Source organism: Paenibacillus oceani (assembly GCF_014705615.1).
Lineage (GTDB): Bacteria > Bacillota > Bacilli > Paenibacillales > NBRC-103111 > Paenibacillus_AB > Paenibacillus_AB oceani.
Genome location: NZ_JACXJA010000035.1, coordinates 57672 through 113300, shown reverse-complemented (window position 1 = coordinate 113300; position 55629 = coordinate 57672). Strand labels below are relative to the sequence as shown.

The following is a 55629-nucleotide window of genomic DNA, read 5'->3' as shown; positions in this document are numbered from 1 at the left end:
TCGTCAACTGATTCAACTTTTGTTCAGAAAAAAGCGGCTTTTTGTAAAGAAAATAACCGTTTTGATTATAATAGACCGCATCCTCCGGAGATAGCAAGCTTTCTTTATGTTGCATGAACAACGCCTCCACCAATCGATTATAGGTACAACCCTACTGTAGCAAATCAGGTGAGGCAGACGCTCATCTTTCCATGCGGAAAAGTTAGCGTATCTTCAGATGGTTGTCGTCGGATCTCGCTTTGACCGACCGTGTATATTCCGTAGGCGTCATCCCGGTTGTATGTTTAAATTGCCGCGAAAAATGATGCACGCTGCAATACCCGAGCCTTTCAGCAATTTCCGAAAAGTTTTTTCTTTCCCCCCGGATCAATTGCTTGGCCTGCTCAATTTTCAACTGATTGAAAAACTCTCTTACCCCCATGTTCGTCTTCGCCTTGATAATCATCTTTAATTTCGTGCGGCTGATGGCAAAATGGGCACATAATTGGTCGATCGAGAGCGTGTCCGAAAGATGCTCGATCATGTATTGGATGATTTGCTCCGCCATTTCCTGAGCGCTATGCTCAATAGCAGTAGTGGACACGATGTCCGTACGTTGAGCCGGATTTCCGGATCGGATTAACTCGATCAGCAATATTTCCAAATAATTGCGAATCAGCTGATCGCTGCCAAAAGGCGCGTCCAAACGACGAAAAGGGTATTGCATCGAAGGAGAATGGATGGGCGGATCGAACGACGACTTTCCTTCTCTTACTAGCTTCGTTAAAATGTATCGCTCCTCATCGCGCAGCCGAAAGGAATTGCCCGAAAAAAAGTCCATACACGGGGCGGAGCATTCGAAGGTGATAATGATCAGATTAGGTGCCGTGCCGTGCAAAGCTTTGCCGCCATGAAATTCATTCGGTTTATAAAACACAATCTCGCCCTGCTTCAGCTGGCATGTACGCAAATCGGTCACGATCTCGATTTCACCCGTGTCCACGTAGACCAGTTCCCAAAAATCATGTTTTTCGCCCGGACTGTCATAATGGCTCGGCAGTTCCTTGTAGTAAAACGTTATCAATTTACGAATCTCCAATTCTTCCTTCAAGAGATACCGTTGATACACCATGTTGTGTCCGGCCCCCATCCAATCATGCAAATTATATGCCTAAGCAGATAAAGCCTTTTCATCCCGTATCTCTTATTATAGCAAATAAGAATGAACACTTTGAATTCATCATGCGCAGAGGTGTATCATTCTCTTATTTTCAACGATACGGTGGGGGAGAGAAGACAGTCATGAGCAAAATCAGGTTAGGGGTTATAGGCTGCGGAAACATAGCCGGATCACACTTTGGGGGGCTGACCGAATTAAGCGATATGATGGAATTAACTGCGGTATGCGATATCATCTTGGAACGTGCCGAGCAGGCGGCTGCCCGATTCGGAATCCGGACGGCTGTGGCGGATTACGAGCAATTGATTGATGAAGTGGATGCGGTGCTCATTTCCTTGCCGCACGATCTTCACTTTCCGGTAGGGATGTATTTCTTGCAAGCGGGAAAACACGTGCTGATGGAGAAGCCGCTCTGCAATACCGAAGAAGAATGTACCCAGCTGATTGAGACGGCTGAACGCAATAATCGGGTGCTGATGACCGCTTATCCGGTGCGTTATTGGCCGGCGATAGTCAAGATTAAGGAATGGATCGACAACAAAACGTACGGAGAACCTTTCCAGCTGTCGATCTGGACGGAGCAATATACGAAATTTCCGGAAGACCACTGGGCGGCATCGGCCGAACGTCTGGGCGGCGGACAGTTTTTCAGTCACGGCTGCCACTATGTGGATCTGATGATGTGGCTGCTCGGCGATCCGATCCGCGGCACTCACATGGGAACGAATCTGGGGACGCCTTGGATGGAAAAAGAAGGGACGAGCAATGTCGTGATCGAGTTCGCCAGCGGGGCGACGGGGTACCATATGGGAACTTGGGGAGCCCGAGGTACGCGGCTCGGTTGGAGTTTGCACATTCATTGCACGCACGGCATGATCGAATACAAACGGTCCGATGGCAAAGTTTACTTGCACCACAGCATCAAGGAAGAGAAATCAAACTTGGACACGGATTCGAAAATCACAGTTCTATATGAAGATTCCAGCAGTGGCAAGCTCACCCAGCATGAAACGCGCCACTTCCTGGAATGTATCCTGAACAATAAACGTCCGATGACCGACGGACCATCCAGCCTGCAAGGATTGCGCGTGATCTGGCGTCTATATGAAGCGGAGAAAAATCATACGGTAGCGGACTTAAGAGGTCTGGGTCTGAATGCATATTGATTCGTTTGCGGTGTATAACACATGGAAAAGAGGGGGATGGCATGATGCAACGAGTTGCTCGGCAAAAAATGATTGCTATGATCGGTTGTACAGCGATTCTATCAGGATTGTTGGCGGGCTGCGGCAGTCCGAAAGAGAGTTCGCAGCCGGATGCGAAGCCCCAGTCTGCGCAAGCTGATCCTGTTGAACTCGTTTTTTACGCGTTGTCCCCGTTGTCCGGAACGGAGCAGGAGATGGCGGCGCAATGGACGGCTTATGTTCAGAAAAAGCATCCGCATATTTCATTCAAATTTATTAATGCAACCGGGGAAAATTCCGTCGACAATTTCATTCTCACGAAACAGCCGGCGGATATCCTGTTCGGTTCGTTTGCCAGCTTTCTTCTGTACAAGGACCGGGATCTGGTGGGAGATATGAGCGACTTGGTCAAGCAGTATAAGATGGATCTCGGTACGATCGAGAAGCCGTATATAGATCTGGTGCATCATTCTTTTGACGGCAAGCTGCCGCTGCTGCCCGTATATGATCTGAGGTTGGGGCTTTATTACAACAAAGACGTATTCGATAAATTTGGCATCCCTTACCCCAAGGACGGGGTCACCTGGGAGGAACTGCTCGTCACCGCCAAACAGCTGACCCGGGTAGACGGCGGAGTCACTTACCGTGGACTCGTAACGGCTGCCGCTGGAGGAGGTCTGGCGATCAACCAGAACTCGTTAGGGTACGTCGATCCGAAAAAACCGGATAAAGCGGCGATTTATACGGATTCGTGGAAGCGCTATTTTGAAACGATCGTCCCTTTGTTTACAGCTCCGAACTATGAACCGACACGAGAACTAATGGCAGGGGGCGCCCAACTCAAAATGTTCGAGCAAGGCACTGCCGCTATGCTGCTCGCCTTTAACTCTTACGGGATATTCAACCTTCCTTCGCTTCATCTCAATTGGGACGTCGCCAGCCTGCCCGAAATGAGCAGCCTGCGCGGAGTCGGAGCTCAACCGTATCCGGTGTATCTGGGTCTCTCGTCCACGAGCAAACATAAGGATGCCGCTTTTCTGGCGATCAGCGCGCTGCTCTCCGGAGAAGTCCAGATCGATCGGTCTGCGAAGTATGGAGTGTTCAGCCCGTTGAAGGATTCAGCAGCGAAAGCCTCCTTCGGAGAAGCCGGGATGTGGAAGGGGAAAAACATTCGCGCCTTTACGGCTCAAAAGCCTGCGGCTCCGGCTCCGGCTGCCAAAGCGGAATTCAAAACGATTATTGAAGGCGAGCTTAACAAGGCGTTCCTGTCTGTCGTAACGGGTGAAAAAGATATCAATACCGCTTTGCGGGAGGCGGAAGAAGCGTCTGACAAAGCGATCCAGCAGCAGCAGTCCCAACAAGCCAAGTAACAACTCTAACGGGCGAAGGAGGCGTTACAAATGTCAAACAATCAGGGAAAAATGCAGGGTGGAAGCGATACTCCGGTTCTCAAAGACCGGAGTGCCTTCCGGAAGCTTAGCCGAAGAAACGTGTTGACCGCTCTTGGTGCGACAGGGGTTATGATGGCAGCACAATCGTTCGGCGGAGCGTCCTTGTTGATCGAATCAGAGGCGTCGGGCTCGCCTCCATTTGTGAAGTATGTTTCAGACCTTGCGGAGCTGAGAGCGCTGAACGGTATGCAGGAAGGGCAAGCTGTGGCGGTAATGAAGACTGGACGGGCGGGCTTGTTTTATTTTTCCTCAGGGAATCTGTCCGCGAAGGTGGCCGGCGACCCGCAATATGGGGTTTATATCGCTCCCAACAGCGATACGTCAGGAGCCAGCGGGGCGTGGATTCGTCAATACGGGCAAGCTGCAGCCTTTAACGCGAAGGTCAACATTGCCTGGTTTGGCGCCGCAGGAGATGGGGTTACCGACGATTACCCGGCCATTCAAGGCGCCGTCGATTTCTCGTTGAACGTATTTTTCCCGGAGGCTCCGGTGCAGTGGCGAGTTTCACAGTCTGTAGTCGTACGCCCTCTCCAGCAGTTGGAGGGCGAATGCAAGTGGCAGGATTGGAATTTGTCTGCCGACACAGCCAAAGGGGTTAAAGGCGATCCGGGAGTAGCGCCGTTCACCACGCTGCCGGCAGGCACGTCCTATCCGTCCGTGCCTCCCGCATCTGCACAGCAGCGGCGCGGTCTGACCTTTTATCGGATGCACGTCATCGGAGATCATGCGCCCGCGGTCATTCACCATTACGCGAGCAATTTCACTTATCGGGAATGCTGCTTGCGCTCCAGTCACGCCCCAACCCTTCCGATGCGATACTCGTATCGCGGTACGTTTGACAATAATCTGATCGGCGCCAGCAATTATGCAGGGTGGGTGGTACAGCTCTATGACAATTGCAACGCGATCGACTTTAAAGGGAGCAACTACGTTGCAGGCTCTTCCATTGGCGGCGCCATCGATATTTCCAAAAGCCAGTCCATCACGATTCAAGGCGGCGTGCACGAGGTAGTCGGCCTTCCATGCTACCGGATCGGCGGCCTGTCCGCTCAAGAAGCCGGGCATATCCAAGAGGTCGGCAATTGTCACGGGATTCGGATCGTCGGCAATTACTTCGAGCGGTGCGCCTTACCGATTTCTGTGGGCATGGCGGCCTATGTGTTCGGTGTTGAGATTGAAGGCAACTTTTTAAGCTGCTACGGAAATGAGACCGCTTACATAGCGGGAATCGAGCTTGGCTCCGTTAACGGCTGGAACGTCCGGAACAATTCGCTGATTAAGGGCGCCAATAACATCCCGACCGTCCGCTTCGGCTACAACCCGCAGGCCACGTACCGATACGCAGTGGCTGGAACGTTGAAGGATAATCATGTTCAGCGAAACGATCTGTCTAACGGAATCGACTATGAAGTGGCTGCGGGAATGAATGCCGGGCTTCTCGGTTACTTGTTTGGCAGCAATTACATGGATTTTACGAACACGAAGGACCTGACGGACGGGAGTCCGGTTACGTTCAAAACGTATGGCCGGCTTCAGGAGTGGACCTCGCGTGTAATAGACGGCACCGAAACTACTAAAATCATCGATTTCGATTTTGTCGGCCCTGAAGGCGGGATGTTGGAGGAAGTGACCGTATTTCTCGTGGACGGAGCGCCGGATGCTTCGATGTCGGTGGGATATACGGGCAATAGCCAATATAACGCAAACACCGCGATCTCATCCCTCACCTTCATCGGAGAGAGAGCCTCTGTCCCGATCAGCAATCAGTTGATTTTAGGAGGGGCGAGGCGCCTGGTCATCAGGCACACGGCCGGCACGGCGTCCGGACGATATATGGTGCAGATCAGGTACAGGAAGTAAATAAAAGCGAACGGTCGCCGGGGCGTTCGATCGTTGGAAAAAGGCTGCTGACATGGATCGGCAGCCTTTTTTGTTGTTTCAATCCTACTTATCTCCATTCATAGGGGTCCAGAGAAAACGTGGTGTTCTGGTTTCTATAAATATTTGTTGTGGTTTTTATAATCGGTTGACACAACGATCAAATGCGTTATATAACTAAATTAACCCGGGTTATATGCATGAAAATCAATATCTGGTTATCAAATTTAAAAACCAGAAACCGATTTAAACGTTTGTAAAGTAAACATAGAAGATGTGCCATTCCACTCACGTATGGGAGAGTTGGGCGATGAAGGGCAGGCCGACGAGCGAGCAATTCCAGAAGCAGCTGGAGGATATGGTCAATACGTTGCGCAGCGAAATCGTCAGAGGCCACTACGCGGCCGGGGAGTATTTGCCGTCGGAAAAAATGTTGGCGGCGCGTTTCGGGCTGGGCAACGTATCGGTTCGCAAAGGACTGGACCAGTTGGTGGAGGAGGCGTTGATTGAAAAAATTCCCCGGGTCGGCAACAGGGTTCGCATCAAGCGCACGAAGGGCGAGCCTGTTTCGCTGACGGTGTCCTGCAGTGACGTAACGGTGCGCAATCTGGAGCTACCGCGGCTGCTCGACGAGTTTCACAAGCAATATCCGTGGATCAGTGCGGACTACAAGATCGCTACGGCCGAATCGACCGAAGGGGACGTCATCACCCTGGACAATTATCAGTTTCGGCGTCTGGTCGAAACGGAGGGGCTCCCCGCACTGGAGCCGCTGGATGCTCAGCCGGATATTTATCCCGGTTTGTTCAAACCGTTTCTGGTGCACGGCCGGCTTTATATGCAGCCGATCGTGTTTTCTCCGGTGGTACTTTGCTACAACAAAGCGCATTTTCGCGAATGCGGACTGCCGATCCCCGACGGCGGGTGGACGTGGGACGATCTGGCCGGAACCGCGGAGAAGCTGTCCGAGGTGAAAGGCCGTTACGGATTTTGTTTCCATGTGCCGGATATGAACCGCTGGCCGCTGTTTTTGCTGCTTGGCGGGGGACGGTTTGAATGGGATGGTCCGCGGCTGAAGCCGATTCGAGGTACGGCGCTGATGGAAGGAATCCGGCTGTGCCGCAATCTGATCCAGAACCGGAAGGCGTTCCCGCTTTATTTATCCCAGAATAACTACGACATCAGCCAAATGTTCTCGGAAGGCAAAATATCGATGATTTTGACGACCTACCTCGGCTTGAACCGCTGGAAACGGACGGAGCTGGACTACGATATAACGCCGGTGCCCCGCCTCGATTCGCCCAAAACGCTTTCGATATGTCTGGGAGCCGGCGTAAGCGCGGGAACCCGTTATCCGGAAGAGGCTCGCTTGCTGGCAAGCTTCTTCACATCCCCGATCGCGCAGCGGTTTATTCAGAAGCAGACGATGAGCATTCCGAGCAGCCGCCTGTTGCCCGTGCGCATAACGGACGATGCGATTCGTCGGCCGGAGCGTTATCCGATGTTTCGCGAAATGATGTTTTCCTTGCGCACGCATCACGATTTGAATGTGCCGGCGATGGCTTTTCCGGTGTTATTTAATCAGATCAAGGCGTACTGGGCCGATCTGATTGACGAGGAGGAGCTGTGCGCCAGATTGGAATCGATTCGTTTCGACGCGAATCCGAACATGACAGACGAAGAAGGCAAGGAAGTGGAACGATGAGATACCGGACAGCGGTTATCGGAGCGGGACGCATTGCCGACAGCCATATCCGCGGAATACAGGCGATTCCCGATTTTGCGCTTGTCGCGATCGCGGATGTGAATGAGGAGCGGGCCCGAGAGCTGGGTCAGCCCGATCAGCTTCGCTGTTACACCGATTACCGGGAGATGATCCGCAAGGAGAAGCCGGATGCCGCGATTATTGCGCTGCCGCATTATTTGCACCGGGAGGCGGCGATTTTCTGCGCCGAGCACGGCTGTCATCTGATGATCGAGAAGCCGATGGCAATTGGTCTGAACGAGTGCGACGAGATCATCGATGCGGTGCGCCGGTGCGGAGTCAAGGCGATGGTCGGCCATACGCAGCACTACATGGCGGCGAACCGGGCGGCCAGGGAGCTGGTGCGTAGCGGGGCGCTGGGCACGCTCGTGATGATTAACGATACGCGGCACGGCAATTATTTTGCGGCGGACCGGCCGGATTGGTTTTTCCGGAAAGCGCTGGCGGGCGGCGGACGCATGATGAATCTCGGCTCGCATTCCGTCGACCGGATTCAATGGATTACAGGCAGGCCGATCTGCAAGGTGAAGGCGTCGCTTACCTTTTACGGCAATCGCGGCGATGTGGAGGGCAGCGGGCTCGTCTATGCGGAGAACGCAGACGGCGTGCCGATTACGATCTCGCAATCCGGTTATATCGGCGCTCCCCGCAATGAGCTGGAGCTGATCTTTACCGGCGGTATGATCCGCATCGAAGGGGGAAACAAATTGTCGGTCAGCAGGGGAGGAAACTACGAGCAGGCGGATATCGAAGCAGGCGAATCTTCGTTCGCCCGGCAATACGGTGATTTTCTGGAGATGATCCGGAGCGGCCGCGAACCGGAGTGCTCATTGGATTACGCTCGCGGCGTCATAGCCGTCGTGGAAAGCATGTATCGTTCGCACGAGTGCGGCCGGATAATCGAAGTGCCGCAGGCCGGGCGGATCTCAGGTAATGCACTATAGACCAAAGGGGAGATTGTTTCAGATGAACATAAAATGGATCAAATCGTTATCCGTGCTGACGTTGTTGACTGCCGCCGCATGCGGATCGAAGGAAGGAGCGGGGGAAAGCGCCCCCGCGGCCGATCCGGCCAAGCCCCAGACGAAGGAACCGGTGGAGCTTGTCGTCGTTACGCCAGACGCCGATTTTAACGAAGCGCTCCTGGAGAAGCTCGGCAAAAAATTCCCGAACTACACGATACGTCATATCAACCAGTCCACGAAAGGGAACTCCATCCCGGAACTGCTTACGAACGGAACGCCAATCGATCTGTACGGCAAAGCGGCCGGCGGCTTCGCCGAGGAATATATCGCCAACAAGCTGCATTATGACATGACCGATCTGGTCAAAACGTACAAAATCAACCCGGCCGACTACGAGAAGGGCCTAATCGATTACGTGAGGAAGCTGTCTGACGGTAAAATGTATGCGCTTCCAGGAAACGGAAACAACCTCGTGGTGTTTTACAACAAGACGGTGTTCGACCGGTTCGGCGTTGCTTATCCGAAAAACGGCATGACGTGGTCGGAAATGATGGAGCTGGCCAAAAAGCTGACCCGCACCGAGGACGGCAAGTCCTATATCGGGCTGAGCGGCCACACCCAGCTGCTGCTGAACTGGAATCAGATGGGCTTGCCGTTTGTCGATCCGAAGACCGGCACGCCGATGATGAACAAGGATGAGAGATGGCGTACGTTCTTCCAGACGATCTATGGCGAGCCGGTCTTAACCCAGGCGTACCAGGCCGCGGGACAGACGTTCTCGCAAGGGAACAGCGCCTTTTACGCAGGCACCGTGGGCATGATGATCTTTAATTCCAACACCGCTGCGATGGCGGGCTCCAACCTGGAGAAGATGGACTGGGATATGGTCGCCATGCCGTCGTTCCCCGGTATGCCGAATGTGGGGACGCCGATGAACGCGACGCTGTGGGCCGTTCCGGCAATCTCGCGGAACAAGGAAGCGGCGATGGATGTAATCGCTTACTTGCTGTCCGACGAATATATGGGCGAGATGTCGAGGCGCGGGAAGCTCGTATCCAAGCAGACGGACGCTATTCTGAAACATTTCGGCTCGGAAGCGACCCCGAAGGACAAAAACTGGTCGGCGCTCATCCACAACAAGTTTGCTCCGTTCCCGGAAAAAGCGCCGTATGAGCCCAAAATTTTAACAATTAACGAGAAGTTTGCAAACGAATACATGGCCGGCAAGGCCGATCTGAACACGGCGCTTCGGATGATGGAGGAAGAGGCGCTGAAGGTCATTCAGCAGGAGAAGGCAAAGTAACCCGGCCTTGCCGGATGGAGACAAGACGGAACATTTTGGTCAACGAATGAAGGAGGACCGATGTATGAAGAAAGCGAGTTCCTGGATCGTAATCGTCTCGCTGCTGGCTGCTCTCTGTCCGGCCGAAGGCCCCGCCGGTGCGTTGGAGGGGCACGGCGTTACGGAGGAAGGGGAGCTGGTGCGGATGTATACGAACAAATGGGCGGTTGTCCCGAAACGGAATCAGGCTCCCGTCATAGACGGGATCGCCGACGAAGCCGTCTGGGTGCAGGCGGCGGTTCTGGATGATTTCCGGACCGCTTACCACAACGAGGCTGCAGTCGATAGTCCGGTCTATACAATCGCTTACGACGATGCGGGCCTGTACGTGGCCGGCTCATTGGCACAAGTGGAGAAGGAAGCGCTCGCGGAAGTCGATATTATCATAAGCCCGGATACGCACGGCGACCGGCATTATGTGGCTACGATCCCCGTTACTCCGCCGGCGATGCCGATGAATACGGATTGGAACCCGGATCTGCTCGGCGACCAGAGCAACCGCAATCGCATTTCTATCACGTCGTTTACAGTGGAAACGTCGGAGTCCGGCGGACAGTTCCGGCTGGAGGCTGCCATTCCGTGGAGCGCGTTTGGCACGGCGGCGCCCGCTCCGGGGGACGAATGGCGGATGAACATTATGCACCTGCACCGTCTTAATACGAGAACGCTTTCTTCATGGGTGCCGATCCGGACCTCAAGCTTCTGGGATACGGGCGGTTCGGTTACCGTACCGGTCAACACGGTCGATCAAGGCCGGCTCGGCAGCGTGTACTTCGACAGTCCGCCGGCGGGTGAAGCGTGGACGCCGGAAGAACCGGAGCTGCGTTATCTGGACTTCGCGCGGAAAGAGCTGGAGTTCAAGACGCCTTCTCCCGAGCCGGCCTCGTACGCCCTCGCTTGGAAAGGGCCGACAGGCGACTGGGAGCAGTTGCAGCAGGCAGGGAAGACGGCGGCCGGGGGACGGACGTCGCTGATCTTCGAGCATCCTCCTGTACTGGAAGACGGGCATTACGAGCTGCGGCTGCACACCTACGGCGGCGTTCCGGCGAACGAGTTTTTTACGGTGTTCAGCTTCGACCGCGATGAGCTCATTCGTGCCGGCATAGCCGGGGCGGCCCAATTTCCGCCCGCAGCCCGTACCCCGGTAACATCCGCTCCCGCATCGCAGCGGGTGGAGACACTGCTGGAGCTCGTTCCGGACAAGATCGGCTTCCGTTTCGCCGGACTGCCGGAAATGCCGGAGCTGAATCCGGACGATTTGTACAGCTTGTCCGCCGACCGCAAAAGTCTCGTTTCCAAAAAAACGGGCACGGTTTATCCGAATGCGGCATACCCGGAGGCGCATACGCAAACGGCGGTCAACAAGCTGGGGCAGACGATGGAATATCCGTATTACGAGGATAACGAGGGAAGGCGGTATTTTCTTTCAGCCCATCTATGGTACCTGCAAAAAAACTACGTCGTTCAGGAAACGGAAAACGTTTCCAAAACAGATCCGCTCGGAGCGGCCAGGCTGCTGTACCGGTTCGCCGAGCGTTATGAAGGCTATGTGCCGGTAACGGATTACAACTGGCATACGTACCCGATCAATTGGACGGCCGGTCCTCCGTTCAACTACTGGGGAGGGATGTGGAACCGCTGGTACATTTCCGATTTGGCCAGCCTGCAGCCGCTGCTGCGCGCATTTGAGACAGTAAGGAAAACCGATGCGCTGGAGGTGCTCAGCCAAGAGGTCGGGGAAGACGTCGAGGCGAAGCTGGTGGAGTCGATGCTGGTGCCTTCCGCCGATTTCGTGCTTGGCTACACGAAGCGGCTCGGCAACATGAACGCGAGCGCGTGGCGCGGGCTGATCGATGCGGGCAAGGCGCTCGGACAACCGGACTATATTCACAAAACGGTGGAATGGATTCGCGAATACGTCGACAAGCAGTTTTTGGCCGACGGATTCTGGAACGAGGTGACCCTGTCTTACCATATCCAGTCCACGGAAGGGGTGCTCGGGGCGGTGAAACAGCTGGAAGGCTGGAGCGATCCGCCCGGCTACGAGTCGCCGCGTTCCGGCGTCCGTTACGATAACCTGCAGATGGCTGCGGAATACCCCATTACGGAGAAGGCGAAGGAGCTGCCGAACTTGCTCGCGTACCCGAACGGCCATGTTCTCCCGATCCAGGATACGTGGGCCAATCAACGTGCGGAGGCGCCGGACGTTACATCGGGATCGCTGCTGCTGCCGGCGGCCGGAATCGGTAAATTGGCGTCCGGAGAAGGGGAGAGCCAGACCCAGCTTTATTTGCAGTTCAGTCCCAAGTACGGCCATACCCACTACGATCCGCTGAATCTGAATTTGTACGCGCAAGGGCAGGAACTGCTGCCGGATCTCGGCTACACGTATACGAAGTATCGCTACTTTACCCTGTCCACGCTCGGGCATAATACGGTAGTCGTAAACAGCAAAAATATGATGACGGCGGGCGAGGCGAAGCACGGCGGAACGATCGAGGCGTTCGTCCCGAACGGAGGTCCGTTTCAGGCGATCCGGGCCAGCGAAACGAATGCGTATCCGGAAACGGACGAATACAGCAGGGAGCCCTGGTTCGTTCCTTTCGGCGGCGGTAACGGCAGTGAAGGCTATGTGCTGGACATCTTCCGGGTATCCGGCGGCGGCCGCCACGAGTATACGCTGCAGGGCGACGCCAACCGCGATGCGGTGTTCCGCACCGATCTGCCGCTTGAGCCGTACGGTCCGCGGCTGCTGCCGCCGGGGACGGAGGCGGCGGAGGCCGAGACGTTCCAGCAAAGCGGGACGGCGGAGGGGCATTATCCCGCCTACATTTATGTGAAGGACGTTCAGCGCGCGGAGCTGCAGGACGACCGGTACACGGTTACGCTGGTCACCTACGACAGCGGAGCCGAGCAAGCGAAGCTGCGCATCACCGGGCTGCTGGAGGATGGGGACAACGAGCTGTATCTCGGACGTTCTCCTTCCCTTCGCTCGACCCGGGTTTCCGGCAGAGCGCTGGATACGAACGACGAAGCGGTCAAGCACTACATGCCGAAGCTGGTTCTGCGGCGCGAAGGAACCGACTTGACCAGCACGTTTGTTACGGCGATGGAGCCGTACAGCGGAACGGCGGGTCCGGTCATCGAAGCGGTAGATCGGCTGGAGCCGGATGCGGCGCCGGAGGGCGCGGTTGCCGTTCAGGTGAGCTACGGCGACACGACCGATCTCATTCTCAGCTCGCCGCGGCACCCGGCAGAAGCGCTTGTTGTCGGAGATGTGACGATGCGCGGCGAGATGGGGATGATCCGGACAGTGAACGGCGTTATTACGAAAATGGTGCTGGTCGGGGGCACTTTGCTGAAAAAAGGAGAACGGGAACTGACCGGAAGCGGGACGGTAACGGGAACGATCGCCTCCGTGAAGCGTCTCGACAATGGCGACGGCTACAACGGCTTTGTGACCGGCACCCCGGTCGCTCCGGAGCAAGCGGCGGCGCTGCGGAACCGTTATGTGATCGTCACCCATCCGGACGGGTCCGCGGGCGGCTATCGCATCAAGGACATTCGGACCGAATCGGGTTCAACGGCGATCGAGCTTGCCGACCAAGATCCGGGATTCGAGATGAACGGCGACGGCAGTTCGGAGATGGCGTATTTTCCGGGCAAACGGTGGACCGGCATACACACGTTCGCGATCGCCAATCTGGAGATCGAAGATAACGAAGCGTTGCGGTCCGTCACGCTTGATGCGGCCAAGCGTCACTTGCTGCAAGGGGAAACAGTTCGGATAGCCGCAAACGGCGCGTCCGTCGACGGCTCCGCGATCCCTCTGTCCCGATCGCAGGTCTCGTTTGCCAGCAGTAACCCGGGCATATTAAAGGTGGACGAGGAGGGCAACGTGACGGCGGTCGGGGAGGGAGCCGCGACGATCACGGCGGAAGCGAGCGCCAACGGCGGAACGGCAACAGCCTCCGTTATGATGTCGGGCCAGGCCCGGCTCTTCCGGCAATTCGACGCCGTCGATCTGCCGATCCTGGAGCAAACCGCGGCGACCCAATATTTTCCCCAGTATAATATGGTTCGCTTCGAGGCCGCAGATGCCGGACAACATATCCGCTTCGGCTTCGAAACGCCGGGAACGGCAACGGCCGATTACGATGTCGGAATTAAAACGTACAAAGGCGGCGGCTTCGGCAAATACCGCATCGGCATAGACGGAGCGGACCAGCTGACCTACGATTTCTTCAGCCAGCCCTCCGTCATCGGAACAGAGTTCGAGCCGCTGGGTACGATTGCCTTGACACCCGGCTCGCATAGCCTGGAGCTGACAAACGACGGGAAAGCTTCCGCAGCCTACGGCTACCGGCTCGGGCTGATTCAGCTCCTTCTGAGCGAACGGATGAACGAGCCGCCCGGTCTGCATGCCGCCGGATACCCGGTCTACACCGGAGAGGAGGCGGCGTTCACATTCGCGGACGATCCGGACTGGAGGGCAGACGTATCCGGGTTGACCGTGAACGGAACGCCGCTGCCGCCCTCGGCTTACACGCTGACAGCAGGCGGGCTGACAATCGCGCCGGGCGTGTTGACGGAACCGGGCCGTTACTGGATCGTCGTCCAATCGGCGGGCTACCGCCATGCGGCGATCGAGCAGTTCGTCACATCAAACGCCGCGCTAACCGCTCTTACCGTTGATCCGGGGTTGTTGTATCCGGCATTCGCGCCTCAACGCTCTGCGTACGCGGCCGCTGTCGGCCCGGACGTGGAGGAAGTGAGCGTAACCGCGGTTACGTATCAGCCGGACGCGGTGGTCAACGTAGCCGGACACGTGTACGGCACCGGCATGGCGGCGCCGATCGGTCTGCATGCCGGCACAAATTCGGTGGCCGTAGCCGTTTATGCTCCGAACGGCGAAACGTCCAATTACACGCTGGATATTTATAGGGCACACCCGGAGCTTATCCGTAGCGGCACCGTTACTGGGGCCGTATACGATCCGTATGGTAATCCGCTCGCCGGAGTGCCGGTCCGGCTGATCGGCCCGTCTGCGCGGTCCGAAGCGGTGACAGACGAAGCAGGATCGTTCTCGATCGCGAACGTACCGGCGGGGTATTACCGGGTGAAGGCGTCCCGGATGGCAGGCAGCGGCATGTCTGCTCTATTCAAGGTGGAAGCGGCGCAGACGGCCGTGACGACCGTGACGGTGATCGACACGTCGCCGCCGCAGATCACGGGCGCTTCTGTGCAATATGCCGCGACCGGTGATCCGGTGCAGGCCGCTTCCTCGAAGAACGGGCATCTGTATCTTGTTCCCTCAGGCACGGGGGAAACGGCTGCCGAGCTGGCTGAGGCGGCCGCCGCTCCCGGCGGCGCTGCGGCAGCCGCCACGGCCGGCATTACCGTTACGCTGGATACTTACGGATTCGCTGCCGGACTGTACAACGCGTATGCGGTTGATACGTCTGGAAACGTATCCGCGCCTAAACCGGTTTCGATCATAAGCCGCGATCTCGCCCTGCTGGACGATCCGGACCCGGTCATCGCGTATTCGGGGGCATGGACGAAGTACACGTCGGCCAACTATGCGGGCGGCAGCTTGTATCTGGCCAACCAGGCCGGCGCGTCGGTCGATCTTCCGTTTTACGGCACGCGCGCCGAATGGGTCGGCATGTTCTCTTCGAACGGGGGCATGGCGGACCTGTATATCGACCGCCAGCTTGTACAGACCGTCGATACGTACCGCCCGGGCGTTTCGCAGTATCAGGCGACGCTCTACGATACGGGCGCTTTGCCGCCCGGCGTCCATGTGCTGACCGTTGTGGTCAAGGGAGAGAGGCATCCGTCTTCCACGGGCGGCTTCGTACGCTTCGACGGCTTGCGTTTATTTGGATATTAATATTGCTTGAGTCATCGAACCCGCAAGCGGCCGATGATGTTGATCACAGCAAAGGAGAGCTTAAAGAATGACAGGTTGGTCGTGAACTATGCCCGATATCGTCAACATACTCACAAGCTGATGCTGGTATCCAAAACCCGGTATCAGCTTGTTTTTTGTATGGACTTCCAATGATTCCGTACCTGATTGACTCCAAATAAAGCTCGCTACCCTCATTGTTGCGAGCAGACCGTTTTTGGCCGCGTCGAAAACAATTGCGGATGAGCGCACTATTACAAAGCATGTGCGCTCTACTACAAACACGAGCGCTTTACTACAAATAAGGGGGTAGCTCTATTACAAAATAAGGGTCTTTTGCATGTTCTATTTTCGGCATATGGGGACGACAGCGGCGAATAGAGGCGGTTTGCACCCCGTATTTCAGCCAATTGACCGGGGGGGTACTCTTTTCGCTAAGCCTGACGCTGCTTTACCGTTTCTTCGCTGCTCAGCAGGGCGCCGCCCTTCCGCAGCTCGCTCTGGAGTTCGCAAACCGCCATGTCGCCAGGCTGGCAATGATGCTTGACAGCAAGTCCCGCTGCCGTACCTGCGGCTTGCCCCGTCGCCATACAGCTGGGGGTCAGTCTGGTGGTGGCGAGCGCCTCATGGGAGGTGGAGATGCAGCGGCCGGCGACAAGCAGATTGGTTATTTGCTTGGGCAGCAGACAGCGGTAGGGGATGTCGTAGGCGCCGTCGCCTTGCACCCATGCGGCTGTGACGCCCTTGCCGGACGGATCATGAATATCGATCGGGTAGCCGCTTCTGGCGATACAGTCGTCGAAGCGTCTGCCGCTAATCACATCCTCCGCCTGCAGTACATACTGTCCGTCGATTCTGCGTGATTCCCGGATGCCGATCTGGGTGCCGACGGAGCTGAGCGAAGCCCGCTCGAAACCGGGCAGCTGACGAATCATAAAGTCGGCCACCATTCGCACCTGCTTGCGTCCAAGCACTTCCGCTTCCGTCAGATCGGCGACATTGGTGCCGTCAAGCCCCTGCACGCGCGTCGTATTAACTAGCACCTCGTCCTCTCCCGGCCCGGTAAAAAACAAAATCTGATCGCGGTTGATTGGCAGATTGGCCGCCTTCCAATGCTTGTAAAAGCCAAGCACGCCGGACAACGGCAGATGCGGCAGCTCGTCCACAGGCGTTTTTTTGTAAAACTCGTCGGGATGATCGATCATATATTGCTTAACCCGCCCCAGATCGACGCCGCGCATCCGGAACTTCATGGTCATCGGCTGAGTCAGCTTATCTCCGTCGCGTCCTTGCAGGCATGGCGCACCGGACAGATGGGCCAAGTCGGCGTCGCCGCTTGCGTCGATGAACTGCTTGGCCCGAATCGTAATACGCCCCGATTTGGTCGTAATGGACAAAGAAGCAATCTGGTCGCCGTCCACCGTTACATCGTCCACAAAGCTGTGCAGCAGAACCGTTACGCCGGCTTCGCGCAGCATATCGAACACGAGGATTTTATATACCTCCGGGTCATACGGCGTAATCGTGTTGACGAAACCGACCGTATCCCGGACATGGCCGGGCGATGCGCCTTCCGCCTGCATCCTGTCAATGATTTCCTGCGCAATTCCGGCGATTACCTGCTTGCCGCTCTCGGTATGAAACGTCATCCACGGATATACAAGCGCGATCGTCGACATACCGCCCAGAAAGCCGTAACGCTCGATCAACAGCGTTTTCGCGCCGCTTCTGCCCGCGGCCAGCGCGGCATTAATGCCAGCGGGGCCGCCGCCGCATATAACAATATCGGTTTCCAGCAACTGAGGGGGTTGTGTGCTCATAGGATACCTTCTTTCCATCTGCGTTTACCATGATTATAGAGTTCATTTTCCCTTTCATCCTAGTGTTACTTTCGTTTAATATAGGCAGTAATGGGTGCGGGAGGGGACGGAACATGAAACGACGCAAGCCTGTTACGCTTGATGATTTGTCTAAAGAGCTGGGGCTGTCCGTACAGACCGTTTCGAAAGCGCTGCGCGGTATGCCGGGGATGTCGGAGGAAACACGGAGCGCCGTCATCCGCGCGGCTTACCGCTGCGGGTACTTGTACCCCCAGCAGGCGCGCGAGATGGCGCGGCAAGGGATTGCGCCGTATCCGATCTTCCGGCTGCGGTTTATTCTCGTGCAGTCGCGGGAGTCGATGAACTACAACCGGCTGCTGCTGGATGGACTGAGGGAGCGCTTCAGCCAGTACGATCACCATCTGGACAGCTTTGTACTTGATGAGGATTTATCGCAGAAAGCGTTTGAGGAGTGGGTGGACGAGCATCATCTGCTGCATGCGGACGGATTGTTCATTGCGGCGCGTCTCATCTCCGGCCGCATGGAATCACAGCTGCTGGCGTTACCGATCGCCAAAGTGCTGATCAATTACGCCAAGCCGTTAACGCAGGTGGACAGCGTCGTCTGGGACGTTTGCGAGGCGGTCTGTCAACTGGCTGATGCCTTGATCCGCTGCGGGCATCGCCGTCTGTTGTATGTCGGCGATACCCATTCCCAGCGGTGCTACGTCCTGCGCTGGCAGGCATACCGGGATTGGGTGGAAGGGCATGAAGTGGAGGCGCAGCATACGACAGTGGAGTCGTTCGACAACGATTATGAAACGTATAAGCCAACAGCGGTTGTCGTTGGCATTGATGAGGATTGCGGTCCGGTGTACCGCGCGTTACACCGCAAGGGAGTGGCGATTCCGGCTGGCTGCTCTCTCGTCGGCCTGGTGAATGAAGGGATGCCCGATCTGCCGGGATTGACGCGATCGCTGCTCATGATCAAGGAAACGGCCTATCGCGCGGCAGACCGCATGCTGTGGCGGATTGCTCATCCGAATGAGCCTGTTGAGCATACGCGGGTCGCAGGCAAATTTTTCGCGGGCGAAACCGTCCGTTTGCTTTGAAGCTTGAGGAGCTGCAGTTATTCGATGGTTGGTGTCGCCGTCCCGGTTCAGCACGACCATCCAGGAGGTGTTTATCGGGCTTAAGGACGCTTGCTTGAGCTGAGACACAAGGTCGATCTCGCTTTATTGCCAGATCCGCCGCGAATCGACCAGTTTGACGAATGGGTAGAGCAGGAAGGACTTATGTATACAGACGGTTTGTATATCGCGCCGCTGCTTTCCGAGCCGATGGAGGAGTAGCTGCTGAATTGAAGCTGCCCTCATTCTGATTAATTATTATCCGCCTGTTGGAGCGGGTGTGGACATCGTCATTTGGGACGTATACGATGTCGCGCTGCAATCGGTGAGATTTTTGCTGGCTAATGGGCATTGGGAGATTTTATGCGTGGGGGATATTCTGAAAGCGCGCGGTTACAAGCAGCGCTGGTTCGCCTTAGAGGAACGGATGCGGGTGGACGAAGAGACGCATCATCTCTATATCAAGGCGGGAGACGTAAAATGGAAGGAAAAGCTGCAGTCGGTGCTGGAGAAGTCGCGGCCGGCAGCGCTGCTGTTATGCAAATCATTACAAAATTACATGGAAAGTATAGAATTTATACATTGGACGATATAAGATTTCCGTGATTAAATGAGTTCAGTTCACACAAGTGACTGAAGCGCAAGGAGTTGTATGGAATGCTAAGTGTCGTATTAACGATGGCGGCGGTCGGTTTATTGCTGGGGTTTGTAGGCGCCGGAGGCTCGGGTTTTATTATCTCCATCTTGACGGTTGTGTTCGGCTTCCCGATTCAAACGGCCATCGGTACGGCGCTAGCCGCCATGGTGTTTTCCTCGATGGCCGGTGCGGTCAGTCATTATCGCGAAGGGAATGCGGTTCTGAAGACCGGGATCGCAGCAGGAAGCATAGGAGCCATTGGAGCCTGGTTGGGTTCCGCTTATGCTTCAGTCGTGCCGGCTGAACAGTTGATAATGATGACAGCGGGGATGCTGGTCGTTTCAGGACTTGCATTATGGCTTCGCATGTATGTGGCAGCGCGGAAAGCGGCATCGTCCGATACGCTGCCTGCGGCCGGCGGATGGACCTTCTGGATATGGACATGCTGCATCGGTATCGTGACCGGTACGTTGTCCGGGATGTTCGGCATCGGCTCGACACCGTTTATCCAGCTCGGCCTCATGTCTCTGCTCGGAATGCCGGCAAGGCTGGCCGCGGGAACGACGATGCTGGTCATCGTCCCGATCGCCCTCGGAGGCGGGGCGGGTTATTACGATCTGGGCTATATGGACGTACCGCTTACGGTTCAGGTTACGGCGGGCGTTATGTTCGGTTCGTACGTCGGAGCCAAGTTTACGAGACGGGTACGGCCTTTGCATTTGCAAACAGCCATGGTGATTGTGCCGATAACCGGAGGCGCGATCCTGCTACTGTAAGGGGCGGCAGCATTTGAAGTATCGGACAAACATGATAAACTGAACGGAGAGGAGAGTTGATACCGAGAGGAGGCGACGAACAACGGCGAAGCCAACGAATGCGGAATTTGAACGGAAGATGGAGCATATGGTCCAGGTGCTGCGTCAGGAAATTTTGCGCGGGGTCTATACGGCGGGCGACTATTTGCCGTCGGAACCCGCCCACGCATCCCGGTTCGGACTGAGCAACAAATCGGTGCGCAAACGCAAGACCAATCTGCGCGATATGGAGCAGGAAGGACTGCTTGCCGATTTTCAGCAGTGCTATCCGTGGGTGCGTGTGGAGGCAAAAGCGTACGAGACGTTTCCCGATCTTGACGAACAAACTCAAAGCGATAGTCGACAGCAAACTGGCGGGCAGGGGCAGGGGGAGCGTTACCGGGGCTGTTTACGGGGGAGAGCCGTTGTGCGGCCAACAGCTTTGCATCGGTGAAACGATGTCGGAGCTGCGGTCGGATGCGGACCCGAATCCGGATAAACTGTATTTTGAAATGACCCAGGCCGCGAAGGATTTTTTTACTACGATGCACAGGACGCACACTCGCCGGACAATGATGGGACGGTAGTCGTTACGACGTTAGGCAAAAGGTTCAAGCGCATATGCGACAACGTAAAAACGGTTACCTGGTTCGGCGCCATAGGCGACGGCAGCACGGACAGTACGTCCGCTTTTCAGAAAGCAATCGATTGCTTGAGCGAAGATGGCGGCGTAGTTTATGTGCCAGGCGGCGTCTACAACCTGTCCGCTCCGCTTCAGATGAAAAGTTATGTCGTGGTGCAGGGAGAAGGGGCGCAAACCATTCTGAAAGCGTCGCAGACGTCGGGATGGAACGAAAGCTACCGGGCGATGGTGGAGCTGGTCGGTACAACCGGCGCTGAAGTGCGCGATCTGGTTTTGGACCAGCATGGCTCGGGCCGCAACCCGCTGATGCATGGCATCAGCTATACGATGCTGATCAACGATGCGTCGGACTGTACGATTGACAACGTTTTCTTCCGGGATGCCGGGTATGATAGCGGTAACAGTAGCGGTAACCCGTCGGGTCCCGTGCTGCTGCTGTCGGCCAAAGACAGCGACAATACGAGTACGGGAACGGGAGGCGGCGTCGGGGGATGCCGGAACATTCGCATCACTCGCTGCACGTTCGTCCAGAACGGCACAGCCGGGGTCGGTTTTTGCATCCGCTTGCATTCGGACTGGCTGGACATGAAACCGCAATTCGTGCATTAATTGGAGCATATCGTCATCGATTCTTGCCGTTTCGAAGGGGAATATACATGGAATGTGATTGAGTTTGCCGGAGGCGCGACGCGTTTCAATAAAATCGTGAACTGCCACTTTGAAGGCAGGACGCTGACTTCGATCGATTTCGACAAAGGCGCTAATCATAATGTCGCCTCGAACAAAACGATCCGTCGGTGCGCAATCGGAAGACATCCTGGTGACTTCGGGAGAACCGAGTCCTTTGCTGCTCGGCAACCGGTTTACCCATCCGTCTAACACGAAGTCGCCGGTCGTCACCTACGGAGAGACGATTCCAAACGACGGCAACCTGTGGTTACAGCGGGATATCGTTTACAACACGAATCCGTCTTCCGGCGGAGCGATCGGTTGGGTTTGCGTGACCGGCGGATACGCCTCCGCGGCCGCGTGGACACCGGCGACGTCCTACGCCGCTGGAGCGGCCGTTCATGTTTCGGATCGTGTGTACAGATGCACGACGGCAGGCGTATCCGGTCTTTCTGCGCTTAGCCACACATCAGGAACGGCAACGGACTTGCACCGCGAAATTTCAATACATGGGAACCGGGTTGGCCGAATTTAAAGCTTTCGGCGCTATCGAAGTCTGAGAAAAATGGCAGACGTCCGTTTAGGAGAGCGTGTTGTTTTACCGCTGGGCGAGTGCACTCGGGATAAATAATTGAGTATGTTATAAATGGGTTAAGACAGAGCGAGCCCATCACTAAAAGTGACGGGCTCGCTTTGTCTTATCTGATTTCCACGATCCGATTGATATCCGTTCCTTCATTATTTTTGCCTAACAGCCTGCGGAACAAAAATTTCGCCAACTTGAACTTGTTGCCAGAATCCCAATACTCGGCGGTTTCAGCTTTGACTTTGATAAGAACAATATTCGGATCGTCGTAGGTGGTTTCCAATAATTCCTCATAGGCGGGACTCCAAAATTGTTTGACCTTCTCGGAGCTTTCCACGAGCTCGGCTTCGCCGCGGATGGAGACGAAAGATTTACCCGCATACGACACATTAACTTGCCGGTACCGAAGCAGCTCATGGAATTTGCCCGTATCCTTTTTGGTCAAGAACCAGAGATCTCCGTCGAATTCGACTTCCTGGGTTTTCATAGGACGTGAAACGAGCCCCTCATCCGATACGGTCGTCAGCATCGCCGTATCTATGCCTTTGATCAAATCCCTAACTTGTTCGATCGCTTCTTGGTTAGCAGTGTTCGGATTCATCGTTTAGTTCACCTTTCCTTAATAGTTCTTCCTTAGTATTACACACGTTACGCTTTTACAAACCTTGGGATAATAGGAGTGATAGTGTTGCTGCATTTGTCGAGGCTTTTTATTAGGCTGCTTTAAAAGCAGAACACGCCCCCAAAAACCGGGAGCGTATTACTGCATTGCTATATTTTATGTAACTTCAAAATCCAACTCCAACATATTTTCCCTTTCGCTGTGCGGCTTGAAGCCGCTGTTCGGATAAGGTGCTGCAACCGAAGCCCAAAACTTCTGTGCGGGAATATTATTGTCGCACGTTTGGATCGTCCAACCGCCCTTGAACAACGAGAAAATATGTGCAGCGAGTACCTTGCCAATACCTTGCCGTCTGTATTTCTTCAATATGCAATATTCGCCGATCGAATAGATGCTGCTGTTGTCGGGCCGCTTGTCGTATACCCGGACTAAAGCGAATCCGGCAAGCTTGCCGGAAACCCGAACGAGAAACGGATAACGGTCCGTGTCCGTCCAGTAGTGATCTAAAAATTTGTATCCGTATAAGCCATGCTCATCGACATCGTAGCCGTCGTATTCACTGTAATCGTACTGAGCCAGCTCCATCAAATTACGCAGTATTGTTTTTTCCTCATAAGAAGCCAGCTTGATTTCAATCTCCATTCGCGTTTTGCTCTCCCTTCGAATCTACCGATACCCGAATTGTAGCACGAAAAAAACGGTTTCTCTTATGACTCTATCGTTAAAACGTTTCTTTCCTTGGAGAGCTGAGGCATACTACGAGATTTCCGTATTCACTTGTTAGTCGTTTATGATCGAGGCGTCTACGATGAGATAATAAACCTGTCCATCGTTGCCGAAAACGACGACCCGACCTGCAAGATCGTAATCCATGTCATTGATCTCCTCTGGCAGCAGGGTATGCAAGGTTTGATTTTCTTTAGCTAGAACGTGGTAAGCCATCACTGTCGTCTCCTTTTTCTGCTGTTTCTACAATTGTAAGGGGAGGAGAGAGCAGAGGGCAATCCAGCGGATTTTGGTAAATCGGCCGCATCTCACAGAAATGGATAGGAGCGAATATTGAACTCACAAATCATGATCAAACTTTAGGTAACCGTGTATTGCAAGTTATGGATTGCACTAACTCGGTAATTTTGGATATTCATATTCATTCCAATGGCCGATAAACTTACAATATACTTCCATACTATAGGAGTGGTGATCATGGATAAGGTACGCTACAAAATTAGAGAAGTATTGGACAAGAGTAAGATTGAGACCTTTCTGCAGCAAGCTCGAATCGGGCATCTTGGATTGGTGGATGGTCATCGGCCGTATGTAGTTCCGCTCAATTTTGTTTGGACGAATGGGAAGCTTTATTTCCACGGAGCCACAGGCGGCAGAAGAAATCAGGTTATGGATGCGAATCCGGAGGTCTGTTTTACGGTTTGCGAAGAATACGGAACGATTACCGATCCGGTACCGGCCAAAACAGATACGGCATATATGAGTGTAATGATCTTCGGTAAAGCACAACCCGTCGCCGATCTGGACGAAGCTACACATATGCTACAAGAAATGATTCACAAGTATGTACCCGGTTATTATAATCGGCCGTTACCCCAGCAGCACGTAGACAAATACCGATCCGCTGTATTCGGCGGTCCGGTTCAGGTGTACCGAATCGATCCACATCATATCACAGCCAAAGAAAATCCGATTGAGGAAGAAAAAATGTTCAAACCGGGTAAAACCGTTTAATTGTACTTACTTATTAGTTGTGGTTTGAAAGATAGCAAGTACGCTGCAAAGAAGGTAGGAGAGATGGATCAACTAGTCGAAGAGAATCTCAAAACCGTAAGGCGGCAGATGGAATTGGCTTGCCAAGCCGCGAGGCGCAGGATCGAAGACATCCGATTGTTGCTTGCGACCAAAACGGTACCGTTGGAAAAATTGCAAATGGCCATACAAGCGGGAGAGACATTATTTGGAGAAAACAAAGCGCAGGAGCTACGGGACAAATTTCCGCTAATGCAGCAGTACAATCAGGTGGAATGGCATTTCATCGGACATCTGCAAACCAATAAAGTGAAAGACGTTGTCAAATATGTTACGCTCATTCATTCCGTAGACCGATTGAAATTGGGGCAGGCCCTGCACCAACAGCTCGTCAAAGAGAACAAAACCATGGATATTCTGGTGCAAATCAATACGTCCTACGAAGAAAGTAAGTTTGGTGCTTCTCCGGAGACGGCAGTGGAGCTGGTGGAGCAATTGTCCCTGTTCGAAACGTTAAACGTGAAAGGTTTAATGACGATTGGAAAGCTAAACGCAACAAACGACGAGACCCGTCACTGCTTCCGCTTGTTGAAATCCATACAAGCACAAATCAGGGAGAAAAAGTTTCCGCGTGTACAAATGGACATTCTCTCGATGGGCATGTCCGGTGATTTCAAGGTAGCCATCGAAGAAGGAGCTACCCTGATCCGCGTAGGAACAAGCGTATTCGGCCAGCGGTACTTGCCGGACAGTTATTACTGGAACGAGAATGCGCGCCGGGACGATTAGGTGGGAGGCAGGAGAACGCATAGAGGGATGACCGCACGAATGGAATGAAAAACAAGCAAACTCAGGCGGGATGCTTCTAGGATAGAAGTATTCCCGCCAGACGATGAATGCCTTCTTCAATAGCTGCTTCATCTACTTTAGCAAACCCCAGTACCCATCCTTTTCGATCGCTTTCCAAACAATACTCGCTAAGCGGATATACCCGGATTCCGTTTTCGAGCGCCAGGTTCGTCACGTCTTCTTCCTCGAACGATGGATCGGCTTCAAGAAGCATATGCAGCCCCGTTTCTACACCGCTTAGTGTAAAGCGTTCACTCAGACCTGTCGTGACGATGGCTTTCGTCATGGCTTCGTGTCTGCGCCGGTACACATTGCGAACCCGTCTCATATGGCGCATGAAATGACCATGTTCGATAAAATGAGCAAGCGTTACTTGTTCCATGATCGGAAGATGGCGATAAGTTAACTCGTGAACTTGAGCTAACCGGCGAATGGCCTCCTTGGGACCGACGATTGCAGATATCCGAATACCCGGAGCAACCATTTTGGAAAAACTCATCATATATAACGTGTTCTGAGGCTGCTGACTGAATAAGGTTGGAAGCGGATCGCCGCGATATCGAAATTCGCTGTCGTAGTCATCCTCTACAATCCAGAACCGCTGCCCGACGGCCATGTGCAGCAATTGTTGCTTGCGAGGTTCCGACATCACAAGTCCAACCGCACACTGGTGCGATGGGGTAACAAACACAAGCTTGGTCTCAGGGTGGATACGATCGACGCATAACCCGAATTCGTCGACCGGAACGGAAACCACTCGCATACGCCGGTACTTCATCGCCATCCAGGCGGCAGGGAAGCCGGGATCTTCAACCGAAACCGTATCTCCATCCTGTAAAAGGGCTTGGGCGATTAAATCGATGCTATGTTGTGCTCCTGAGGTCAGCAGGATTTGATCGGTATTTACATGAACGCCCCGTTCGAGTGACAAATAACGTTGGATCTGTTCCCTTAGCGGCACATATCCGTAGGGATCGCCGTAAGCCCAACTTTCCAGGTCCGTTTCTGCGGAGGCGTGTAAAAAGGAATGTCTCCAATTCTTTTGAAAATGTTCGTCTAAATAAGGTTCATGAGGGCTGAAATCGATTTCCACTTTTCGTTTGTCTCCGAACCAACTGTGTAAACGGCCGATTGCAGCGTTTAACAACGGCAGTTCAGGGGGGAAGGGGCCTTGTGGCGCAGCCTCCTCCTCTTCTGAAGGACGAGTCGCATATGTCCATTCGCTTACTCTTGTCCCGCCGCGACGAGAGGTTACGGTATACCCGCGACTGAATAATTCCTCGTAAACAATCTGGATGGTGGATCGGGAAACGCCTATCAATAAAGCGAGTTCGCGAGAGGGGAGCAGCAATTCTCCCGGCGGCCATTTTCCGGTAGTAATATTATGGATCGCTTGGTCCAGCAGTTGCTGCCAGATGGGGCGGTTGTCGTCCCGGTTTACGTGTAGCACTCAGTCGCCTCCGATGTTTCTACAGGTATTATGGATTGATGGAAATATAAATTACGGGTATAAATTTGCAATCCATTGAAGGTTATCCTATCACGGCAGTATTTGCTTTGCAACAAGACAGAAGTGAGATCCCATTTATACGTTGGGCGAAAATTGAGATTCGATAACAAACTGGCGAAGCGGCGGAAACCAAGAAGAGTTTGGCGGGAGCCATGCATCCGGGCGAAACGGTGGCCTATTATGAAATCTGGGGAAAAGTTTGTTGGTGATGAGCGAAAGAAATGGCCGGGGCGTGTATAATCTATAGATCAAAATAACGGCAACTTTCCAAGTGATGGATACGTTAACCAATAGGGGGACAGCACGAAATGAGTCGTAAAAAAATGGTGATGGAAGATGACTTGGAGCAGGCCGAGGGGAAGTCGTTCATGAACGTTGTTCTTGATGCGACGATTCCCCTATACGCGGACCTATAACGTGCGAGGAGAGAAATTTGCCGGGCACCTGCGGCACTCAGGACAATAGCTTATGGGGGAGGCCTCAAGCCGATATGCAACTGCGGCGGGACGCCGGGGGCGGCGACAAACGATAACATGCCGTGTCGCGTGGGCGGGCGTTTATGCTCCTGGCCGGCTAGCGGCGCAGAGACGGCAGCATAATACCGGAGCGGCCAACCGCGCCGCTCCGCGACATCCAGCAGCCGCCGCCGGACGATGCTGTCGGGACCGATCACCGTGCGCGCCAGGCTGAACAAGGAGAAGACCGCAGGCAACTCACTGGGCCCGGGTTTTACGGACAAGCTGAAGCCGGCTCGTGTGAAGGGCAGGCGCTGCGCGGCGGAACGGTCGGATACCACCTCGACAAGATCGAGCAAATCCACGGCTTGATCGGCCAAACCAGCGCGACCCATTAGCCGGTGGACTTCCCACGGCTGCAGGCCATCGGCGCGAAAATAGAACTCAAGGCGGCCTGTAGCGACATCGAGGCCGATCATGCGCAGGACCGGAGAGCGGGTCGTCAGCAGCGGCACATGGCCCAGCGCGTCCCGGATCCAGGAGTCCACGGCTGAGGAGGCGCTTAATGGCGCTTCAGCGTACAGCTTGAAGGCATCGCCCTCGAGACCGTGCCTTCCGCTGATCCAGGTGCCGTATGCGAGCCGCCCCATAGACTGGATATACCGCAGCCGTTCGATGTGCGGCTTCAGAAGATCCGGCCGGTATCCGGCGGAATCTTCGCCCGCCAGCTCGGCGATAACGTCTAGCACCCGGTCCAGTCGGGCGGCCGGCTCGCATCGGGGCCCCGCGAACTCAACCGTATAACGGATGGCATCGCCGGTCGAGGTAAACCCGAGTTCGACCGGATAACCGTCGGCGGTCAGTGGACTGAATCGCCAAGCGGCTTCAGCGGAGACGCCTGCCAGCAGCCGTTTCAGCGCGGCAGCGGATCGGGCGGCCGGGAGCGGAGATTCATGGCGATAATGCTCCAACGCCTGAATCAGCGCATGTTCAGGCGCCCGCTCCGGCACATGGCCCCGCTGTCGATCCGCCGTCCGGTCTAACGGCAATCTTTCCATCCCATCAAAAATTCTTCTTCCATCCGGTTCTGCTGCCCCCGGATCTGCGGCGTCTGGGACGGACCGGCCAGCTCATGGACACGGGCGACGAGCCGCTGGTGGAAGCTGCGATGATCGATCAGGAAATTGCTCTGGTTGACCAAGTCCAGAAAAGATTGGGTGAAATAGCCGTGGCTGGACGTCTCGCCGGCATATTCATTCCAACGACAAGCGGCGAACAAAGTCGATTTGGCCAGCGGGATGAACAGTTGATTCGGGTCCTCGTTCATGCAGAGCAGCCCGCCCGTTCCTTGACTCACTTGGCTGACGTTATTGGTGTACGCCTGCACGTTCGGTACGGTCACGCCGAAAGGAATGACCTTTTGCAGCGTGGCGATCAGGTTCTGGATGAATTCGTTCGCATAACGGATGGAACGGATGACGGCCGGATGCTCGGTCTCTTCATGCATGCCGCCGGAGTGGCAGCTGTCAAGAATGATGGTGAAGTTTACGAGCGACGGCTGCAGACTTTCGGCCGCGGCCGCCAAATCCCAGTCGGTTATGAAGGAACCGGAATAAGGAATGATCGTTTGGTAGCTGGCTCCTCCGCTGATCGGATGCAGTCCGCCGTGACCGGCGAAATAAAAGCAGGCTACATCCCCCGGCTCGGAGATCGATAGCATGTAGCGAATGGCTTGGCGGATATTGGACGAGGTGGCGGTATGGTCGGTATAAAGCCAAACCTGGCTCGGATCGAATAGGAAGGCGTCTACCAGCAGGTGATACATGGCCTGGGCATCTCGCACGCATCCGCCCAGGTTTGTGAAGCCTTGGACGGAGTAATTGTTGACGCCTACGACAACGGCTCGTTTGGTCATGGCGGTTCCTCCTTGGAACTGAACTGGATTTCGAATTCGGGATTACGGTCCTTCCTGCACCGGGATCAGCGTCTCGGCGGTTTCGGCGAACGGCACGCGGCGCATCGAATTGTCCGTGCCGATAAACGTCAGCTGGTAGCGGAACGTTTTGAGCGCCGGATTGAGCAGGGCGAGAACCAGTTGGACGGAATCGGACTGATTGCCCGCCATTTTCAGCCGTTCCTCACGACGATACTGGTGCTCCGGATCGTCGTACACGACATCGATATACACCATTTTGATCTTCGCGCTCTCGAACAGCGGAATGAACTCGATCTTGATCGTGCCCGGGAACGGATCGTCTACAGGAATCAGCGCAGCTTCACTCGTCACCGGCTCCGTCTCTCGGGTCGTCCCGTCCTTCAAGTGATGGACGAACCGGTAGGTGTAGCTGCGAAACGTCCGGTCATCCAATCGCAGCTTCCAAGTCAACGCTTCCAAACTTTGCGTCAGTACAAGCTGCTTGTTTTGGGCTGCGCCTCCGGGAGGCCGATAAGCCAGGTGGACGTCGATGGAATCGACGACGCCCCAGTCGACGCTCGCAGGCCGGATTTGTACTTCCAGGAAGCCGATGCTCTCAAAAGGGTTCAGCAGCAGCGTCCGGTCCTCAATGCGGCGCGGGGGCAGGTCATAACTCATCCGGCTGCCGTCCCAATCCGACTGCGGATTGAAATGGTATTGGACGGAATATTCGTAATCCGTATCGAGCCGCTCGTTCATAAATACCTCGAACGTTTGCGGGGCATTGCGGGTCTTGTCGAACACGAAATCCTTATGCTTCAAAGTCGCCGGGTCGGCCGCATTGCCGTAATTGAGGGACAGGTGGGCCGAATTCAGCCCGATGCGGTCAAAGTCGATCAGCGTCTCCGCCTGAATCGTAAATACGCGGAAGAACGGGTCGTCGAGGTCGACCTCGACGAAATGTTTGCCCCGCTCCAGGTCCGCAACCAGCAAACCGAAGAACCCTTGAGGCGCATACGTACGCTGGGTCGCCTCGGAGCGGTCGTAGACGAGCTTGATGTGCTTCCGCTCTTCTTGATGGACGAACCGCAGCTTGAACGACACGAGCGCCGGGCTCCCGATGCCGCCGGGAGCGGAGGCCACGCCGGCCGGAAGGTTGGAGGCGCGGCTGGGCGGGACGCTCACGCCGACGGCGGCAGGCGATGCGGGAACAGCGGAGGCCGCCGGGAAGCCGGTGCCTTCCGTCGGACTTACGCCCGCCGCGGGTGTCGCCGCCGGAGGAGTCGGGTTGTGTCCGTCCGCGGTCTCGCCGCGTCCGGTTCCTTGCGTCGGGCTGACGGCTGCCCGAGCCGCCGCTCCGCCCGCGGTCCCGGGGGCAGGCGTGGCGGGCGCCGCGTCCGGACGCGGCGGCACCGGAGTCGCCGGCGGTCGCAACTCGTTGCCGCGGCGCAGCACTTGATCCAGCGATTCGGGCTGGACGGCGCCGCCCGCGACCTGGCCAGGCGTCAATGTAGGCTCGAACCATTGCCGCAGCAGGTTCTCCTTGAAGAAGTCCAACGCCCAGCGCTCTTTTTCCTTCTCGTCTTCCTCGCCCGTAAAGTCAACCACCTTGATGTGAATTGCGCCGTCTTGCACCAGCTTCTCGAACGCCGCGTCGATCCCGGCGCGAACGAAATAAACCTGCGCCTCCAGGCCCGCGCTCAATTGATTGTACACGCGCTCCAGATCGGCGGTGATCTCGACGTTCAGCGCCGGGCGCATCCCGGTGAACTTGAGGTCGTAGATGACGCCCACCGGCTGCGTGCCTTGGGCAAACGCTTTTTCCAATATTGTCGCGCCCTCTTGGCTCAGGGTCAGACTAAAGGCCGCGGTGTTCTCTCCGTGGAGCGAAGGTACCGACGCGCCAAGGATTTTCTCTACGGCATGGAACGAACCCGGGCCGGCCGGCTCCGTAGCGGCTGTACCGCCCGCACCTTGTACATTGAGGGCGATACATTGGACGGTCCCTTCGTCGAACGGGACGGCCGCTAGTTTGGGCCGCTCCTTGGAGAGGGCCCGCAGCTTGGACAGGATGCGGCGCTCCAGATCGGGGTCGAGCCGCAGGTTGACCTCGAACATCAAGAAGCCGCCGCCCTTCGCTCCGGCGGCGACCGCCGCGGGTTTGTACTTGATGAAGGTGAAGGCCGCCCGGCCGCCCCGCCGGGCGAGCTGGACCGGGCCGGGCAAATACCAGAATTGGCTCGGGTCGGCATGGTCGGGGAAGATCGTGATTCCCTCGACCGTAATCGTTCTGCTGCCGAGTAGTAACATGTGCTTTCCTCCTTCCGTAGTTCGGGCCGTCTATTTGAGCGGGACGATGATCTCGTCTTCGTCGCTCGGTTTCCAGTCGACGGTCTTGCTGAGCCCGTTCGTGAAACGGCGGACGATCTGATAGCGGTATTTCGTAAGGCCGCCCGCGGCGAAATCGTATTCGAAATGTGCACGGTCGGTACCGGATTTGAGCGTAAACTCGTCCTCGAATATCAGACTGCGCTCCGCGTCTTCGTATTTGGCCTTCACGACGATGTCGCGAAGCTTTTGTCCGGCGAAGTCGCCCGACTCCGGACGAATGGTCACGATCTTGTGGCCTCGCATGTCGTCACGCAGGGTGATCCGCCGCTGCAGGGTGAACGACTCCGGAATGTCCGCCACCGTCCCGTCCTTGTAGATGACCGTCACCCGGTAGCCGACTGTCCGCCGGTCAGGGTCCTTCAGCGCGACCAGAAAAGTCTGAGTGGACGTGACGGCGCTGTTGAATTCGAACGAGGCTTCCTGGACGATGTCGTGCTCCGGGTCTTCGTACGAGACATCTACGAAGGCTCGGTCGACCTTCGTCCAATCGAACACCGGGACGATCTCCAGCGTCCGCTTTTGCGGGAAAGGATCGCGGATCGTGAGCCGTTCTTCGTCGGTTTCGATCCAAGGCATCTCGACATCCCGGTGGTCGACCGCCCGATAGATCAGCTTATACCGGAAACGGGTGAGGGCCGGGTTCAGAACGAACATTTTCCAGATCGTCTCCGTCACGTCTTCTTTTTTCAAGAGGTAACTGTCCGCCTGGCGAATCCCGCGCTCCGGATCGGCGTATTGGAGCTGCACCTCGATGTGCGAATAGCGCTCCCAAGGAAAATTCAGTGCCTGAACCGGGATCGGCACGAGGGAGTAGAGCTCCCGCGGATTGATTTCCAGATACTCGCCGGTTTCCGTCATAGCAGGCGATTGCAGTGTCACCGGCCGTTCGGTCCCGTCTAGGTCCCGGAAGTTCACCGTGTAACGTGCGGTCACGTCTTGGCGCATCGCCCCGCCTGCGAGGAGGCTGTTCCACTCGATATCCGCCGTTTTGGTCGCCGCATCCAGGACCGCACTCTTCGTCTGTCCGCCGTAATCCAGATGTACGTGGATCGAGGCGATCTGATCCGCAGCGTAATCGGCCCGGGAGATGACCTGAAGCTTTCGTCTCGCGAACCACGGATCGTCGAGATCGACCGAGAGGACGAAGCGGCTCAAATCGATTCCCGGTTCGCGCAGAACACGGAACAGACCGCTCAGATGACCTTGGGGGTAAATCGTCTTTTTGACCGTCGTCCGTTCCCGGATATTGAAGTCCAGCCGCTTGCGGTCGATGCGGCGGCGGTCGATTTTGCGGTACGAGAAGCCGACGAGCGCTCCCCAGCCCCCGGTCACAGCCAGGGCCGAAGCGGTTTTGGCCAGATGCTCGATTTTGTCCCAAGCATCTTCCTTGGGCTCGACCGGATTCAGACTCGGCTCGAAAAAGGCTCCGGTGAGCATGTCGCGGACTTCGTCCACCGCTTGGTCGCGGCGGGCCATCAGCTCCGAATCCTCGCCTTCCGGCACGAAAGTGTCGACCTCGAGCACGATCGTCCGATTATCGATTAGCTCATCGATAGCCTTTGTGATCTCCGACTGGTAAAAAATCGTGTCGGTGCCGAACGAAGTGTCGAAGTGTTTTTGAACCCGGTCCCAGTCGATATTCAGCCGAACCGAGTACGCAGGACGGAGTGCCAGATAGTCGAGAGAGAAAACGACGCCGATCGGGGACATCTCGCCCTGCAGCGCTTTTTTCAGAATCTTGACCCCATCCTCGGTTAGCCGGCAGGAGAAGGCGGCTTGATTGTCGCCGTAGAGCGCCGGCTTGGCGTGATGGCTGAGCTTCAGCACGAATTTCGGACCCGTTGCCTCGGTCGGATCGGTGGCGGCAGGGCCGGTCGGGGCCGGAACTGCCGGTACATCGCCGGTCTGCTGATCAAACAGCATCAGCTTCACCGTGCCGTCGATGAGCGGGACCGGCGCCAGCCGGGGAGAACTGCGAAGATTCTCCAGCCGCTTGATCTCATCACGGATCTCGTCCAGCGCCTCCGGGTCGATACCCAGATTGACGTCGAAATTGAGGAATCCGCCGGTCCCGGCCGTGCCGCGGAACTCGATAACTTGGAGCTGCGGGACGAGCGTCCCGGTGACGGTATCGCGGATTTGCGTCAGCCGGGGAGGCCCTGGCAAGTAATACCATTGCAGCGGGTCCTCGTGGTCGCGGAACACCGTAACTTGATTAATGATGTGAAAGGGCGGCGCAAGGTAGAGCATCCGGCTTCACCTCCTAGGCGGGCATCTCGGGCAAGACGAGCGTTTTTTCCGAAGTCGTGGTTGCGGCGATTTTTTTTACCGAGCCGTCGGCCAAGAAGTACGACGCGCTCCAGTCGTAGCTTCTTTTCGTTTTGTCTTTGTAAGGGAAGCTCCATCTGAGCGTGTTGGCCGCACCTTTTTTGAACACCAGGTCCCCGGACTCATCGATGCCGTTCGCCTCGTCCGCATAATGCATCGTAACCTTGATCAGCTTCACCGCTTCGAAGTCCACCAGGTCCGGCATTACTTCGATCTCCTGATACAGGACGGCATCGCCCAGCATGATCGTGTTCTGATCTGCGGCAGTCTCCGGGACTTGCTGCACCGTTCCGTCCTTGAAGCGGATATTCGCGGAATAGGTGACCATACCGGCCGTTTCCGATACGACGGGGAAGGTCCAGTCCTCGAACGAGCTCTCCTTGGTCAGCGCCACCGAGTGCGTCTGGGTGTACGCGTTGGCGTCGTCCCGGTACTTCAAGTCGACGAAAATCGTATCGATGCGGGTATCGAAATCGCCGAAGCCGCGGACGTTGACCGTCTTGCTGGCGCTGAATGGATCGTCGATGAACAGCTTCGAGGACCCGCCGGTTTGCCAATCGTTCATGAACTCTTTCCCGTCGGACATATAGTATTTGACCCGGTACCGGTACGGGTTGCGCCGAGGCTGGAAAATCACCTGCACCCACCGATGATCGATATGGTCTTTGTCCAGCTTGAACACTTGCTCGATCGGGCGGATGCCGTTATCTTCGTCCGAGTACTGCAAGGTGACGAGCGCTTCCTGCACCTGATTGAAGTTCAGATCGCCCTGGGCGATGTCCACCAACAAGATGCCCGTATCGCCGACGTTGATGGTCAGATGTTCCTCATCGCTCTCGATTACTGGCGATTGATAGCGTTCCGAGGCGTTCTTGTAATTGACCTGATAGGAGTACTTGTACTTGTAGCTGTCGTTCGCGATATAGGTGCTGAACTTGCCGACCTCGTCCGGGGTTTTCAGAAGCACCTCTTTCACGCTGTGCTCGGCGCCTTGCTTGTATTCGATCTTGACCTCGATACTGTCGAGCGGCAGCTTCCCGAAGTCTGCGTTCGCACGTGTCGTGACGTTCAACTGCTTGAAGAACGGATCGTTCAGATCGACGACGCGGGAGAAATCCGCCCACTTGAACGGCTTGCCGTCCTTGCCGATCATACTGGTGATGTTCGGCAGCGTTCCGCGCGGCGAAGGGTTCCATTCCATAATTGCGCCTTCTTTGTAGGTACGGCGGAAGCTCACGACTTTGCTGACTACCTTGTCGATGTTGATGTTCTCGAGATCGTGCTCTTTGTACCAGGTGCTGGCGGCATTGGGGTCAACGGGCGGGATATCGCCCAGGATCATTTTGGCCACCCCGTCCTCCAGGTTTTTCCACGCCCACTCGCGGACCGAGCTTATTACTTTCGGGTCGGTAACTCCTCCGGGGTCGACATTTACGCCTCCGGAATTGGTTTCGGTCATTTTTTCCGTCAAAGTTTCCCGATAGCTGTCTTCCGACCAGAAGTTTTCCTCGACATCAATCGCCTGATGGAACTCCATGAATTTCTCGGCTCTGAACCATACGGTCGCCGTGATCGGAGGGAGCCGGACAGGCATCCAGAGGTCATAAGCCACTTGGACGACGCCGCCCTTGTCCTGAAGCGCGCTCTCCAGCAGCGTGGCTCCTTCGGCGGACAGTTCGACGGTGAAAGGCGTGATCATTTTGCCGTACAGAGACGGCGCGCCGGGGCTCGTGATCTTCTCGACGAAGGTGCCGGCGCTGTCCAGTACAGTGATGCTGGCCGAACCGCGAAGGAAGCTCATTTGGCCAATCTTCACCTGGGGTGCCGGCGGCTGCAGGCCCCGATTCCTCCAGTCTTGATCCTGCCGTTCCTGAAGGACGGACTGGATTTTGGTCAATTTGTCCTCGGGCACTACGAATTCGACATCGGCGATAAGGAATCCGCCGCCTTTTTTGCCATCCTGCCGGTCGATCGGGAAGCGGTACTTGATAAATTTGAACACGGGCTGGCCGTTATCGTCGATCCGGAACCTTGGCTGGCTCGGTATCACGTAGTAGGTTGATCTGTCCGCATGGTCCCTGTAGATGGTCAACCCTTCGAGCACTTCTGGCTTATCCCACATTAGCATCGCATTTTTCCTCCTTGAGATGTTCCTCGCTGATTCCCGAGCCTGCGTCGGGATTCAAGTGGGAATGATTCGGATGTGCCCTGTCCCGCTGCCATCGGGGAACCAGGCGCTTACGTCGGCGGAAGCCTCGAAGGGAATGTGTCCCTTCCCGGATCGGCGAATGCTCCCCCGATAGATGACCCTCACGCAATCCGGAGCGCCGTTAAGCGCCCTGGCCGCCTGCCGAGCATGCTCCGGTGTCAGCGCCGCGTTGAACAAGGCATTGTAGGGCGGATACCCGGAGGAGGGGGAGCACTGCACCTCCGTGAAGACGCCCGTCCCCGTCCCGGCGCCGATTTCCAGCGACACCCGATCGATGTCGGCCAGCTCCGGCAGAAGCCGTATGGCGGAGGGGGAGAGCCTCCGCTCCGGGTACCGCCTCATGATCTCTGTGCGCAGCGCCGCAATCGCCGGTTCTTCCGCCGTCCACTGGGCAGCGAACTGCAGACGCGATCCGGCTTCGCCCAGCCAGAGAATCAGCGAGGGCCGGCCTGTCGGATCGCGTTCCGGCATAGGGGAAGCAGGTCTGTAATAAAAAGCTTGAGGCTCGAAGGGATCCGCATAGCAGAGCACATTTTGAAATCGAAATCCGACCTCGTCTTGCCCATCGGGCATGTTCATTCACCTCCTCGCACAATCAGACGTTCAAAAGGCGACCTGACGTCGGACCAAGGTCCGGCTTTGCCATCGCTTCCCGCGTGCCGCCGATAACGATAGCCGGCATGGAAGGGGGAGGATGCAAAGTATGTAACCGTCTTCCGAGGCTGCTCCGGCGTCAATGCTACGACGATTATCGCTTTCTCCGACTCGGACCGTTCCTCCGGAAGCAAGTCGATCGCCACCAGCGGTGCGGTGTTCGACTCGTCAAGTTCGACGACGATTTCGTGCGAGCCGTACTCCGGGAACATGAACACCCCCAGAAGCTGCGGCTCGAGGGGGAGCGGTCCTCGCTTCAGCACCCGATCTCCTTTTCGCGCGCGGAACTCGTATTCGACGGTTGCGGAAGAAGCACCTGACGGGATCCCGATTGCCGATTCCGTCCGTCCTTCGTCCAAGTCGAAGGTCAAGGATTCCGTCCTCCCATCCTCGATCCATGTGATTCGTCCGTGAACGGAAGCCAGGTCCAACAATCCTTTGTCGGCGGCTTGCGGAATGAACCGGACGGGAAAATCGGCTGGCGTGAGATACAGCCGGTCGCCGCTGGCGGCGAGATATGGCCCGTCCAGTTGGCGGCTATTCCTGGAGTTATCCAGAATCGCAAACGTAGAGTATGTGTATTCCAGCGGTTCAGCCGGAGTAAGCTTCAGCCGGATGGCCGCCGTGTCAATAGGAGAGATCAGCTCGGCCGAGACGCTGACCCCCTGAGGCCGCACGGGCGGCCTAGGCGGAGCCCGCAACGTGACGCCGATCGCCGCGACGCCGGGCCGCTCTCCCGGGATATTCGCGGACACGTCGACTTGATGCAAACCGGTCGGCAGAGCGGGTACTACAATCGGCGGCGGAGCGATCGCTTCGATGCCGACCGAACGGATAGCTTGGCGGGCCGAATCGAAAGGATGGAGGGACAATACTAGCGGCCGCCAAGTTTTAAGCGGTTGGGACAAATCCCATTCCATTCGCCCACTCCCGCCGGTCCCGCTGATATCCAGTCCGGGCAGCGCCATATACCCGCGGCCGTCCGCATCCGGAGCAGCTGCGAATTCGCCAAACCGGGTCCGGACCCAATCCGTCAACGTTTCCGCTAATTCCATGGGGTCGCGAATGTCGCCCGAACCTTCACCCTCAACAGTTAGTCCGAGTTTGGACAAGTCTCCGCAGAACCGGCTCGTCAGCGCGTCACGGGCGATCCGGCCTTCCTCGTCCAAGCTGGCCTTCATCGCGGCATGGAAGCGCTCCGGATCTATGCGGACGCGATGGGGCAAGCGGGGAGCAATGCCTGCCAACTCCAGTTCGATCTGGGCCCGCATGGGCAGCGTCTCGTCCTCCAGCAGTTGCTTCAGCAACTGTGCTCCTTCGGACGTCAGCCGCAGTAAAAGGCGGGCGTTCGTAAGTCCGTTCCACCCCAGAGGGAGCGGGCGGGAGGCTTCCGCCGGCAAGTCTACGCCAGCCGGAGCTACCAGCCGGAGGCAGCCTCCAGTAAAAATCGCCGGTTCGAGCTCGGCGCCGGGTTTCCGTTCGCGAAGCAAAACGGAAGCGTTCTCGATCGGGCTGTGCGGTTTCAGACGCAGTTGAAAGATGCCGTATGGCGACGGAGGCAGCATCGGATTCTGGCCCCGGTACAGCTGCAGCCTCAGATCCGGCAACCCATCGGATCCGATGGCGATTTCCAGCTTATCCGGAGTGATGACGAAAGGTCCTCGTCCCTCGAAGGGGTAGTAGATGCGGGATTCGTCGCAGGGAATAGATTGTTGGAAGTCCAGTCGCCTCATCTCATCCTACATCTCCTTGCAAGATATAGAGTAAATCGCCGCTTTTTGCCTTCCATTCCTTCGTCGCTTGCCCGCTAAGTCTAATGGCGCTGACTCTGTACTCATAGGCGCCACTGTTCTCTCGTCGCAGGAGCACATCCGCAATCGGGAACGGCAGTGCCACTTTGACCACGGGATGCTCGGCGCTGAGCGAGACGGTGACGCTGCCGTTCTCTCCGTGCCTCAGCTCGACAACGATCTCGCTCAGCCGTTCTTCCTCCGGCTTGCCTGGGGGCAGGTTGAAGATGGCCGGTAGCGTCTTGACCGTAATCTCCTGCTCGTACAAAGCGGTAAACGGATCTTGGATCGCGCTCCAGATCGCTTCCCGATCGGGCAGAACAGTAATGTCGCGCGGACCTAAGAGTACCGAGGCCGAGCCATTGCCTTCGATCGTCTGACCTGGCGCAGGGGCCACCGTAAACACGAGCTCATCACCCGAGGAGAGAGACTCGACCGGCAGCGTAAGCCCTTGGAGCTCGCAGGGAACCTCGGTTCCTTCGCGGAACAGTTTGGCGCTCACCTGGCGGATCCGAACCGGGCTTTCAATCCAATTCCGAATTTTAACGATAACGCCTGCGGAGTCGGGATCGGCAGTATAGGTATAGTCGAAGAGTTCTCCGGCGAGATCATCCATGCGTGCTGTGAACGGTACTTTCTCGGCGACCCGGTTATGCTCGTCGTCCAGGCTGACCTCCACCTCTCCCGTCATGAAGAACGCTGCGGTCCCCGACCCCATAAGCGCATCGAACACCTGTTGCAGCTCTTGGAGCGACAGCGACAGCGCATCTACGATGCCTTCCTTCAGGTTGACCAGCGCTCCCTCGCGAAGCTGGAACGGTCCGGGGGCATTGGGGAGAGACAGCCGGAACGCCAACCGGTCCGCGTCTGCCAGCAGCGGTTGAAAGACAGGGCCTGCAATCCCGTCCGGGAGAGTCCCGCTTACATGAGCTTTCAGCTCTCGAGCGGAAGCTTCCAGCCGATCAAGGTCGACGTAAGGGGCCGCTGCATAATCGAGAGTCGCCCGCGACGTTTGGAGCGAACCGTCTTCGGAAGTAAATTTGGCTGATAGGAACGGCAGGTAGGGCGGGACGGGCAAGCGTGCGAGTTTGAAGGCATCCGGGAGGTAATAGAACAAATACCGGCGGCTCGTCTCTTGATAATAGCTGTGGAAATCGTTGCCGTAACGAACCTGATGCCGGATCAGGCCCGGACCGTCGCTTGCGGGCGAAATGCCGCCGAAGATGTAGTCGTGCAGGTTGGCCGGGAAATAGAAAGGAAGCTGGATGTCCAACACGCGGTCGACGATCCGATAACGCTGCTTCGGCTTCAAGACAGACAAGTCGATGTGAGTCGTTTCTCTTCTTTCGACGGAGATCAAGTCGGTAGAGAGTTTGACTTTGTCAATCTTGCTCTTACTTAAGGCAGGGAAGGCTCTGGATGTGCGGATTGAGAGGGGCTGAACTTGTGGCTGAACGGAATTCATCGTACGCACCGGGAAAGGCCTTGGGCCGCCAATCGGTTTGATCGGGCCGATTGGAATCGACAACGGGCCTGTGTAGGGCGGTTTTGATGGCGTCTCTTTGGGCGCGACAACCGGGATGGCGACCTGAACGGTACGTCGGACGATCAGAACTGCATTTGACTGGGGCTCTGTAAGAGCGGCGTACAATTCGTCGCGTTCGGCCATACTGTCTAGCTGCACCGCAGCCTGGATACCGTCCGGTTCCTCGAGTATATCTCCGAACTTCAATTCCTTCTGCACCCCGCCCGACCCGATGAGCACATACCGCAAAATCACGGATACCCGGTGCGAAAGTGCAGACGCATCCCGTGACGTCTGTTCGATTTCCTTGGCCGGACCTCGGATCAGATGAACGCGCATCACCCATCCCGGTGCTCGTTCTTCTACGGTGATGCGATATTGCTCTTGTCCGCCGGCCGTTCTCTCCGTGGCTACCTTGTAGCGGGGCACGTAAACTTTGCTGGCTGAGTTGGCCGGCTGCTCCATCAGGATCGTGTCGCTTACTTCCTCCGTCGGACATACGGGGACGGTCAATTCTTCCCGGGAGTAGTCCTTTTCGTTCAGGCGAATTCGGGATAGGGCTTCGGTAATAGCGGGATTGTTAAGGACGTTAAGCTTCGCGAAAGTAGCATTGAACTGGATCGGCATGAGCGTTCACTCCTCGGCGTTGCGGATTGAGGCGCAAAAAAGAAGGTCTGGATGTGGATGGAACTTGACACACGATACATCATAGCAAAGTTTGAACCCACAATAATGGGAATAAGGAGCCAATTTAATGGTTTCGTGAATAGGTCGTTCAGACAAATTTATTAATCCGGCGTTTCCTTGAAAGGTAGCAATCTGTCGGAATTTGTAATGGCGATAAAAGTATAGTTATCAAATCAATTAGGGAGATTCCCATTTAGACAGCTCTTAGAATCACGTGGTGATAGGTCAAAAGTATTCTTGAAATTGATAAAAAATTACATCCACTAAAAAGTAATATAGCTAATACTGGAAGATCCTATCCTAATCAAGATCGAGCAGGCTGCGGCCGAGCATGAAAAATAACACTTAATGGCATTAAAAATATTAGATGCGACTCGTCACAGGTATTGAACATAAATAAACGTTAATCACTCTAATGTGATAAGATAATGATAGTATAGTAATCAGTAAAAAGTCTGCGAAAGGCTATATTATAGGCTCTTTGTCCAGTTTAACGATCAGATAGATTTTGAATACCTTCAAAAATAAGGAAGTGAAAATAATGAACTTCGAAATAGTGATGCAGGAGCTTGAAGCTCTCGGCAAGGAACGATCCAAAAAAATGTATATGTCCAATGGCGCGCACGAACCGCTTTTCGGCGTAGCTACAGGCCAAATGAAACCGATCGCCAAAAAAATCAAAATCAATCAGCCTTTGGCAGAGCAGCTATACAGCACAGGCAATTACGACGCCATGTACTTTGCCGGCATCATTGCCGATCCCAAAGCGATGACCGAAGCGGATTATGACCGCTGGATGGACACAGCTTATTTTTATATGCTGTCCGATTATGTAGTGGCCGTCACTTTGGCAGAATCAGACATTGCCCAAGACGTTTCCGACAAATGGATCGCCAGCGGCGAGGAGCTAAGAATGTCGGGAGGCTGGAGCTGCTACTGCTGGCTGCTGGGCAATCGGCCGGACAGCGAGTTTCACGAAAGCAAGCTCGCTGCCATGCTGGACCTTGTGCAAAAAACGATTCACGATGCACCGGAACGAGCGAAATATGCCATGAACAATTTTATTTACACTGTGGCGGTATCGTACCGTCCTCTCCATGACAAGGCGGTCGAAACCGCAAAGGCGGTAGGGTCGGTAGAAGTCAAGCAAGACCAGAAAAAAAGCAAGTTTCTGAACGCTTCCGACAATATTCAAAAAGCAATAGATAAAGAGCAGATTGGGTTCAAACGCAAATATGTAAGGTGTTAGAGTGTTCCTATACATGCCCATATAACGAACGCCAATTGAAATGTCTCGCTAGTGGAGAAGCAAAAGCCCTGCAAGCGCGGAATGCCGCCTGGCAGGGCTTGTTCGTTGTACCGGATATCAGCTTTGAACGTAATCGACTTCGGTCCAGCAGAGCGAATTTGTCCGGATCGAATCCGGGCGGCTCTCCTCCTCATTCATACGCATCGATTTCCTAGCCAGCCAAGCTTAACGGAAGACGCCCCTCGCTGAACATGCAACCTCTTAGCCGGTTTTCACTTTCTTGCGCATGGACAAGTTTCGTGAAGAAAAATATATAAAACTTGATCGATTCCTGTATGTATCTATTCAAACGGGAATGATACCATGAAAATTAAGACAAGAGAATACGAAAGCGGTAAAGCCGGGAGCGATCAAATCCGGTGCGCCCGGCGGTATTCGGAAGGGGTGATACCCATCTTTTGCGAGAACACTCTGCTGAAATAAAAGCCGTTGCTATAACCGCACGCGGCTGCGATTTTGTCGATCGTCCACACGGTTTCCTGCAGCAGCGTCCGGGCCCGGTCAAGCCGAAGCTCGCTTAAATACTCGCTCGGATTGACGCCGAACATGCTGCGGAAACGGCGGCTGAACTGCACGGTGCTAAGTCCCATCGCGGACGAGAGCTGACTGAGGCTGACAGTTTTGTAAGCGTTTTCTTTGATATGGGCTTCCGCCTCTTCCATCAGCGGGTCGTCGGGAATCACTCTCGTTTCATGGAGATGCGTCTCCCATTCCCAGTCGAATTGTTCCCACAGATCCGCAAGCAGAAAGTTTCTGCGACCGACTCCGAGCGGGTCCTGGCGCCGGGAAAGCATGGCGAGATAGCCGTAAGTGGAAGCGAAACGCTGTTTGTCCCGGATCGGATGCTTGCCGACCGGATTTGGGCACAGCCGGTTTTCGGTGCGGATTTCCTCCCCGGCGGCGAACCAGGAGAAGTTCAGCACGAGAAAAGTGGCGGGGCGCAGCATTTCCCGCTTAAGAGCGATATCCGGCGGACAGAGCAGAAGGTCTCCTTTTTCCGCGACTCCTGTAAGCTCGCCGATCTCGAACCGGAAACTGCCGCCATCCACGACGAACAGCACCCATTGCGGGCCGGTGTCTTCGTCTTTTTCAAACCGCTTTTTATGGTTCCAAACTGTAATAAAATCGATGCGAGCCGCAAGTTCTCGGGGACGATACGTTTCCATGCGCGATCACCGCCTGATTGTGAGTATGTACTTACGATAACGGAATATGCGATGAAACGAAAGTGACGATTTTTTTTCAATACGGCTCCGTTCACCGGAATGAGATAGTCGGATTTCAGGATAGAGGAGAGATTGAAGTGAAGGGCACCAAGCAAACAAATAGGCAAAAAATAACTACACAGCTGTTCGTGGCGGGAGGAGGGATGGCCGGAGTAGCTGCAGCGGTCGCTGCCGCCAGAAACGGAATTCGCACGGTTCTTTGTCAGGATCGCCCGGTGCTGGGAGGCAACGCCTCGTCGGAAGTGCGAATGAACGTGAGCGGCGCTTCCGTTCGGGGGGCGGCGCTTGAGACCGAGTCGCGGGAAAGCGGCATCGTCGAGGAAATGATGCTGGAGTGCGCCGTGCGCAACCCGCAGCGCTGCGCCAATATGCTCGATCTGATTTTATACGAAACATGTCGTGCGGAACCGAACTTAACGCTGATGCTTAATTCGTGCGTGGTCGGGGTCCGTATGGACGGCGACCGGATCGCGGCGGCCTACGTCAATCGGGAAAGCACGGAACATTACTTCGAGATTGAAGCGGAGCTGTTCGCCGATTGCACCGGGGACGGCCGGCTCGGAAGCGAAGCGGGAGCGCGGTACACGACCGGGCGGGAGTCGTCCGAGGAATACGGGGAATCGTTTGCAAGGGATGATCGGGACGCGTACCGGCTCGGCTCTTCGCTGCTGTTCACCTCCCGTGACATGGGGCGCCCGATGCCGTTCGTCGCGCCGAAGTGGGCGCGGACTTTTTCCGAGGAAGATTTGTGGTTCCGCTCGCATCCAACATGGGAATACGGATATTGGTGGGTCGAATACGGCGGAATGCGGGATACGATCAAGGACAACGAGGAGATCCGCGACGAGCTTTTGGCCATCATGCTCGGCGTATGGGACCATATCAAGAACAGCGGACATCATCCGGAATCGGCGAACTGGGCGTTGGACTGGTTCGGCTTCCTTCCCGGGAAGCGGGAATCGCGGCGGTTCGTCGGACAGCATGTACTGACCCAGCACGATTTGGAGCAGTCGGTGGATTTCCACGACACGATCGCTTACGGGGGATGGTCGATGGACATCCATCATCCCGGCGGTATCGAGGCGGCGGACGAGAAGCCGAATATTCATCCGTACACGCCCTATATGTACGGCATTCCGCTTCGCTCGCTCATCAGCGCCAATATCGTCAACCTATTGTTCGCAGGGCGCAATATATCGGCGACGCACGTCGCTTTCTCCAGCACGCGGGTCATGGCGACATGCGCCTTGATGGGAGAAGGGCTGGGCACTTATGCCGCCTTCGCGGTTCGAAGCGGCAAGCCGCACGAAGCCTGGCGCGACCCGGAGCTTGTCCGGGATACGCAGCAGCAACTGTTGCGGCAAGGGGCTTTCTTGCCCGGCAAGCTGCTGGAGGACCGGAATCTTGCAGCAGAAGCGGCCATCGTAGCCTCGTCGGAGCAAACAGGCGGCGCCGCGTCCCAAGTTGCGGACAGACATACCCGCTCCGTGCATGGCAGGCGGGGCGTCAGACCGGACTTAGCCGTGCCCGGGACGCACCGCTGGATGTCCGACCCGGCGGATACAGCGCCGTGGCTGGAGCTTCGCTGGGAACGCCCGGTTCAAATATCGCGCATCACGGTCGTGCTGGACACCGGGCTTCATCGCCATCTCGCCTTGACGCATTCGGATGGGCATCATAACCGAATGGAGTGGGGGCCACAGCCGGAAACGTTAAAAGACTTCAATGTTCAGGCCGGCATCGGGGGCCGTTTCGAAGAGGTTGCCCGTGTTCGGGGCAACTACCAGCGGCAGCTGCAATTCGATGTGCAGCTTGGCGAAGTCGACTGCTTGAGATGGGAGGTGATCGCGACAAACGGACTCGACCATGCACGGATTGTGGAAATTCGCTGCGAGTAGCCGTACGCTCAGTTCGCGGACATGATTGGCGGCGGGCGCGGCACGGACGGTAGTACGTAATCGATTGCTTGAACCATTCCAACGGGGGGGATCGACATGAAACGAAATTATCGGTTAGTTGGCGGAGCCGCATTGATGCTGCTTGCCGCTGTCTTGGCCGCAGGATGTGGAAAGACGAAGGAACCGGACAGCCCGGCAGCGGACGGAGGAGAGGCCGGGGGGCCGCCGAAAGTGAGCGATGCGCCGGTAACGCTTAATGCGGCCGTAGACGCGGTCATAGTGGACAGCGCTCTGGAAGCTGCCATTCAGAACGGATTGAAGAAGAAACATCCGAACATCAAGCTGAACATCATTCAATCGGGCGCGGGAACGACGCTGACCGATCAGATCGCTTCCGGCAACGCGCCCGACATTGTGTTTACGTTTAACGGCCGCTTGGCGACGTATCAGGACAAAGGCATTTTATACGATATGACCCCGCTGCTGAAAACGCATCAATTCGATCTGAATCGCTTTGAGCCGCAGATGATTACGGACGCCAAGGTCAGTTCGACGAACGGCGAGCTGTACGGCATTCCATACAGTCGAAATTTCCATGCCTTCTACTACAACAAGGATATTTTCGATAAGTTTGGCGTGCCGTATCCGCAGGACGGGCTAACCTGGGACCAAACGCTCGAGATTGCCAAAAAACTGACCCGTATGGAAGGCGGCAATCAATACAGAGGTATTGACCCCGGAGCCGGCATCTCCTGGATTTACCAGCCTCTCGGCATTCAGGCAGACGATGTCACGACCGGCAAAGCGTCCGTCAACAACGAACAATGGAAAAAAGTGTTCGAGCTTGTCAAAACGATGTTCACGATTCCCGGCAACGAGCCGAACGGAACGCCGATCGATAACTTCCTGAAACAAAAAAACTTGGCGATGATCGCGTACACCAACATGTTCTCGCAGCTGGAGGAGCCGACAAAGCAAGGCTTTAACTGGGATCTCGCCCAATATCCGAGCTACCCGGAGCGGCCGAACACGTACGGCAACGCCAGCGTCAACATGATGGCGATTACGCAATCGAGCATATACAAGGAGCAGGCGCTGCAGGTTATCGAGGTGGCCACCTCCGACGAAGTGCAACTGGAGATCGCCCATCAAGGAATCATCTCGCCTCTCCAGAATACGGCGATCCAAGCCGAATTCGGTAAAAATCTGAACGTTCTGAAAGGAAAACGGATCGAGAGCATTTTCAAGAGCAAGCCGGTGCCGTACCCGAAAGCTTCTCCGTACCGGTCGAAGTCCGAAGGGATCGCCGCGAAATATTTCAACGAGTACAAAAATGGAACGATCGACGTCAACACCGCATTAAGCAAAGCGGAGGAAGAGATCAACAAAATGCTGGAAGCGGAAAAAGCGAAATAATAGCACGACGTCGAACAGACGACACCCCGGTTTCCGTACCCGCAGACAACACTACTGCTTGCTTCGCGAATAGCCGTATCTTCCATATTCCGGCGATACGGCTTTCGCGAATCATAATCAAAATCGAGGAGGGACGTAACATGCAAAACTTGACAAGAAGGAAGCTTTTGGCGGCAATCGGCACGACAGGAGCGGCAGCCGTTCTATTCAAAGCTTCTGTCGGCGCGACAAACGGAATGGAGCCATCTGTTTTGGGAGCGGTTTATCCCGATGCCAAACCCAAACCGAAGCTGACTAGAACCGATTTGTGCATTGCAACGTCGGTAAGCGAACTGAGAGCGGAGACAGATCCGGTGGAAGGTTTTGCGTATTATGTAACGGATGCGGGGATGGAGGGATTTTTTCAATATGAACCGGGAGACACCTCTTCGCCCGACAATACGGGCACGATTCTCGTCTCGACATCGGGCGCACGGTTTAAACGGATTATCGAAGAATCGTTTGTGAATGTAAGATGGTTTGGCGCTGCGGGAGATGGGGCGACCGACGACACGGCGGCGATCAATGCGGCTATCGGCGACGGCAACAGAACGGTTTACATTCCGGAAGGAACGTACATGATCCGGGCTGACGCCACAAGCATCGGCCAGTTGAGCGCGGGTATTCAGGCGAAAAACAATACGAAAATTGTCATATGCCCGCAAGCGACTTTGAAAGCGCTGCCGTCCGCAACGCCCAGATATACGATCATCAACATTTTTGGCAAATCGAACGTCACGATCGAAGGCGGCGGCAAAATTATCGGGGAACGGAACGAACATCAAGGGACGACGGGGGAATGGGGTTACGGCATTTGCATCGGCGGATCGGATCGCGTACTGGTGCAGGACTTGTATATTGCGGATTGTTGGGGAGATGCGTCCGTTGTCGGATACTATCTGGATAAAAGCAACGCCGCCCGCAACATCACATTCCGGAATGTGTACTGCGACAACAACCGGAGACAAGGGATCAGTGTAACCTGCGCCGAAGATGTACGGATCGAGAGCTGTACATTTGCAAATACGAACGGTACAGCCCCTGAATATGGGATCGATCTTGAACCGGACAGCGGTACTTCCGTTCGCCGCGTGACTATCGCCAACTGTATGTTCCGCAACAATGCCGGCGGTGGTTTTACAATGAACGGTACGAATGGAACAGTCGAATATGTCCATTTTATCGGCAACACACTTGTTGGTCCCAGATCCCATATCAATGGCTTGCTGACACAAAACGTAGTGATTAAAGGCAACATCATTACCGACTCTGTGATCAGAAGCTTGTGGCTCCGGTTATCGAGCAAATATCTCGTGGAAGGGAATCTCATTCAAAATTGTAACAGCATCGGGATTTGGCTGGAAGAATCCAGCTCGATCAACATAACGAATAACCATCTCTATAACGTAAAGGCTAACAGCATTCGGCTCGCTGAAAATTCCAAATACTGTATAGTGGCCAACAATTTGATCGAAGAATGCGGAGAGTCGTCGGCAAGCACGAATATTATGATTACAACCGGCGCAAGCTTCAACACCATTCAGAACAACGTGATTCAAAATCGGTTCAAGCACGCCGGAAAGGCGAAAGGCGGAACAAACGGTTCGATCGTGCTTGATGACGACGCTTCCGCGGCAAGCGGCGAGTACAACAGCATGACGATCTACATGGTCGGCGGGACCGGTGCGGGACAAAAAAGAAAAATTACGTCGTATGACGGCGCGACCAAAACCGCCGTGTGTGCGCCGGCTTGGACGGTGGCCCCGGACGCTACGTCCGAAGTTGAGATTCGATATGGCTCCATTAACGGTATACGCGTGCAGTATCCGCAGGAGAAATACAACATCATTCACAACAACCAGCTTCTGTTTGCTTCAACACTCTACAATTCCAACGGCATAGACGATCAGGGAACGGGCACCTCAGTGGCCAATAATGTTTCATTCGAAGAAGCGATATAGAACGAATATAATTGCAGGCCAAAGCCGTCATAGTGCGGAATTGCGGCTCTAGCCCGTTATATGCTGATAGCAGCAGGCATCCGCCTCGCTGCTGCCCTGCAGAAACCCAAAAAAGTTGGACGGAAAACGCGAAGGTTTTCCGCCCAACTTTTTTTGTGACTTATGTGACTACTCTTTTCTATACTTCAGGAATTGACCAAGATGTCCGTCTCATGCGGACGATATACGGCCAGCAGCTTGCCGCTCCGGTCGGCAGCGAACATGACGGTGCGCTCGCTTTCCAGCGCAAACGAATACGTAACGCCGGTAGCGGGATTCGTTACGCGGACCGCAGCATCCTCGGCGAATTCCGATACGAAAATAAATAATTCGCCGTCGTCAAAGCTGAGCTTGCGTCCATAAACGCCCGGCAGATCGCCGCCCGACTCCCAGACCAGCTCCGGAGCGACGTCTGCTTCCCGGATCGCATGCCGGTACAGGTCGGCGACCGCTTCGGGGCGATCGTTCATTTCGACCGGCAACCCGCACCAGAGAAGGGTTCCTTTGCCGAGTTTCACGGTACGCAGCGTTGAACCCGTATCCGCCGATGACTTCCGGACCGTTTCTTTTGCCAGCATGGCGATTTTTCGGCTTCCGTAGGAGAGCGGGACGGATTTGCCATCCAGCACGAATCGTTCCTCGCGCCGCACATTGCCCAGCGTGCGGGCTCCGAGCGCAGCGTCCAGGCGGCTGCTTGGGTGCCAGTATTCGTCCAGCCCGGCCGGTCCGGTAAACAGAAGCGTCGTCTCATGGGCAGCGACGTGGTCGAGCAGCTGCTGCAGCGCCGTATCGCTGAAATTATGCGGACTCGGCACGATAATCAATCGGGCCGGCTGATCGTTCAGCGCCTCCAGCTGATACTCGCCCATCGCGCGGAACGGAGCATTGAGGTCGTAGGCAAGCACCCGCGTTGCGCGGCTTGTCGATTCGACGGCAAAGGAACGGTTCGATAAATCGTTCGAATAAGGGAAGATCATCACGATGTCTTCCAATTGGCGCCCTGTGAATAAATCGCGGATCTGCTCCATAAACCGGCCGAAGTCGTAGGAGACGTCCGCTTCCGGTTTTTCCGTGCCGTCCGCACGCAGCGCCCCGATATTCGATTCGTTGACATTGTTCATGAAGTAATTCGTATTCCACAACCATTGAACCGCGCCAGCGCTTCCGGTAGAAAACGAGTAGGCGTATTTGCGCTCCAAAATGTTGCGCAGCTCTTCCTCGCTTCGTTTAGCCCTTCCGTCCGGGGTTTCCACATACATAATGCCCGTTTCCTGAATCATATTCGGCTTGTACGGCGTTTTCGCGAAGATGCCGTCCCACACGAGCTGGTCCAGCAACCACCAGGAATGATTCGTCGTATAATCCGCCGCTTGTTCGTAGAAAAACGGGGAGGGGCGCTGTGCGTTCAAGCCTTCGTCTTGTCCGATCGTAATGAGCTGACCTGGAGCAATGGAGCGAATCGCTTCATTTAACTCACTCGCCCAGCGGTTCAGCATGTCCATGGAAAACAGCGAGTAATCCAGCCAGCGCGTTCCTTTTTTGCCGGAGTGCATATCCTGAATGTCCGCATTAATATCGTTTGGTTCCGGTGGCGTAACGGATTCGAAATCCGGAAGAGCGTTCGGCGACATCCCCCAGCGCTCCTGAAGCACCCGGATCGAGCCGTGGCGCTGCTTCAGCCATTCCCGGTAAGCCGCTTGTTCGTAAGGGTCGCGCGAGCTGCGCGGGCCTCTGGAGAAAATCTGCTTCGGATCAAACATCGACGGTTCGTTGATCAAATCCCAATGGACATTCGACGTAAGCCGGTGGCGCGAGACGATCGATACGATATACCGCTTCTGCGCTTCGACGCTCCGCGGATCGAGATAAGGATTCAGCCCTTCCCACAGCTCAGGCGTGAACGCAAAGAAGTTAAACGTGAGCTCCAGGTCGTGTTTCTTCGCCGTCATCACGAAAGCGTCGATCGCCCGCAGCACTTCCTCCGAAGGATGACCGTCCAGCAGCATAATATTCCGGTAACCGGTCCAAATGCCGGTACGAATATAGTTGATGCCCGCTTTTTTCATAGCAGCCATATCCCGGTCCCATACGGAGACGTTCGGCAAAAAGACGAAGTTGCGCGCCACGTCGCTGGTCATATACGTCATGCCGACGATCGGCAGCGGACGGCCGTTTTTGCGGAAATAATCGCGGTCGCACCTCAGCGGCTCGCCTTCTTGCAGCATCCGTTCATCCCGGCACCATAAGCCTTGGCGTAATGTTCTGCGTTCCCCGGTATTGGCAATGAGGTCGGCGCGCATCGTATATTGTCCGTCGCTCAGCTCAAGCGGCACGTTGATCGTGATCGATTGCAGGTTCGAGGAGGCGGTCAAGCTGTACGTTTGTGTCCACTCGGAAAGCGGTTCCCCGCCCGAATCTTTGCCGAAGGTGAGCTGCAGTGTCCATTCTTGGTTGGCAGATTCGCCGCCTTGTACCGCATGACGTCCGAGCGTCTGCCATTGAAAGATCAATTTCGCCCGGTCGCCCGGGTCATAGCTGGCATAACCGGTCTTCAGCCACATTTCCGTAACGCCGCGAGAGCAATAGTCCGCCCATGCCCATATCGCTTCCTCGCCTCCGGCTTCCCAGAACGACGTCCGCAGCGGCTGATTGACGAACATCCACCGGCTTCCGGCATAAACGCCGCGCACATTTTCCAGAAGCACGACCGGAGCTCCGATTTCGCGGCCGTCTTTGGAGACGGCTTTGACCAGCGCGTGGATCTGGGTGTTCATCGGGCCGAGTGAGCCCATCTCATGAGGCAATGAGGTTTCTTTGGTCACGTGCAGCACGAGGCTGTAAGTCGGTTCGAGCGTTAGCCCGCTAAGATAAGGCGCACATACGGGAAGATCCGTCGCCGCCTCCAGTCGATCAAACTTGCCGGCCTGGACCGGCATCGCTTCATGGATATGGAACAGCTGATGGTAGGCGGATTGCTCCACTTCGCACTTCCATTGCCCGTCCTCGCGGTATACCGGAATACGGAACGGTGCGCCGCCGATACAAAGCAGCGAGCCTCCGCGCTCCACATAACTGGCGATGTGCCGCCAACTGTCCTTCGGGAAGTACGGGGCGTGCATATTGACGAAACATCCGCCCTCCAGCCGATCGAGCGCTTGAGCGAGCGCGTCGGCCCCGACCAGCGGTGCGCGTTCTCCTAACTTTTGAACGGTTGCTTCACTGATGCGGTCTCCGTTATAAGGAAAGGCGGGATCGTAAAAAATAACAAGGGATGTCATAACAGGTTGGCTCCTTTCGGCCGATCTTCATCTAGTCCAACACTATCATGCTCCGAAAACGAAAAATATAAAAAATACTATGGAAATGTCCAATAATCTATAGAGAAGGAACGCAGGTTCCTCTAATCTGCAACGCTGTTTTGCTTTGCAGCCATGTATGCTATATTCTGTTTCGTAAACCATGAAGAAGTTGCTGGCGCAAGACGCCGTTCGTTTCTGGATAGGAAGGAGTGTGACCATGCGGCGCGAAGGCAAGAAGCGTTTTATAAGCCTGCAATACAAAATTTTGTTTTTTACGGTCGTTCTGGTGCTGATTCCGCTGCTCGCTGTCGGCATTTTGTCTTATGTCAAGTCTTCGGAAATCATTCGTCAAAAGGTAAGCGTCTCCGATTTGAACACCGTCACGCAAATCGGGCAAAATATCGAGTTCATGTTCGAATATTTCCACGATACGTCGCTGTTCGTCATGCAATCGGGCGAGGTCAGGCAATTTCTGCGAATGGACATTGAGGCCGATCCGAGCGAATATAACGGGCAAAAGGTAATAACCGAGCAGTTGCTGACGAATTTGCCGAATATGAAAGCATTCGTGCAGTCGATTCAGCTTCAAGGCATCAACGGCAGCCGGCTGAACGTGCGCGGAGCGGTTCGTCCGCTGCAACCGGAGCAGATCGCCGGCATCTTGGAGCGCAAGGGGGAGCCGGTGTGGTATTTGAACGAAATCGTGCTTGGCAATGGAACGAAAAAAAACGTCATTTCCTACGAACGGGCGATTAAGGATATTAACAATATTTCCGTCACGCTCGGCGTGCTGCAGATGAACATGGATCTGGATGCGGTGCTCTCGCTTTTCGAAAGCCGGCAAACGGGAGGGACGGACCACTTTTATTTAGTGGACGAGCATGACGACGTAGTCGCTTCAACGGACGGGAACCGGGTCTCCGGCTCGTTATCGGAGATGATCGGCGCTCAGACGGGGCTCACGCAGCAACAAGGCTACACGGAGCTGACGATCGACCGTACGCCCTACCTGCTTACCTACGACACAATCGAGCCGCTGGGCTGGCGCATTCTTCACATCGTCCCCGCCCAGGCGCTGCTTAAGGAAAATCAAGTGATTCCGCAAATCATCGTCGTTACGGCGATCATCAGTTTTTTTGTGTGCGCCGGGATGGCGTATTGGTTCTCGCGTCGGATGATTTTGCCGATCCGCAAGCTTCGCCGACTGATGAGCCAGGTAGACGGGGAAGATTTCAACGTTCGCATTACGGTGTCGGGCAATGATGAAATCGCGGAATTGGGGCAAAGCTTCAATAATATGCTGGAACGGCTCCGCGGAATGATCCGGGAAGTGTATACGGCCCAGCTCCATAAGAAAGAGGCCGAGCTGAAAGCGTTCCAGGCGCAAATCAACCCGCACTTTTTGTATAACACGCTAGATACGATCTATTGGATGAGCCGGATGGAAAAAGCGTTCGAGACGTCGGAGCTCGTGCAGGCGTTGTCGAAATTGTTCCGCCTCAGCTTGAACAGCGGGAAAGAGCTGACGACCGTACGCGCGGAGGTCGAGCATTTGCGTCATTACGTCACCATCCAGCAGAAACGGTACGAGGACAGCATCGATTTTCAAATCGAGGTGGAGGAGGAGGCGCTCGACTGTCAGACGGTCAAGCTGGTCATTCAGCCGTTCGTGGAAAACGCCATCGTTCACGGAATCGAGAAGAAGGGCGAGTCCGGCGTGATCCGCGTCGATATTAAACGCGAGGACGAGGGTTTGGTTTATTACATCAGCGATACCGGATATGGCGCCGATTTAGAGGAGGTTAACCGTTTGATGAGGGAATCCGGAGACGATAATAAAGGATTTGCCGTGAAAAATATAAACGACCGGATTCAGCTGCATTTCGGAAAAATGTACGGAGTCGAGTTCAGCAACGGCCGTGAAGGAACGATCGTGAAAGTGATTCAGCCTTGGACGAAGGAGGAGACGGACGATGGTCAAGCTGATGATCGTAGATGACGAGTCGATTATCCGCAAAGGAATTCGCACGTCGATCGATTGGTGGAAATTGGACGTTGACATTGTCGGCGAGGCGCGCAACGGGAAGGAAGCGCTGGAATTGTGCGAGCAGTTGAAGCCGGATATCGTGGTTACGGACATTCGGATGCCGCATATGGACGGGCTGGAGTTGGCCCGGCAGTTGAAGGAGCGGGTCCCGCAGACGAAGATCGTCATCATAAGCGGTTATGATGATTTCGACTATGCCAGACAAGCGCTGAAAATCGGGGTTAACGAATATTTGATGAAACCGGTAGGAGCGACAGAGCTGGAAGCTTTAATTACGAAAATATCGGAGGAGATTGCACGGGAACGCAAAAAAATCGAAGAAGAGCAAAGCAACCTCGAGTTGATCCGCGAAAATTTTCCGTTTATTCAGCGCAAATGGGTAAACCGTCTGTTGAAAGGAGCGAATACGGACGCCGCAGTTCTTTTCGAGCAAGCGGGTCAACTGAATATTTCGCTGGAAGGACCGGAGTACGCGGCTCTCGTCGTCGATGTCGACGACTTTCGTTTAATTACGGAGCATGCTTCCGACCGGGATAAGGAACTGACCTTGTACGCGATCGCCAACATCACGGAGGAAGTGCTGTCCTCGGTGTTCGCTTGCACGGTATGCCAAAGCGATTTCGACTACATCAATCTGTTCGTAAATGCCAATATGAAAAACAAACACCGCCTGATCGAATGCTGTGAGGAAATCCAGCGCTGCGTCGCCCGGTATATGAAGCTGTCCGTTACGATCGGAGCCGGCGCTTATGTGCGGGAGCTGAAGGATCTTCACAAAAGCAGCGCTCAGGCAGTATTCGCCATGCAGAGCAAAGTGTACCGCGGGAAAGGGCAAATTATCGTTTATGGGGAGACGGAGACCGGGGATGAAAGCAAGCGGAAGCTTCTGCCGCCCTCCGAGAACGATAAGGAATTGCTGCAAAACCTCAGCGTTATGGATCAAACGAAAATCGACGCGCTGCTCGACGAGCGTTTCCTTCAGTTTGCCCACTCGCATGTCCCTTATGAACACATTAAAGCGCTTTGCCTGAAATGGGTTATTTTGGCGATGGCGCACCTGGAGCAGATGGGCGTTAATCTGGGCGAGAGCCAGCTTGCTGCATTGAATCCGTACGAGGAAATTGAGAAATACGAGACGACGGAAGATATCCGGCGGTGGCTCGGCGATTTGTTCGCCGCCTTCATCGAATCGATCGCCGCGTACAAAAATGTACGGTTCAAACATATCGTAACCGCCGCAATCAAATATATTCAGGAGCATTATGCGGAGGATATCCGGCTGGAGGATGTTTCGTCCCAAGTATTTGTGACACCGAATTATTTCAGCCGCGTCTTCAAGGAGGAGACGGGACAGCATTTTACCGAGTGGCTGAATACATATCGCGTAGACAAAGCTAAGGTGCTGCTGAAAGATGTCGGCACGAAAATTTATGAAGTGGCCGAGCGGGTCGGCTATAACGATTACAAATATTTCACCCATGTTTTCAAAAAATATACAGGTTTTACTCCGAAAGAGTATCGAAATCGGTTGTAATTCGCAACAGGACACATTTACGGATAATTTCATAGATATGTCTACTTTTTTGTCCGCTCAACTTTTATATACTCACCTTATCAGGCAAAAGTACCTACTACAAGGACAAAGGGGAGTTGTACGGTGAAAAAAGCAAACAAAGGGTTAACTGCGACGCTGCTCGTTACAAGCTTGGCGCTGGTCGCTGCAGGCTGCAGCTCGAATAGCGGTTCCGAATCGGCGGAGGGCGCG

Annotated in this window: 39 protein-coding genes (1 of these 39 cut by a window edge); 23 read left to right on the top strand and 16 right to left on the bottom strand. The window is 55.3% G+C overall.

The features are described 5' to 3' along the window. Positions 1-202: 202 nt before the first annotated feature. Positions 203-1111 (bottom strand): AraC family transcriptional regulator, encoded by a 909-nt coding sequence (locus IDH45_RS23535; protein WP_190930579.1) that lies wholly within the window; start codon positions 1109-1111, stop codon positions 203-205. A 170-nt stretch (positions 1112-1281) separates the two neighbouring features. Between IDH45_RS23535 and IDH45_RS23530 the strand changes: the two genes are divergently transcribed. From IDH45_RS23530 to IDH45_RS23500, 7 genes are all read left to right on the top strand, one after another. Continuing rightward, the gene (locus IDH45_RS23530) at positions 1282-2325 is read left to right on the top strand and encodes a Gfo/Idh/MocA family protein (RefSeq protein WP_190930578.1); all 1044 of its coding nucleotides are present in this window, start codon (positions 1282-1284) and stop codon (positions 2323-2325) included. 44 nt (positions 2326-2369) lie between these two features. Further along, entirely contained in the window at positions 2370-3713 is a 1344-nt protein-coding gene (locus IDH45_RS23525) for an ABC transporter substrate-binding protein (RefSeq protein ID WP_190930577.1), read from the top strand. A 30-nt stretch (positions 3714-3743) separates the two neighbouring features. Beyond that, positions 3744-5654, top strand: coding sequence for a hypothetical protein (locus IDH45_RS23520; RefSeq protein WP_190930576.1), 1911 nt, complete (start codon positions 3744-3746; stop codon positions 5652-5654). A 328-nt stretch (positions 5655-5982) separates the two neighbouring features. Further along, positions 5983-7377 (top strand): extracellular solute-binding protein, encoded by a 1395-nt coding sequence (locus IDH45_RS23515; protein WP_190930575.1) that lies wholly within the window; start codon positions 5983-5985, stop codon positions 7375-7377. Further along, entirely contained in the window at positions 7374-8381 is a 1008-nt protein-coding gene (locus tag IDH45_RS23510) for a Gfo/Idh/MocA family protein (protein ID WP_190930574.1), read from the top strand. Before IDH45_RS23515 ends, IDH45_RS23510 begins: the two co-directional genes overlap by 4 nt. Positions 8382-8403: 22 nt before the next feature. After that, positions 8404-9705: an ABC transporter substrate-binding protein gene (locus IDH45_RS23505; RefSeq protein WP_190930573.1), complete on the top strand. Its 1302-nt coding sequence runs from the start codon at positions 8404-8406 to the stop codon at positions 9703-9705. A 64-nt stretch (positions 9706-9769) separates the two neighbouring features. Then, the gene (locus IDH45_RS23500; RefSeq protein ID WP_190930572.1) at positions 9770-15640 is read left to right on the top strand and encodes a hemoblobin-interacting domain-containing protein; all 5871 of its coding nucleotides are present in this window, start codon (positions 9770-9772) and stop codon (positions 15638-15640) included. Between the two features lie 452 nt (positions 15641-16092). On the opposite strand, the gene IDH45_RS23495 is transcribed toward IDH45_RS23500, so the two are convergent. Next, a complete protein-coding gene (locus tag IDH45_RS23495) occupies positions 16093-17478 on the bottom strand; it encodes an FAD-dependent oxidoreductase (protein WP_190930571.1) in 1386 nt (461 codons plus the stop codon). Positions 17479-17591: 113 nt separating this feature from the next. On the opposite strand from IDH45_RS23495, the gene IDH45_RS23490 reads away from it, so the two are divergent. From IDH45_RS23490 to IDH45_RS23460, 7 genes are all read left to right on the top strand, one after another. Next, positions 17592-18590 (top strand): LacI family DNA-binding transcriptional regulator, encoded by a 999-nt coding sequence (locus IDH45_RS23490; RefSeq protein ID WP_190930570.1) that lies wholly within the window; start codon positions 17592-17594, stop codon positions 18588-18590. Positions 18591-18680: 90 nt separating this feature from the next. Then, positions 18681-18830, top strand: a complete 150-nt coding sequence (locus IDH45_RS23485) for a hypothetical protein (RefSeq protein WP_190930569.1) — start codon at positions 18681-18683, stop codon at positions 18828-18830. Positions 18831-18888: 58 nt separating this feature from the next. Further along, positions 18889-19203, top strand: coding sequence for a type 1 periplasmic-binding domain-containing protein (locus IDH45_RS23480; RefSeq protein ID WP_190930568.1), 315 nt, complete (start codon positions 18889-18891; stop codon positions 19201-19203). Between the two features lie 62 nt (positions 19204-19265). Next, positions 19266-20021 carry a sulfite exporter TauE/SafE family protein gene (locus IDH45_RS23475; RefSeq protein WP_190930567.1) on the top strand — a complete coding sequence of 252 codons (756 nt, stop codon included), beginning with the start codon at positions 19266-19268 and terminating at the stop codon, positions 20019-20021. A gap of 118 nt (positions 20022-20139) precedes the next feature. Further along, positions 20140-20493 carry a GntR family transcriptional regulator gene (locus tag IDH45_RS23470; RefSeq protein ID WP_190930566.1) on the top strand — a complete coding sequence of 118 codons (354 nt, stop codon included), beginning with the start codon at positions 20140-20142 and terminating at the stop codon, positions 20491-20493. Positions 20494-20658: 165 nt separating this feature from the next. Then, positions 20659-21291: a glycosyl hydrolase family 28-related protein gene (locus IDH45_RS23465; protein WP_190930584.1), complete on the top strand. Its 633-nt coding sequence runs from the start codon at positions 20659-20661 to the stop codon at positions 21289-21291. Positions 21292-21451: 160 nt separating this feature from the next. Beyond that, a complete protein-coding gene (locus tag IDH45_RS23460; protein ID WP_190930565.1) occupies positions 21452-21886 on the top strand; it encodes a hypothetical protein in 435 nt (144 codons plus the stop codon). A gap of 163 nt (positions 21887-22049) precedes the next feature. Here the strand turns inward: IDH45_RS23460 and IDH45_RS23455 are convergent, their stop codons facing one another. The 3 genes from IDH45_RS23455 to IDH45_RS23445 all read right to left on the bottom strand — a co-directional run bounded on the left by IDH45_RS23455 (position 22050) and on the right by IDH45_RS23445 (position 23501). After that, on the bottom strand, positions 22050-22538 hold the full coding sequence (locus IDH45_RS23455) for a pyridoxamine 5'-phosphate oxidase family protein (RefSeq protein ID WP_190930564.1): 489 nt from the start codon (positions 22536-22538) through the stop codon (positions 22050-22052). A gap of 177 nt (positions 22539-22715) precedes the next feature. Next, positions 22716-23201 (bottom strand): GNAT family N-acetyltransferase, encoded by a 486-nt coding sequence (locus IDH45_RS23450; RefSeq protein ID WP_190930563.1) that lies wholly within the window; start codon positions 23199-23201, stop codon positions 22716-22718. A 138-nt stretch (positions 23202-23339) separates the two neighbouring features. Then, positions 23340-23501 carry a hypothetical protein gene (locus IDH45_RS23445; RefSeq protein WP_190930562.1) on the bottom strand — a complete coding sequence of 54 codons (162 nt, stop codon included), beginning with the start codon at positions 23499-23501 and terminating at the stop codon, positions 23340-23342. A 261-nt stretch (positions 23502-23762) separates the two neighbouring features. On the opposite strand from IDH45_RS23445, the gene IDH45_RS23440 reads away from it, so the two are divergent. Then, a complete protein-coding gene (locus IDH45_RS23440; protein ID WP_190930561.1) occupies positions 23763-24299 on the top strand; it encodes a pyridoxamine 5'-phosphate oxidase family protein in 537 nt (178 codons plus the stop codon). Positions 24300-24362: 63 nt separating this feature from the next. Beyond that, positions 24363-25106, top strand: a complete 744-nt coding sequence (locus tag IDH45_RS23435) for a YggS family pyridoxal phosphate-dependent enzyme (protein ID WP_190930560.1) — start codon at positions 24363-24365, stop codon at positions 25104-25106. A 76-nt stretch (positions 25107-25182) separates the two neighbouring features. Here IDH45_RS23435 and pdxR read toward each other — a convergent pair whose 3' ends face one another. The 9 genes from pdxR to IDH45_RS23390 form a co-directional block, all read right to left on the bottom strand. Beyond that, positions 25183-26616 (bottom strand): MocR-like pyridoxine biosynthesis transcription factor PdxR, encoded by a 1434-nt coding sequence (gene pdxR, locus IDH45_RS23430; RefSeq protein ID WP_190930559.1) that lies wholly within the window; start codon positions 26614-26616, stop codon positions 25183-25185. A 526-nt stretch (positions 26617-27142) separates the two neighbouring features. Continuing rightward, on the bottom strand, positions 27143-28189 hold the full coding sequence (locus IDH45_RS23425) for a hypothetical protein (RefSeq protein WP_190930558.1): 1047 nt from the start codon (positions 28187-28189) through the stop codon (positions 27143-27145). Further along, positions 28171-29046 carry a caspase family protein gene (locus tag IDH45_RS23420; protein ID WP_190930557.1) on the bottom strand — a complete coding sequence of 292 codons (876 nt, stop codon included), beginning with the start codon at positions 29044-29046 and terminating at the stop codon, positions 28171-28173. Before IDH45_RS23420 ends, IDH45_RS23425 begins: the two co-directional genes overlap by 19 nt. A 42-nt stretch (positions 29047-29088) precedes the next feature. Further along, a complete protein-coding gene (locus tag IDH45_RS23415; RefSeq protein ID WP_190930556.1) occupies positions 29089-31356 on the bottom strand; it encodes a hypothetical protein in 2268 nt (755 codons plus the stop codon). A gap of 30 nt (positions 31357-31386) precedes the next feature. Continuing rightward, positions 31387-33687, bottom strand: a complete 2301-nt coding sequence (locus tag IDH45_RS23410) for a hypothetical protein (protein WP_190930555.1) — start codon at positions 33685-33687, stop codon at positions 31387-31389. A 13-nt stretch (positions 33688-33700) separates the two neighbouring features. Further along, entirely contained in the window at positions 33701-35893 is a 2193-nt protein-coding gene (locus tag IDH45_RS23405) for a hypothetical protein (RefSeq protein WP_190930554.1), read from the bottom strand. 54 nt (positions 35894-35947) lie between these two features. Beyond that, positions 35948-36547 carry a hypothetical protein gene (locus IDH45_RS23400; RefSeq protein ID WP_190930553.1) on the bottom strand — a complete coding sequence of 200 codons (600 nt, stop codon included), beginning with the start codon at positions 36545-36547 and terminating at the stop codon, positions 35948-35950. A gap of 2 nt (positions 36548-36549) precedes the next feature. Continuing rightward, the gene (locus tag IDH45_RS23395) at positions 36550-38361 is read right to left on the bottom strand and encodes a hypothetical protein (RefSeq protein ID WP_190930552.1); all 1812 of its coding nucleotides are present in this window, start codon (positions 38359-38361) and stop codon (positions 36550-36552) included. 1 nt (position 38362) lies between these two features. Continuing rightward, entirely contained in the window at positions 38363-40570 is a 2208-nt protein-coding gene (locus IDH45_RS23390) for a hypothetical protein (protein ID WP_190930551.1), read from the bottom strand. A gap of 601 nt (positions 40571-41171) precedes the next feature. Here IDH45_RS23390 and IDH45_RS23385 point away from each other — a divergent pair. Continuing rightward, positions 41172-41879: a DNA alkylation repair protein gene (locus IDH45_RS23385; protein ID WP_190930550.1), complete on the top strand. Its 708-nt coding sequence runs from the start codon at positions 41172-41174 to the stop codon at positions 41877-41879. A gap of 410 nt (positions 41880-42289) precedes the next feature. Here IDH45_RS23385 and IDH45_RS23380 read toward each other — a convergent pair whose 3' ends face one another. After that, positions 42290-43105: a helix-turn-helix domain-containing protein gene (locus IDH45_RS23380; protein ID WP_190930549.1), complete on the bottom strand. Its 816-nt coding sequence runs from the start codon at positions 43103-43105 to the stop codon at positions 42290-42292. 137 nt (positions 43106-43242) lie between these two features. Here IDH45_RS23380 and IDH45_RS23375 point away from each other — a divergent pair, with 137 nt between their 5' ends. The 3 genes from IDH45_RS23375 to IDH45_RS23365 all read left to right on the top strand — a co-directional run bounded on the left by IDH45_RS23375 (position 43243) and on the right by IDH45_RS23365 (position 48479). Continuing rightward, complete coding sequence (locus tag IDH45_RS23375) at positions 43243-45063, top strand: FAD-dependent oxidoreductase (RefSeq protein WP_317891273.1); 1821 nt, start codon at positions 43243-43245, stop codon at positions 45061-45063. A 96-nt stretch (positions 45064-45159) separates the two neighbouring features. Then, positions 45160-46479, top strand: coding sequence for an ABC transporter substrate-binding protein (locus IDH45_RS23370; protein ID WP_190930548.1), 1320 nt, complete (start codon positions 45160-45162; stop codon positions 46477-46479). Positions 46480-46619: 140 nt separating this feature from the next. After that, on the top strand, positions 46620-48479 hold the full coding sequence (locus IDH45_RS23365; protein WP_190930547.1) for a right-handed parallel beta-helix repeat-containing protein: 1860 nt from the start codon (positions 46620-46622) through the stop codon (positions 48477-48479). A gap of 185 nt (positions 48480-48664) precedes the next feature. On the opposite strand, the gene IDH45_RS23360 is transcribed toward IDH45_RS23365, so the two are convergent. Then, complete coding sequence (locus IDH45_RS23360) at positions 48665-51796, bottom strand: beta-galactosidase (RefSeq protein WP_190930546.1); 3132 nt, start codon at positions 51794-51796, stop codon at positions 48665-48667. Positions 51797-52034: 238 nt separating this feature from the next. Here IDH45_RS23360 and IDH45_RS23355 point away from each other — a divergent pair, with 238 nt between their 5' ends. The 3 genes from IDH45_RS23355 to IDH45_RS23345 form a co-directional block, all read left to right on the top strand. Next, a complete protein-coding gene (locus IDH45_RS23355) occupies positions 52035-53816 on the top strand; it encodes a sensor histidine kinase (RefSeq protein ID WP_190930545.1) in 1782 nt (593 codons plus the stop codon). Continuing rightward, positions 53791-55398: a response regulator transcription factor gene (locus IDH45_RS23350; protein ID WP_190930544.1), complete on the top strand. Its 1608-nt coding sequence runs from the start codon at positions 53791-53793 to the stop codon at positions 55396-55398. The genes IDH45_RS23355 and IDH45_RS23350 overlap by 26 nt, the downstream gene beginning before the upstream one ends. Before the next feature lie 123 nt (positions 55399-55521). Beyond that, a protein-coding gene (locus IDH45_RS23345) for an extracellular solute-binding protein (protein WP_190930543.1) crosses the window boundary here: on the top strand, positions 55522-55629 show its start. It continues 1227 nt past the right edge of the window; only the first 108 of its 1335 coding nucleotides appear in the window; the start codon lies at positions 55522-55524; the stop codon falls past the right edge of the window.

Excerpts from the sequence above, each read along its gene's own strand:
- IDH45_RS23535 (WP_190930579.1), bottom strand. The coding sequence starts at position 1,111 with ATGGTGTATCAACGGTATCTCTTGAAGGAAGAATTGGAGATTCGTAAA.
- IDH45_RS23530 (WP_190930578.1), top strand. The coding sequence starts at position 1,282 with ATGAGCAAAATCAGGTTAGGGGTTATAGGCTGCGGAAACATAGCCGGA.
- IDH45_RS23525 (WP_190930577.1), top strand. The coding sequence starts at position 2,370 with ATGCAACGAGTTGCTCGGCAAAAAATGATTGCTATGATCGGTTGTACA.
- IDH45_RS23520 (WP_190930576.1), top strand. The coding sequence starts at position 3,744 with ATGTCAAACAATCAGGGAAAAATGCAGGGTGGAAGCGATACTCCGGTT.
- IDH45_RS23515 (WP_190930575.1), top strand. The coding sequence starts at position 5,983 with ATGAAGGGCAGGCCGACGAGCGAGCAATTCCAGAAGCAGCTGGAGGAT.
- IDH45_RS23510 (WP_190930574.1), top strand. The coding sequence starts at position 7,374 with ATGAGATACCGGACAGCGGTTATCGGAGCGGGACGCATTGCCGACAGC.
- IDH45_RS23505 (WP_190930573.1), top strand. The coding sequence starts at position 8,404 with ATGAACATAAAATGGATCAAATCGTTATCCGTGCTGACGTTGTTGACT.
- IDH45_RS23500 (WP_190930572.1), top strand. The coding sequence starts at position 9,770 with ATGAAGAAAGCGAGTTCCTGGATCGTAATCGTCTCGCTGCTGGCTGCT.
- IDH45_RS23495 (WP_190930571.1), bottom strand. The coding sequence starts at position 17,478 with ATGAGCACACAACCCCCTCAGTTGCTGGAAACCGATATTGTTATATGC.
- IDH45_RS23490 (WP_190930570.1), top strand. The coding sequence starts at position 17,592 with ATGAAACGACGCAAGCCTGTTACGCTTGATGATTTGTCTAAAGAGCTG.
- IDH45_RS23475 (WP_190930567.1), top strand. The coding sequence starts at position 19,266 with ATGCTAAGTGTCGTATTAACGATGGCGGCGGTCGGTTTATTGCTGGGG.
- IDH45_RS23470 (WP_190930566.1), top strand. The coding sequence starts at position 20,140 with ATGGAGCATATGGTCCAGGTGCTGCGTCAGGAAATTTTGCGCGGGGTC.
- IDH45_RS23460 (WP_190930565.1), top strand. The coding sequence starts at position 21,452 with ATGTCGCCTCGAACAAAACGATCCGTCGGTGCGCAATCGGAAGACATC.
- IDH45_RS23455 (WP_190930564.1), bottom strand. The coding sequence starts at position 22,538 with ATGAATCCGAACACTGCTAACCAAGAAGCGATCGAACAAGTTAGGGAT.
- IDH45_RS23450 (WP_190930563.1), bottom strand. The coding sequence starts at position 23,201 with ATGGAGATTGAAATCAAGCTGGCTTCTTATGAGGAAAAAACAATACTG.
- IDH45_RS23445 (WP_190930562.1), bottom strand. The coding sequence starts at position 23,501 with ATGGCTTACCACGTTCTAGCTAAAGAAAATCAAACCTTGCATACCCTG.
- IDH45_RS23440 (WP_190930561.1), top strand. The coding sequence starts at position 23,763 with ATGGATAAGGTACGCTACAAAATTAGAGAAGTATTGGACAAGAGTAAG.
- IDH45_RS23435 (WP_190930560.1), top strand. The coding sequence starts at position 24,363 with ATGGATCAACTAGTCGAAGAGAATCTCAAAACCGTAAGGCGGCAGATG.
- IDH45_RS23425 (WP_190930558.1), bottom strand. The coding sequence starts at position 28,189 with ATGGAAAGATTGCCGTTAGACCGGACGGCGGATCGACAGCGGGGCCAT.
- IDH45_RS23420 (WP_190930557.1), bottom strand. The coding sequence starts at position 29,046 with ATGACCAAACGAGCCGTTGTCGTAGGCGTCAACAATTACTCCGTCCAA.
- IDH45_RS23415 (WP_190930556.1), bottom strand. The coding sequence starts at position 31,356 with ATGTTACTACTCGGCAGCAGAACGATTACGGTCGAGGGAATCACGATC.
- IDH45_RS23410 (WP_190930555.1), bottom strand. The coding sequence starts at position 33,687 with ATGCTCTACCTTGCGCCGCCCTTTCACATCATTAATCAAGTTACGGTG.
- IDH45_RS23405 (WP_190930554.1), bottom strand. The coding sequence starts at position 35,893 with ATGCTAATGTGGGATAAGCCAGAAGTGCTCGAAGGGTTGACCATCTAC.
- IDH45_RS23400 (WP_190930553.1), bottom strand. The coding sequence starts at position 36,547 with ATGCCCGATGGGCAAGACGAGGTCGGATTTCGATTTCAAAATGTGCTC.
- IDH45_RS23395 (WP_190930552.1), bottom strand. The coding sequence starts at position 38,361 with ATGAGGCGACTGGACTTCCAACAATCTATTCCCTGCGACGAATCCCGC.
- IDH45_RS23390 (WP_190930551.1), bottom strand. The coding sequence starts at position 40,570 with ATGCCGATCCAGTTCAATGCTACTTTCGCGAAGCTTAACGTCCTTAAC.
- IDH45_RS23385 (WP_190930550.1), top strand. The coding sequence starts at position 41,172 with ATGAACTTCGAAATAGTGATGCAGGAGCTTGAAGCTCTCGGCAAGGAA.
- IDH45_RS23380 (WP_190930549.1), bottom strand. The coding sequence starts at position 43,105 with ATGGAAACGTATCGTCCCCGAGAACTTGCGGCTCGCATCGATTTTATT.
- IDH45_RS23370 (WP_190930548.1), top strand. The coding sequence starts at position 45,160 with ATGAAACGAAATTATCGGTTAGTTGGCGGAGCCGCATTGATGCTGCTT.
- IDH45_RS23365 (WP_190930547.1), top strand. The coding sequence starts at position 46,620 with ATGCAAAACTTGACAAGAAGGAAGCTTTTGGCGGCAATCGGCACGACA.
- IDH45_RS23360 (WP_190930546.1), bottom strand. The coding sequence starts at position 51,796 with ATGACATCCCTTGTTATTTTTTACGATCCCGCCTTTCCTTATAACGGA.
- IDH45_RS23355 (WP_190930545.1), top strand. The coding sequence starts at position 52,035 with ATGCGGCGCGAAGGCAAGAAGCGTTTTATAAGCCTGCAATACAAAATT.
- IDH45_RS23350 (WP_190930544.1), top strand. The coding sequence starts at position 53,791 with ATGGTCAAGCTGATGATCGTAGATGACGAGTCGATTATCCGCAAAGGA.